The sequence below is a fragment of the Paracoccus seriniphilus genome, assembly GCF_028553745.1.
Classification (GTDB): domain Bacteria; phylum Pseudomonadota; class Alphaproteobacteria; order Rhodobacterales; family Rhodobacteraceae; genus Paracoccus; species Paracoccus seriniphilus.
In genome coordinates this window covers 1,656,731-1,714,401 of record NZ_CP067129.1, presented here as the reverse complement: position 1 = coordinate 1,714,401, position 57,671 = coordinate 1,656,731, and the positions used below count along the sequence as shown (strand labels likewise).

Sequence of the window (57,671 nt, the reverse complement as noted above, 5' to 3'; positions counted from 1 at the left end):
ACACGATTGCCGCCAACCCGAAGGCAAGGATCATGGTGATTGCCGAAGGCCGCCAGGCGATATAGCTGGCCAGCAGCAGCGGCGCCCCCAGATGCGACACAAGCAGAATGGTCAGATAGGCAGGACCGTCATCCGCGCGCTGATGATGCAGCGCTTCACCGCAATTGGGGCATTGATCGGCGACCTTGAGATACCCCTTGAACAGCCGGCCCTCTCCGCATGAGGGGCAGCGCCCCAATGCGCCGCGTATCATCGCCTGTTTTGTCGGGCGTTCGATGTCGCTCGCCGCGGCATTGGCATTCTCAAGGGGTGTCTGCGTCATGAATGACCTCTGCACATGATGGAATTCGCGCAAATGCACGCGTTGCCGATAAACTAGACGTGACTGCGCCGCATTTCCAGTACCAATGGCCGCGACCATAAGGCGCAGTGTCGGGTCTATATGACGGTTTCGGGTTGGGCCAGCACCACGCAGTTTCGGCCTTTGGACTTGGCTTTCAGCAGAGCGCGGTCGGCGCGTTCCATCGACAGTTCGGCGGTCCGTTCCGGATTGGGCGTCGCATCGCATGACTGCCCGATTGCGACGCCGATCGAGCATGTCGCGGCGATGGACCCGCCGCCGGAAAGGCGCGGCAGGGTCACCGGCTGCGCCTCTATCGTGTCACGCAGCTGCTCGGCCAGGGTCATGGCCTCGCTCTCGGTCTGCGAGGGGGTCACAATCAGAAATTCCTCGCCGCCGATGCGGGCCGCGAGCCCGCTGTCACCGGTGTTCTTCTGGATCCGGCGCGCCAGATTGGCCAGAACCGCGTCACCTGCGGCGTGGCCGAAATTGTCGTTGATGGTCTTGAAACGGTCCAGATCCAGGGCAATCACCCCGAAACTGTCGCCGCGCCGCTGCATGTCGCGGGCAATCTCGGTCAGACGAGGAAGTGCATAGCGGCGATTGTACAAACCGGTCAGCGGATCGGTCATGGCCCATTGCAGCTTGCGCTGTGTTTCGATCCGGCGCTTGTCGCATTCCTCCTTGCGCAGCAGTTGCGTCTGAAGGGCCAGTGCTGCCATTTCGACCCCGGCGTCAGAGTCAAGATCGACGGGCAATACCTCTCCAGCGCCAAGGTCGAGGGCGATGGCGGAAAGCTCCGAACGGTGAGATTCGGTTGCCACGACGAATGCCGCATTTTTCGAACCGTTCCGGGCGCGAAGCTCGGACAGCAGTCTCAGCCCGTCGCCGCGGGTCGATATATCTGCGGCAATGAGATAAAGGTCGGCACCCTGTCCGCGAGCGGCTGCAGCCAGCGTTTCGGTAGGGGTGCTGATCGTAAAATGCGCATCAAGCCGCTTTTGCAATGCGCCCCGCCAGCGCATGGCGCGCGCCGGATTGTCGGCAACGAGCGTGACATTGGTCAGCCGGGGTGCCGGCCCAAAGGTGGCGGCAGCTTCGGCCAGGGCGTCTGCGGGGCTGACCGCGGTGTCAGAATCGCGCAGCAGGCCACGTATCCGGGCCAGGAGCATCTGTTCATCGATCATCGGGTCAAGGACAGCTGCGACCCCCGCCCGCAATGCCTGCAGGCGCGTGGACTCATTGGCAAGCATGATGATGGGAATTGCCGCAAGACCGGGTTGTCCCATAAGTGACAGGGCCATATCCACCGGGCTCTCACGCGCAAAACCTGTACCCAGGATGATGAGGTCCGGTCGATAAAGATGGGCCTGCCCCGAAAGATCCTCGGCATTTGCGACCGTACAGACGTCATAGCAGGCTGCCGACAGGCGTACTTTCAGGGTTATACGTGCCGTCGCGGTCCCATCAGCTATCAGGATGCGTGCAGTCATTGGGTCCCGGTCCATCTGTGTGATCTGTGTCAGTGACGAATCTGGCAAAAAAGGATTAACAACTGGTTTCCGTTGGCGCTGCCTGTTAGCGCCAATAACCGTTCACACGAAAAGGTGAAAATATGAAGGATCAGGACAGGCCGCAACAGCTTGCGGCTTCATTGTTGCTTTACGTCCTGGAACGCCCCGAGTTGGTCGAGGGCTTCCTGGGGGTGTCCGGATTGCGTCCGGAGGATCTGCGCCAAATGGCGGGAACTGCGGAACTGGATTTACCCTTGCTGGATTATATCCTTGAAGATGACGGTCGCGTTCTGGATGCCGCCGAAGCCCTGAACCTGCGCCCCGAGGATTTCCTGAAGACACGGATCGCTCTGGATGGGCCGGGGGGATATGGCTGGGAAGTGGGTTAGATCGACCGCCCGAAATTACCTTTTTGTTTATCTTTGCCTGCTATCGAAGCCGACAGAGGTGACACATGCAGCAACTTGTCGTTCGAGCGGTCGAAGAATTCCTGCGCCAGACCTATGGCGATGACTTGTGGCTCCGGGTGGCCGGGAACCCGGGGGACGATGACAGACTGGCATTGATGGGGGGCGCTTTCACTTCGCGGGGCGTTTCGGTCAGGAATCTTGTCACATCCGCAGCGGCAGAGTTGGGCAAGACGGCGCAGGAGTTGCTTGAGGACGGTGGGGCCTGGCTGGCCGGGCGCGAGGCGATTCGCCGGTTGTTGCGCTTCTCGGGGCATGATTTCCGCGATTTCATCCTGAGCCTGGAAGAACTGCCAGGTCGGGTGCATTTCGTCGTGCCCGATCTGGGGGTTCCCGAGATCAATGTTTCCGTTTGTGAGCAGGGGGTGTTCTGGCTGACATTGCCCGAGGATTCCCTGGGCTGGCCATCGATTCTGGGCGGCATCATTCGTGCCATGGCAGATGACTACGGTGCCTTGGGCGTGGTGACTGTCGAGGGCAATGTCGTCACCGTGGGCATTCCCGATGACGATTTTTCTGCGGGGCGTGAATTCAGCCTTGTGCGGGATGTGGCGTCCGGCACGGTCGAGGCCCTCTGATGTCACATGGGGAATACACGATCACCATGTCACCGGATGCTCTGGACCGGCTGATGCCGATGCATTGCATGATCGACGGCGCCGGCCATCTGCACGGCATGGGTTCGACATTGCGGAAATTTGCATCTGATGGAGCCAGGAGCCTGGACGAGATGTTCGAAAACGGGCGCTCCGCCTCTGGATCCGATGTGCTGGCGGTGGTGCTCCGGGCAGCAAGGAATGGTGACCGATTGTTTCTGCGACCCTGCCATATGCGGGATATCTGTCTGCGCGGGCACGCGATGGAACTGGGATCGGGTCGGATTGTCATCAACCTGGGGTTCGGCATTGATCTTGTGCGGGCCGTCAGCCGCGCGATGCTGACTGATCGTGATTTCGCGCCGCCAGAGCTTGCGATGGAACTGCTGTTCATGCGTGAAGCGATGCATGGCGCGTTGGGTGAGTTGTCGCGCTTCAACCAGCAACTGGATATGGCGAGGGAAATGGCCCAGTTGCAGGCGCATACCGATCCGCTGACGGGCTTGCGCAATCGGCGCGGGCTGGAAATGGCACTGAAATCTGCATTTGCGTCCGCCAAACTGAATGAAACGCCCGGTTTTGCATTGGCCCATATAGATCTGGACCATTTCAAGCTGGTGAATGACATGCTGGGTCATGCAGCCGGAGACGAACTGCTGTGCCAGGTTGGCAAGATTCTGGTTCAGGCAACCCGAGGGCATGATACGGTTGCCAGATTTGGCGGCGATGAATTCATTCTGGTGCTGCGCGATCTGACAGATGTTGCGACGCTGAAACGTCTGGCGCGGCGGATCATAGTCGCGATCGAAGGATTGACAGAGCCCATCAATTCCTGTGCCGTCTCGGCCAGCATCGGCATCGTGCTGTCGCCGGGCTATCGCGAGCTGTCGGTCGAAAGAATGCTGCTGGATGTGGATGCCGCCCTGTATCAGTCCAAGCGCGAGGGTAGGGGCCGGGTCACGATATATGCCAAGCCTCTGGCGGATTGTATATGACCACGAAACATGCCGAGCGACCGGATTTTCGGGCGTCTGATCCGGCATCGGTCTGCACAGGTCGGGATGCGCGCATGATGTGGTTGGATTGCGCGGTGTGATGGGCTAAGCGAGCGATATGAGAGCTGGGCTACCCATGGCGACCTCCGGTCTGAAGATCGGTTTGCTTGGCGGATCGTTTGATCCGGCGCATTCGGGGCATCTGCATATCAGCAAGGTCGCGCTCAATCGGTTCGGCCTTGACCGTGTATGGTGGCTGGTCTCGCCCGGAAATCCATTGAAGGCTCATGGGCCGGCTCCTGTCGAGATCCGCCTGGCGGCGGCGCGCATGGCTTCGGATTCACCGCGTATCATTGTGACCGATATCGAGACCCGGCTTGGTACAAGGATGACGGCGGATACCATAGCCGGGCTGCGCCACCTCTACCATGACGTGAATTTTGTCTGGTTGATGGGGTCGGACAATCTCTGCCAGTTCCATCGCTGGGATCGCTGGCGCGAGATCGCCCGGTCCGTGCCCATTGGTGTGCTGGCGCGTCCCGGTTCGCGCAATGCCGCGCGGCATGCGCCCGCCGCCCAGATGATGCGCCGCTGGCGCTTGCCACAGGCCGAGGCCGCAACACTGGTCACACGCAAGGCCCCGGCCTGGGTTCTGATCAACCTGCCGATGACGCCAGAATCCTCGACCGCCATTCGCAAAAGGAACGGCATGATCCGCGGCCGGAAAGACACATGAGGACACTGGGGCGCCGATCTCTCCTGGCGGGTCTTCTTGCGCTTCCGGCTTCGCGGGTTCTGGCGCAGGATGAGACGCTGTTTTCGCGCCCGCCGGTCCGGCCGGTGCCTTCGACATCCCGACTGATCGCCCGCGCGGGGGCGGCGGCAACGGTTGGCTATGCGTTGATCGACCGCAAGACCGGCGGGGTGATGGACGCCGGAGGTGCAGATCTGCCGCTGCCACCCGCCAGCACGATGAAGGCCCTGACAGCACTTTATGCGCTGGATCGCCTGGGCGGAGACTTCCGTTTTCGCACCCGCATCCTGCGTGCCGGAGACACGCTGATTCTGGCGGGCGGTGGTGACCCGGTTTTGAACACAGATGATCTGGCCGCGCTTGCCGACAATCTTGTGGCCGTCGGACAGGCCTCGCCCGCGCGTTTTGTCGTCTGGGGCGGTGCCTTGCCGTCAATCGAGGAGATCGCGCCGGCGCAGGCCGATTATCTGGCCTATAATCCGGCACTGTCCGGCATGATCCTGAATTTCAACCGTGTCCATCTGGGCTGGCGGCCCGGGGCAGATGGCGTGCAGATGTCGCTGCAGGCCCGTGCAGCCCGGCATTCTCCACGCGCCTATACGATTTCCGCGCAGGCCCGCAGTCAGGCAAGGCTTTTCGACTATCACAAGGACGACAGGCAGGAATTCTGGACGGTGTCGCGGGCAGCGGTCGCGCGTGCCGGAAGCCGCTGGTTGCCGGTGCGCAACCCCGAGCTTTATGCCGGCGATGTCTTTCAGACCCTGTGCCGAGCCAAGGGGCTGGTGCTGCCCCGCCCCGAGGTGATCTCGCAGCTGCCTGCCGCGACCGAGGTGGTCGCCCATGAAAGCCCGCAATTGCGCGAATTGTTGCGAGACATGCTGAAGTTCTCGACCAATCTGACGGCCGAAGTCATCGGCTTGCGGGCCAGCGGCGCGGCTGGTCAGGAGGCATCCGCCGGTGCGATGCAGGGCTGGTTGCAGGAGCAGGGGCTGGGGCAGGATTTTCTGCTGCGAGATCATTCCGGCCTGTCAACGCAAAGCCGGGTGACGGCCCTTGGGCTGGCGCGGGCGGTGTCTTTGGCGAAGGGGGCCGAAGAACTGGCAGGCTTGCTGAAGGTCAATCCCCTGGACGAGGATCTCGGGGTGAATGAGCAGCGCGATTTCACTGTCTCGGGCAAGACCGGCACATTGAATTTCGTGTCCAATCTGACCGGCCATCTGGAAACGACGGATGGCAAAGCGGCAAGCTTCGCCATCCTTTGCACGGATGCCCCGCGCCAATTGGCCTCGGTGGGGCAGGAAATGCCTGCGGGGGTCATCACCTGGACGCTCCGCGCCAAGCAATTGCAGCGCGACATGCTGACAGGCTGGGCAGCGCGGTTCCTCTAGCGGGGGTCATACCACCCGGTGGCGGACCTGTGATGACAGTTCGATGGCGGCCGCATGCAGGCGCGAGATGCTCATCTGATGACGAATCTCGGCCAGCATCTCTATTTCGCCCTCGTAGAGCCGCCCATCCGCCGCGGCGACATCGCAGGCCAGCGCATAGGCCGTTTCATGCAGCTTTTCCGGCAAGGCTTCGCGGATCAGGCCGAACAGGGCATCCAGCCCGTCTTCTTCCTCGAACAGCGAGATGACGGTCTGGCTGACGGCGCGAATGCGGTCGTCATCATATTGTGCGAAAACGGGTGCGTGGTCCACCATGCGCTGGATGGCCACCAGTTCTGATGTGCGTATCGTCTGATCCGAGGCGGAAACCGCGACCATGACGGCGACAAGTGCGTCGCAGGGGGAGAGAGAGGGCAGCTCAGTTGTCATTGTCGTGACTCCGTCTTGTGTCATTGCAAATTATTGACGATCAGCCCGCCATTCAATAAGGCGTCGTAGCCTTGTAACAGGAGATCAAGACATGAGCACTCTGCGCGATGCGGCAATGAAATCGAAGGCCTGGCCGTTCGAGGAGGCGCGCCGGGTGCTGAAACGTTACGAGAAGAAGGCACCAGAAAAAGGCTATGTCCTGTTCGAGACCGGTTATGGTCCCTCGGGCCTGCCCCATATCGGCACCTTTGGCGAGGTGGCGCGCACCACGATGATCCGTCGCGCCTTCGAGCTGATCAGCGACATTCCCACCCGCCTGATCTGTTTTTCCGATGACATGGACGGCATGCGCAAGGTGCCCGAGAATGTCCCCGATCAGGCAATGCTGCAGGAGCATCTGCAAAAGCCGCTGACCTCTGTGCCCGATCCCTTTGGCGAATATGACAGCTTCGGTGCCCATAACAACGCCATGCTGCGCCGCTTTCTAGACACCTTCGGCTTCGAATATGAATTCGTCAGCGCCACCGAGAACTACAAATCGGGGAAATTCGACGATATCCTGCTGCGGGCGGTCGAACGTTATGACGACATCATGAAGGTGATGCTGGCCAGCCTGCGCGAAGAGCGCCAGCAGACCTATAGCTGCTTCCTGCCGATCAGCCCGAAATCGGGCCGGGTGCTGTATGTGCCCATCAAGCATGTCGATGCCGCTGCCGGAACGATTACCTTTGACGACGAGGATGGCGAGGAAACAACCCTTCCGGTGACCGGCGGTCAGGTCAAGCTGCAATGGAAGCCGGATTTCGGAGCCAGATGGGCGGCGCTGGATGTCGATTTCGAGATGTATGGCAAGGACCATTCCACCAATACGCCGATCTATGACCGGATCTGTGAAATTCTGGGTGGGCGCAAGCCCGAGCATTTCACCTATGAGCTGTTCCTGGACCAGAACGGCCAGAAGATCAGCAAGTCCAAGGGGAACGGCCTGTCGATCGACGAATGGCTGACCTATGCCTCGACCGAGAGCCTGTCCTATTTCATGTATCTGAAACCCAAAACGGCCAAGCGGATGTATTTCGACGTCATCCCCAAGGCCGTGGACGAATATCACCAGCAGCTGCGCGCCTATCACGATCAGAGCCCCGAACAGCAGCTGGCCAACCCGGTCTGGCATATCCACGGCGGCAATGTGCCCCGGTCGGATATGGTGGTGCCCTTCCAGATGCTGCTCAATCTGGCATCGGTAGCCGGGGCCAAGGACCGCGCCGGGCTGTGGGGCTTCATCCGCCGCTATGCGCCCGAGGCCAGCCCCGAGACCCATCCGGCCCTGGATGAGGCCGCCGGTTTTGCCGTGCGTTATTTCAATGATTTCGTGGCCCCGACGCGGACCTATCGTCTGCCGAGCGATGTCGAGCGTGCCGCGATGGAGGATTTGGCCAGACGGCTGGCGGCCTGGGATCAGGATGTCGATGCTGAAGCCCTGCAATCCATGGTCTTCGCCATTGGCAAGGAACACGGGTTCGACCCGCTGCGCGCCTGGTTCAGTGCCCTGTATCAGGTGCTGCTGGGTGCCGATCAGGGACCGCGTTTCGGCGGCTTTATCGCCCTTTACGGAATCGAGGAAACCCGGCTGCTGATTGAAAAGGCCCTGTCGGGCGAGTTGGTTTCAGGCGACACCGTGCAATCCTGAATGCCCGCGGGCGCGTCGTGACGGGTGATGTCCCCGCGTCCGAAATCCGTGATGCTGTTGCGTCAAGCGACGCAACAGCGCACGCCGCCTTCACCGGGGATTAACGCTTTCTAAACTATTTCTTCAGCCATCCCGCCGGGCCGTAGTCGGGCCTGTTTCGGGGCGGCTTGAGGAGATGGACATGAACATAGCGATCACCGACGGGCTTTTGCTGATGCCTCCCGCATTTCACGCGGGTCTGAACGCCTGGTCGCGCAGCGACGGAACATCGGGCAGCCCGACCTGGGCCGATGCAGAGAATGCCGGGATCAATCCGGCCGATCAGGATTTCGGGCCCTGCCTTGAAATCTACAAGCAGCAAACCACCACGAAACTCCGCTTCATGGGCGAAACGCCGATGATCCCTGGCGTGTATCTGCGCGTCTCGGCACGGGTCAAGGCTGTCGCGGGTGCCCTCTGCAGTGTGCGCATTGCCGGTTGGGCCGGGGACGGATCGCGCAATCATGTCGCGGGGCTGACCGAGACAGGCGAGACCGTCCCGCTGCCCGGATACGGTGAAGTGGTCGAGGTCAGCGCCATCGTCGGCGTCGGCGCGCGTGATGGCGTGGATATGGGCTGGGGTACCCTGCCGGTCTACGGGCATTTCGGGCTGGACCTCGTGGGGGCCAATGGCGGTGCAATCCGGATTGAATCGATCCGCATCGAGGATGTGACATCCGCCTTCATCCCTTCGTTGATCGACTGGGTGGATGTGCGCGATTTCGGCGCGGTGGGTGACGGCGTCACCAATGACCGTGCGGCCTTCGTGGCGGCAGACAGGGCTGCGAATGGCGGCTGGATCCTTGTTCCCGAAGGTGAATTCCATATCGATGGCGACTTGGGGATCGAAAGCCCGATCCGCTTCAAAGGAACGCTGAAGACGCCTGCCTCGACGCGAATTTCCTTTCTGCAGAGCTTTGATTTTCCAACCTATGCAGATGCTTTCGGCAGTGAGGCACTTGGGCTGGAAAAGGCGTTGCAGGCACTGTTTGGCTATACCGATCACGTCTCGCTGGATTTGCGGGGGCGGCGGGTCGAACTGGACAAGCCGGTTTTCATTGGCGAAATCGCTCCCGGTCTGAGCGAATTTTCCAACCGTCGCGTGATCTGCAATGGCAGTCTGCTTGCGGTGGCAGATGGCGATTGGGAGACGGGTCAGTGGAGCAGTCGCGCGACCTATAGCCCCTCGAAGCCGACCCGTCTGACCAATGTCGAGAATGTCGCCGCCATCGAGATCGGAAGCCGGGTGATCGGCAATGGAGTCGGGCGCGAGGTCTATGTTCGGGACAAGAATGTCTCGGCGGGCTGGCTGGAACTGTCGCAGCCGCTTTATGGCGGTGCTGGAACGCGCAACTACAGCTTTGAGAGATATCGTTACTTGCTGGATTTCTCAGGCGTGAACCAGATCGACCGGCTGAACTTCGTGGATCTGGATATCAACTGCAATGGCGTTGCCAGCGCGATCATGCTGCCGCCCAAGGGCGAGATGATCGCCATGCGCGATTGCTATGTGACCCGACCCAGGGATCGCGCGATCACCTCGATCGGACGGGGATGTCAGGACATGTTGATCGACCGCTGCCAGTTCCTGTCCAACGAAATGTCATTGCCCGCACAGCAGCGCACAAGCATTGCCATCAATGTGAACGCCAATGACGTGAAGATGCGCAACAACCGATTTGTCCGATTTGCGCATTTCATGGTGGCCTGCGGCAGCGGGCATATCATCACCGGCAATCACTGGTTTCAGGGCGACAACAGCAATGACGGGCTGCGCTATGCGGGGCTGGTTCTGACCCAGAAGAATGTTCAGACCACGATCTCGGGAAACTACATCGACAATGCCTCGATCGAATGGACCAATGAACACAGCGCCTATCCCGATTTCACCGGGGAAGAGTTCAGCTTTGGCGGTCTGACCCTGACCGGGAACACCTGTCTTTGCAGCAAGACCGTGCCCTGGTTCACCTGGCTGACGGTGAAACCCTATGGAAGCGGCCATTTCGTGCATGGGCTGAGCGTCGTCGGAAATGTCTTCAAGGCGCTGTACAATGCCATTGACCGGATCGAGCGTGTCGATACCTCGATTGCCGATCTGGATTACAACAACATGCGCAATATCCAGTTCGAGGCGAATACCTTCAATGGCGTGGTCAATTATGTCTCGAACCCGCTGATGGTCATTCATGATCAGGCCAGCCTGAACAACAAGTGGACGCTGCCCGTGATCGAGGGGCTGCCCTTTCAGGGCTGGGCAAAATCGGTGCAATCGGTGGTGGCGGAAAGTGCATTGACGAACTCGACCGGGGAAAAGGTGGATGCAATGCCATGGGTGCAGACCCAGATCGGATCGAGCAAGCGGCAGATTCGCCTGAACTGGAGCCAGAAACTGAAGGGCAGGGTCTGCATCTATGCCCGGATGGACCGGCCGCAGTAACCGAACGAAAATTTATTTCCACCCTGCGCCGCCGGAAGCATTCCGGCGGCGTCGCAGTTTTTTTCTTTATTGACGGGATTGTGAATGATTTACAATTCATATTATTTTTCCGTCAATAAATTTACAAAAAAATCGTGTTAAAAAAAATACTTAACATAAAGTCAAGTTTGTGATTAACATTTGGGCAGGTTTGTTGTGCAGCGTGCGCCATGTGCTTGGGACAAGACATCGTGCCGCTGCGTCAATGCTGTGAGGAGGGGACTTGATGACCACGGCTGCCGCTGAGAAATTCGCCATACCCGAAGGCTTTGATGAGGCACATGTCGGCCCCGAAGCTTACGAGAGGCTTTACGCTGAATCGATCAATGACCCTGATGCGTTCTGGGGCAGGGAGGGAAAGCGGCTCGACTGGATCCAGCCCTATACCAAGGTCAAGAACACCAATTTCAACTTTGGTGAAGTCAGCATCAAATGGTATGAGGACGGTGTCCTGAATGCCTGCGTGAACTGCGTCGACCGGCATCTGAAGGATCGCGCCAATCAGACCGCGATCATCTTCGAGCCCGATGATCCGCAGAGCGAAGCACAATACATCACCTATGCCGAACTGTCCGACAAGGTGAACCGTTTCGCCAATGTCCTGCTGAGCCAGGGCGTGATGCGCGGTGATCGCGTTGTCATCTATCTGCCGATGATCCCCGAAGCCGCCTATGCCATGCTGGCCTGCGCGCGCATCGGTGCCATTCATTCCATCGTTTTCGCCGGCTTCTCGCCCGATGCGCTGGCCAACCGGGTCAATGACTCGGGTGCCAAGGTCGTGATCACCGCCGACACGGCTCCGCGCGGCGGTCGTCGCACGGCGCTGAAATCCAATGCCGATGCGGCGCTGCTGCATTGCTCGGACCGGGTGCGTTGCCTGGTGGTCAAGCATACCGGCGATCAGACCACCTGGATCGAAGGCCGCGACGTCGATGTGAAGGAGCAGATGAAACATGTCAGCCCGGATTGCCCGCCGCGCCCGATGAATGCCGAAGACCCGCTGTTCGTTCTGTATACTTCGGGGTCCACCGGCAAGCCCAAGGGCGTCGTGCATACCACCGGCGGCTATCTGGTCTATGCCGCGATGACGCATCAATACACCTTTGACTACAAGGACGGGGATGTCTTCTGGTGCACGGCCGATGTGGGCTGGGTGACGGGGCACAGCTATATCATCTATGGCCCGCTGGCGAATGGCGCCACGACGCTGATGTTCGAAGGCGTGCCGACCTATCCCGATGCCGGACGTTTCTGGGAGGTCTGCGCCAAGCACAAGGTCAACCAGTTCTACACTGCGCCGACCGCGATCCGCGCCCTGATGGGCAAGGGCACCGAATTCGTCGAAAAGCATGATCTGTCCAGCCTGCGTGTTCTTGGCACCGTTGGCGAGCCGATCAACCCCGAAGCCTGGACCTGGTACAATGACCATGTCGGCAAGGGGAAATGCCCGATCGTCGATACCTGGTGGCAGACCGAGACCGGCGGACATCTGATCACGCCCTTGCCCGGTGCCACGCAGACCAAGCCGGGTTCGGCAACCCTTCCGTTCTTCGGGGTCAAGCCCGAGATTCTGGACGCCACCACGGCGGAACCGATCCATGGCAATCCCGCAGAAGGCGTGCTGTGCATCGCCGACAGCTGGCCGGGACAGATGCGCACCGTCTGGGGTGATCATCAACGCTTCATGGAGACCTATTTCCAGCAATATCCCGGCTATTACTTTACCGGTGACGGATGCCGCCGCGACGAGGATGGATATTACTGGATCACCGGGCGTGTCGATGATGTGATCAATGTCTCGGGGCACCGCATGGGCACCGCCGAGGTCGAATCCGCGCTGGTCGCACATCAGGATGTGGCCGAGGCTGCCGTTGTCGGTTACCCGCATCCGCTCAAGGGGCAGGGGATCTATGCCTATGTCACCCTGATGAACGGGGTCGAGCCAACCGAGGAATTGCGCGCCGAGCTGGAGAAATGGGTGCGCACGGAAATCGGTCCGATTGCCAAACCCGATCTGATCCAATGGGCGCCAGGCCTGCCCAAGACGCGCTCTGGCAAGATCATGCGCCGTATCCTGCGCAAGATCGCGGAAAATGACTATGGAAGTCTGGGCGACATCTCCACGCTGGCCGAGCCGGAAGTCGTGGAAGAGCTGATCGCCAACCGGATGAACCGGGACTGAGAACAACAGAATGGTTCAGGGGCCCTGACGGGCCCCGCCATATCACCTGGTCTTCCCGCCGGGCTGATGGGTGCTGCAATAATGAAATGGCGGGATGAGGGACTTGTCTGAACAGGGAGGGTTCTAAGGACATGAGTGACAGACAATCTTCAAATGCCTATTGGCAGGCCAATCTCAGGATCATCTGGATCTGCCTCGCCGTCTGGGCTTTGGCATCCTATGGTTTCGGGATCATCCTGAGACCGCTGGTATCCGGCATCAAGATCGGCGGGACCGATCTTGGATTTTGGTTCGCGCAACAGGGTTCGATCCTTGTCTTCATCGTGCTGATTTTCACCTATGCGGCACGCATGAACAAGTTGGATCGTGACCATGGCGTGGATGAGTGAGGAGAACTGATCCATGAGCCAGTTTACACTGAACCTGATCTTTATCGGTCTGTCCTTCGCGGTCTATATCGGTATCGCGATCTGGGCACGCGCCGGTTCAACGGCTGAATTCTATGCTGCGAACAGGGGTGTCAGCCCCGTGATGAACGGCATGGCGACGGCTGCCGACTGGATGTCGGCCGCATCATTCATCTCGATGGCCGGCCTGATCGCCTTCACCGGCTATGACAACTCGACCTACCTGATGGGCTGGACCGGGGGCTATGTGCTTCTGGCGATGCTGCTTGCGCCCTATCTGCGCAAATTCGGCAAGTTCACCGTGCCGGAGTTCATCGGCGACCGCTTCTATTCGAAAACCGCGCGGATCATCGGTGTCATCTGCCTGCTGATCATCTCGATCACCTATGTGATCGGTCAGATGACCGGCGTCGGCGTCACCTTCTCGCGCTATCTGGAAGTGTCGAACTCGACCGGCCTGTGGATCGGCGCGGCGATGGTGTTCTGCTATTCCGTTCTTGGCGGGATGAAGGGCATCACCTACACGCAGGTTGCACAATATGTCGTGCTGATCATCGCCTATACCATTCCGGCGATCTTCATTGCACTGCAACTGACCGGCCATGTGCTGCCCCAGACCGGGCTGTTTGGCACGCTGAATGGCACCGACACCAAGTTCCTGGCCAAGCTGGACCAGGTGGTGACGGATCTGGGCTTCCGCGCCTATACCGAACATCACTCGTCGACGCTGGACATGGCCATGTTCACGCTGGCCCTGATGATCGGCACCGCGGGTCTGCCCCATGTCATCATCCGCTTCTTTACCGTGCCGAAAGTGTCGGATGCGCGTAAATCGGCGGGCTGGGCGCTGGTCTTCATTGCCCTGCTTTACACGGTTGCTCCTGCTGTCGGTTCGATGTCGCGGTTCAACCTGACCGCAACCATGTGGCCGGGTGCCCTGACGGGCGACACTTACAGCCAGCCTGCGGTTTCGCTGGATACCATCGAAAACGCGGAAAGCACCCAGTGGATGCGCAACTGGCAGGTGACCGGGTTGCTGAACTGGGAAGACAAGAACGGCGACGGGCTGATCCAGTATTATAACGAAGCTGGCAGCGAAAGCGAACCGCTGGCCTCGGCCATCGCCGAGCAGAACCTGCAGGGCAACGAGCTGACCACCGTCAACCGTGACATCATGGTTCTGGCCAATCCGGAAATCGCAAACCTTCCCAGCTGGGTGATTGCCATTGTTGCAGCGGGTGGTCTTGCGGCTGCTCTGTCAACCGCGGCAGGCCTGCTTCTGGCGATCTCGGGTGCCGTCAGCCATGACCTGGTGAAGGGGTCGCTCAACCCCAATATCAGCGAAAAGGGCGAACTTCTGGCCGCGCGCATCTCGATGGGTGTGTCCATTCTGGTCGCCACGATCCTGGGGCTGAACCCACCGGGCTTTGCCGCACAGACCGTGGCCCTGGCCTTTGGCCTGGCAGCCAGCTCGATCTTCCCGGTCCTGATGATGGGTATCTTCAGCAAGCGCATCAACAAAGAGGGTGCCATTGCAGGCATGCTGGCCGGCATCATCGCGACGCTGCTGTATATCTTCACCTACAAGGGCTGGTTCTTCGTCTCGGGCACCAATTTCCTGGAAGATACGGCTGCCAACTGGCTGTTCGGCATCTCGCCCGCTTCCTTCGGGGTGGTCGGTGCGCTGATCAACTTCGGTGTGGCCTTCCTTGTGTCCAACGCAACGGATGAGCCGCCGGTTGAAGTGCAGGAACTGGTGGAATCCATCCGTGTTCCGCGCGGTGCCGGTGGAGCTTCGTCTCACTGACAAGACAGGCCGCGCCCCCGCAACGGGGCGCGGCCATCCACATCTGGAATTGCTGAATTTTGGGGGGAGTGCCGGAAATGTCTGATACGACCGATTTCATCGCCACCGTCCATCCCTATGACAGCCTGCCGCGCAACGAGCTGGTCCGACTGGCCGGTTCCTTCTGCTGCAGGGATTACCCCGCCGGGGCAACGATCTACCGTTTCGGCGAGAAGCTTGCCGGACTCTATCTGATCCGTTCGGGGCGGGTGCGTGTCAGCGATTGCAATGGCGATCCGGTGTCGGAATTGCAGCAACGCAATTCCTTTGGCGAACGGGGCCTGTTGCAGGGTGGCACGGCCATGACCACCGCCAGCGCCGCCGAGGATTCGACAATCCTGATGCTGCCCCGGGACGAGGTCCTGCGGCTGATCGAAAGCTATCGCAGCGTTGCCCGCTTTTTCGCGCGGGGACGGAATGCCGTGGATCGCGGCGCGGATATCGCCCTGCTGAAGGTCGAGGAACTGCTGGGAGAGGGCGGTCCGCTGTCCTGTTCCGCCGAGACACCGATCAATGAAGCCGCGCGGATGATGCGCGATGCCCGGGTCAGCAGCATCGGCGTGACCGAAGGGGAACGGCTGATCGGCGTGCTGACCATTCGCGACATGTCCAACCGGGTCGTGGCCGAGGGGCGCGATACGCGCGATCCGGTCAGCTCGGTGATGACTGCGGATCCGGTGACCTTGCCACCCACGGCCCTGGGCCATGATGTTCTGAACATCATGTCGAAACGGCATATCGGACATCTGCCCGTGGTCGAGGATGGACGCTTCATCGGCATGATCAGCCAGACCGATCTGACGCGTGTTCAGGCCATCAGCTCTGCCGGATTGATCCGTGACGCGCTGCAGGCCGGGACGGTCGCCGATCTGGCCCGTGTGACCGGCGGCATTCCCGATCTGCTGGACCGACTGGTGCAGGCGCATCAGAGGCATGAGGTGATCACCCGGATGATCACCGACATCGCCGATGCCGTGACGCGCCGCCTTCTGGACATGGCGCAAGAAAAACTTGGTGTGGCGCCCACAGGCTGGCTTTGGGCTGCCTGTGGTTCGCAGGGGCGGCAAGAGCAGACCGGCGTCAGCGATCAGGACAATTGCCTGATCCTTGAACAGGGAAGCGATCCCGCCGATCCCTATTTCAAGGCGCTGGCCCGCTTTGTCAGCGATGGGCTGCATGCCTGCGGCTATATCTATTGTCCCGGCGACATGATGGCGACCAATCCGCGCTGGTGTCAGCCGCGCGAGGTCTGGCAGGGCTATTTCCGCGACTGGATCGCAAATCCCAGCCCTGAGGCGCAGATGCTGGCCAGCGTCATGTTCGATCTGCGTGCCATTGCCGGCGATGCCGCGCTGCTTGCCGATCTGCAACAGGATACGCTGCAAATGGCCTCGAAGAATTCGATCTTCGTGGCCCATATGGTGTCCAACTCGCTGAAGCACCGGCCGCCGCTGGGTCTGATCGGCGGTTTCGCGACGATCCGATCCGGCGATCACAAGCATCATATCGACATGAAGCACAATGGCGTGGTGCCGGTTACGGATCTGGCGCGTGTCTATGCGCTGCAGGGCCGGCTGACCTCGGTCAACACGCGCGCGCGGATGGTGGATGCTGAAGCCAGGGGCGTCATCTCGGGCAGCGGCGCGCGCGATCTGATTGCCGCCTATGATCTTATTCAGACGATGCGGCTTGAGAATCAGGCCCATCTGATCAGGGCAGGACGACAGCCGGACAATTATCTGTCCCCCTCGGATCTGCCCGATCTTGAACGCAGCCATCTGCGCGATGCCTTCGTGGTGGTGCGCAGCATGCAATCGGCCATGGGCCACGGGAAGGGAATGTTGGGATGACCGGAGTTGGTGTCGAGGTCCTAGGGGTTGTGGCTGTCGGAATCGGCGCGGCGGCGGTGCTGTTTGCCAGCTTCCACGCTTTGCGCAAGGCCGGGATCGAAATTCCGCGCTGGCTGCTGCCGGCGGGTATCGGGCTTGCCATGGTCAGCTATTCGATCTGGAGCGATTACTCCTGGTATGGGCGCGCGGTTGATCGCCTGCCTGCCGGGTCTGAAATCCTGCTGGTCGGCCACAAGAAACAGGCATGGGCCCCATGGACCTATGTGTTCCCGGTGGCGGTGCGCTTTGCCGCCTTTGATCCCGCCACGATACAGGATGACAGCGATGGGGTCCGGCACGGGCAGATCATGCTGTTCGAACGCCGCGGTCAAACCCTGATCGTGCCGCAGGATTTCGATTGCCAAGGCAGCCGGATCCGTCGCGCGGGGGCTGACTGGACGACGGCGGATGAAAGTGATCCGGCCTTTCTTCGGGTCTGTAGTGGGGCAAGGGGCTGATGGCAGCAATTCTGGTCGTCGAGGATGAAGACAACATTGCCGTCGCGCTGGATTTCCTGCTGACGCGCGACGGCCATCAGCATGAACGTCTGGCGACCGGGGCGGGGGCCGTCGAGAAGATACGGGAAACGCGACCCGATCTTGTGTTGCTGGATGTCATGCTGCCCGATGTTTCCGGCTATCAGATCGTGCAGGATCTGCGCGCCGATCCGGCGCTGAAGAATGTGCTGGTCCTGATGATGACCGCGCGGGGGTCCGTGGTGGAACGGCGCAAGGGGCTGGCGCTGGGGGCGGACGGCTTCATTGCCAAACCCTTTGAACTGTCCGAACTGCGTTCTGAAATGGCAAGATTACTGGACGGAAGATGATCAGCGACCGGCCATTGCGACTGCGGATATTGCTGCTTTTCGCGGCCCTGGCGGGCGCGGTTCTGGCGGCAATCCTGGCGGCTTTGGTGATCGCGGGCTGGCGGATGTCCTTATCGGGCGTGGCCGCGACAGCCATTGTGGATGCGCTGGCCTTGGCCGCGCTGATTGCCGGTCTGGGCTGTCTGGGCGCAACGGCCGGCATCTGGATGCTGTTTGACCGCTATCTTGCCCGCCCGATCGAGGCACTGGCGGGCGGCTTGCGCACCGGGCAGGCCCCCGAGGAACCCGACACCCGCTATCTTGCCGATCTTGGACCCGCCGTACGCGAGGCCGCCCAGGCCCGCGCACGTGCCGCCGAGGCCCTGTCCCGCGCGGTCGAGGAACATGCCAGCGAACTGGCCCATGAAAAGGAAACGCTGGAGAACATTCTGGCCGATTTCGGCGCCGGAGCCGTCATGGCCGATGCCCATGGGCGGATCATGTTCTACAACTCTGCTGCCGCGCGGCTGCTGCGCGGCATTGCTCTTGACCGGCGGCTGGATCGCTACATTTCCTCGGGGGCGATCGAGGCGGCCTCGGCGCGCTTGGCTGCAGGGGTAGATGCGACCGATCTGGTCTGTCTGACCGCCGATGGCGAACGCATGAATGCGCGCATGCGCCGCGTCGATGACGGCATTCTGCTGATCCTGCGCGACCGCACATCCGCCGCCGCCGTGCCCCGCGACAGGCTGGAGGCGCTGCGCCGTCATGCCGCGACACTGGTGCCGATGCTGGACGCGCTGGAGGGGCCGATGCCGCCTGAACTGGCCCGAGCCATCCAGCATGAGGGCCGGGGCCTGGCCCGGGAAACCAAGGCGCTGTCCGAGTTGCTGTCGGGAAAAGGGCCGACAGGACGGGCACGTCTTGTCGAACTGGCCGCCGGGCTGTCCAGCGATGCCGCCTTGCCGAATTTGGTTGTTCTGGCCGATGCGGGAGAGATGAATGCGCTGTTGCGGCATCTGGACAAATCACTGCGCGACGAAGGGCTGACCCCGGCATTCGACATCCTGCTGGAAGATCCGGCTGAACCGCATCTTTGCCTTGTCTGGTCGGGAAATCCGGTGCCCATGGCGTGCCTGGACGAATGGCTGTCCTATGCCCCCGATTGCGCCCAGCCTGATCTGAGTGGCGCTGATATCCTGGCCATGCATGGCACCGGCATCTGGTCCGAGGCCGTTTCCGGGGAACAGGCCCGACTGGTCCTGCCCTTGTTGCTGGCCGAGGACGGGCATCTGCCGGCTGGGCTGACCTATGATTTCGCGCTGGGGAAACGCGCTGTCGCTGCCTCGCGTCTGTCTGATCTGACCTGTGTCGTCTTCGATACCGAAACCACCGGTCTGGATGTCACCGATCGCATCGTTCAGATCGCCGGGCTGCGCATCGCCGGAGGACGCCTGACCGGGGAAAGCTTTGACACGCTGGTCAATCCGGGGCGCGAGATTCCACCCGGCGCGACTGCGATTCATCATATCACCAACGAGATGGTGGCGGAGGCACCCGATGTCTGCGCCGCCGTGACCGCCTTTCACCATTTCACGGCCGAAGCGGTGCTGATCGCCCATAATGCGCCCTTTGACATGGGGCTGCTGCATGCGATCAGGGATGAGACCGGCGTGCATTTCGAAAACCCGGTTCTGGATACGGTGCTGCTGTCGGCAATGGTTTGGGGGCAATCCGCCGATCACAGCCTTGATGCGCTGGCCGAACGGCTGAGCATCGAAATCCCGCCCGAGGCCCGCCACAGCGCCATGGGTGACACCATTGCCACTGCCGAGATATTCCTTCGCCTTGTTCCCGCGCTGGAGGCCAAGGGGATCGAAACCTTCGAAGATGTCATTCAGCGCGCCCGGCAGTTTCGCAACCTGATTGCCGATGCCAATCAGGCCGCGCCAAAATCGGGTTAGAGTGCTATTTCCGGCGCGTCAGGGTTGATCGGGACCGTCGGGGGGGCTTCGGGTGGCACCATGTCCTGCAGGCTGTCCCCCAAGGGCGGCGGCGGTGGCGCGCCAGGGCGGCGACGGATGATGATGTCGCCATTTTCCAGCCGCTGGGGCATTTGGTAGTTTTCCAGATCATCCACCAGGACCGACAGATCTTCCAGCACCGGCGCCATGCGTGACAGCCCCCCCGACATGTCTTCACCCAGACGGTTCAGGTCGGGGCTGATGTCCTCGATGAAATTCCGCATGAACCCCTCCAGCGCGCGTCCGATCGGGTCGTTGCGGTCATCCGGCATGTCCTGACCCAGCACCGGCAGGGTCGTGGACAGGATCAGCAGGGTGGCGAGGATCTGGCGTTTCATCATCCGGTCAGGATGGGCGCAAGCGATGGCGCAGGCAATAGGCTTCATGTTTGCCGCGTCTGAATTCCGCCCGGAAGGGGGCCTTCCTTTTCCAGTATCTGCCGACCCAGACGCAGGACTCCATCCCGGATGTCGCTTTCCAGAGCTCGGCACAGGCCTGGCCGGTCACGTTGTTGCAGTGCCTTCAACATCGCCTTGTGGTGGTCGATCTTGTTGATGGCCTCGATCTGTTCGACGACCTGACGCTGAAAGGGGCCAAGCTGCAACCAGATGCTTTCGATCAGGGGCATGCTGGCGTGATCGGGGTTCAGGCGATAGAGTAAACGGTGAAAGCCGTGGTTCAGCCGGGTCAGGGCATCAAGATCGTGACAGCTGATGGCTTCATCCATCCGGTCGTCCAGCGCCCGCATCTCTGCGATGGCGACATCGGAGAGATAGGGAAATGCGCGTGTCACCGCGTGACGTTCCAGGGTGATGCGCAGTTCGACCAGATCCTCCAGCCGTCCCGCGGTCATATGCGGAACCCGCAGGCGGCGGTTGCCCAGCACCTCGATGGCATTTTCCGAAGACAGGCGCCGCACGGCCTCGCGGATCGGTGTCGGACTGAGGTCCAGTTGCTGGGCAAGGCCACGAAAGGTCAGTGCCGTGCCGGGGCGAAAGGCACCGACCATGATGGCATTGCGCAGGTGCTGATAGGCATATTCCTGGGTCGTCACGGCGTCGTGGTCGGGCAGGGAAGGGATGGGCCGTTGGGACATTTCGGGCACTGTTTCGTCTGCATGAGGGAATGTCGCCCAGAATGGCCCGAGAGCACGCTTGACTCAAGGTAAAAAACTATCACATATAAAGAAATTATATCACATTTTGGGTGTTCCGATGGACGTCGAGGAAGCGGCCGCATGGCTGAAGGACTGGCCGGAAATTCAGACCATCTTTGCTTGTATCTGTGATCTGAACGGGGTGATGCGTGGCAAGCGCGTTCCCATTGATCAACTGGACAAGATACTGAATGGCGAATTGCGGATGCCTCTGTCCCTGCTGGGTATGGATATCTGGGGCGAGGATATCGTCGGCAATGAACTGGTCTTTGATACCGGGGATGCGGACGGGCTGTGCGATTTCACCGGCCGCGCACCCAGTCCCGTGGGCTGGACGACGCGCCCGGCGATGTTCGCGCAACTGTGGATGCGGCAAGAGGATGGCACGCCATTCACCGGCGACCCGCGACGCGCGCTGGCGGCGGTTTCGGACCGTTTCAAGGCGATCGGACTGACGCCCGTGGTCGCCACGGAAATGGAATTCTATGTTGTCGATCCCAGCAAGGCCGCGCCGCAGCCGCCCTGTTCGCCGATCACCGGGAAACGGCTGGATTCCGACGGGGCGTTGTCTCTGGACGAACTGCAGCATTTCGATGCCTTCCTGAATGATGTCTATGACGGTTGCCGTGCCCAGGATATTCCCGCGGATTCCGCCATTTCGGAAAACGGGGCAGGGCAGTTCGAGATCAACCTGCTGCATGTCGCCGACCCGTTGCGCGCTGCCGATGATGCGGTGTTGTTCAAGCGTCTGGTGCGCGGCATCGCCCGCAAGCACGGTTTTGCCGCCACATTCATGGCCAAACCCTATGGGGATCGCGCCGGATCGGGGATGCATGTGCATTTCTCGCTGGTTGATGATGAAGGTCGCAACGTCTTCGACGATGGCGGTGAACGGGGCACCGATCTTCTGCGCCACGCGGTGGCCGGGCTGATCGAGACCATGCAGGAAAACACCCTGGTCTTTGCGCCGCATGAAAACTCGTTCCGCCGCCTGTTGCCCGGTGCGCATGCGCCTGCGGCTGTCGCCTGGGGATATGAGAATCGCACCGTTGCCATTCGCGTTCCCGGCGGTTCGCCCAGGGCACGCCGGATCGAACATCGCGTCGCGGGGGCCGATGCCAATCCCTATCTGGTTCTGACCTCGATCCTTGGCGGTGCGTTGCTGGGGATTGAAGGAAAATGGCAGCCGCCGGAGCCGGTTGAGGGCGATGCCTATTCGCTTGATCTGGACACGTTGCCGCCAGACTGGGCTTCGGCCATCGAGGCTTTCTCGCGCGGACCGCGGGTCGAGAAGATCTACAGCAAAAGGCTGAAACGCATGTTCGTGCAGTGCAAACAACAAGAGCTGCGCCGCTTCACCAGCCATGTCACCGATTTCGAATATCACAGCTATCTGGAGGCGGTTTGATGAACGCCCAATCGCAATCCCGGCACCACCCCTATGCCGGGACCGGTGAACATACGACCAGCTATTATGCGGCATCGGCAAATCCTTCACCCCGGCGTCCGGCTCTTGAAGGTGATCACGACACCGACATCTGTGTGGTCGGTGCGGGCTATTCCGGCCTGTCGACGGCGCTGCATCTGGCCGAAAAGGGCCATCGCGTCACCATTGTCGAAGGGGCGCGCATCGGCTGGGGTGCCTCGGGGCGCAATGGTGGCCAGATCGTCAATGGTCTGAACGCCAGTCTGCAAACCATCGGGCGCCGCTATGGGCAGGACACCGCCCGTTTCGTTGCCGGACTGGTTCAGGAAGGCGGCGAAATCATCCGCGAACGTGTCAGAACCTATGACATCAAATGCGATCTGAAGGACGGTAATGTCTTTGCGGCGCTGACAGACAAGCATCTGCGCGATCTGGAAGAGCGCAAGGCGCTTTGGGAAAGCTATGGCCTGCGCAATCAGCGGATTCTGGATCGCGACGAGATGCGGGAACACGCGAATTCTGATCTGTATACGGGCGGCCTGCTGGATGTGAGCGGTGGCCATATGCACCCGCTCAATCTGGCACTGGGCGAGGCGGCGGCCTTTGAAAACCGTGGCGGAACCATCTTCGAGATGAGTCCGGTCATCTCTGTCGTCCATGACGCCGCGCGACCCGTCGTGCGCACGGCCCAGGGGCAGGTGACCTGCAAGACACTGGTGCTGTGCGGGAATGCCTATCTGGGCCATGTCGTGCCCGAACTGGCCCCGCGTGTCATGCCGGTCTCGACACAGGTCATGGCGACCGAGCCCCTTGGCGAAGCGCTGGCGCGCGAGTTGATGCCGGCGGATACCTGTGTCGAGGATGTGCGCTATATTCTGGACTACTACCGGATGTCTGCCGATCACCGGCTGCTGTTCGGTGGTGGCACGGTCTATGGCGGTTCCGATCCCCGGGACATCAAGGCCAAGCTGTGGAAGAACCTTCGCAAGGTCTTCCCGCAGCTGGAGGGTCGGCGCATCGATTACGCATGGTCGGGGAATTTCGCATTGTCGTTCTCTCGCGTGCCGCAGATGGGCCGGATCGGGTCGAATACCTATTTCGCGCATGGCTATTCCGGACATGGGGTGACCGGATCCCATACCTTCGGGCGCATCCTCTCCGAGGCGATCGATGGGGATGTCAGCCGTTTCGACGTCTTTGCAAATCTGCCATGGATTCCCTTTCCCGGAGGGCGCACATTCCGCGTGCCCTATTCGGTCATCGGATCCTGGTGGTATGCGCTGCGCGACCGGCTGGGCGTCTGAACGGCTTGAACCCTGTCTTGCTGGGGCCCGCAGGAAAGCGGTTCGCAAACTTGCCCGTAGCCCAGGCTTGTGCGGGTGACTGGTCGATCGGACAGTCACCCGTTTGTCTTTTGACGATTGGCGCAGCATTGCAAAGGGCATCCGCCCCGCGCTGAAATACGGTGAGGTCGCGTTGCTCGCCCAAATGGGGGCGCAACCTGCGCGGCTTCACGACACCGCACGCGCCAGGGCCATGTGTTGAAACGCCCGTTCAGGGTTGTTTTATATATGCCAATATGCGCTAATATGCGTATATTGATCGCAACTGAATGGGCACAAGATGCCAGACAATCCATGGGCAATCGCCCTTCAAGAGTTCCTGCCTGCCGGAGGGGCGCTTGTCATCACGATTGCCTGACGGTTTCACGAAAAGCAGCAAGACGGATGGCCCGGGCATGAAAATCCACACCCTCTTGTCCCTTTGTCCCTACACGCATCTCTGGCGAACCGGGAAGCGGCTGGTGGTCGAACGAAAGCTGCCCGAGTCCGCCCGAACGGGGGTCTGCATCATCCTGCTGGGGCTGTTCTGCCCGTTTTTCTGGATTGCTCTGCTTACCGGAGCAAGCCGGGGCGAATTGCTGTTTCACGCAACCCATTCGGGCGTGGTGATGCTGATCGGGGTCATCATGGTGCTGGTCGCTCTGGTCAGGGAAGGGGGCGGAGGCTGAAGCCACCGGGTTCGCGTTGTCGTTTGCCAAGGGCTTGGCTAGTCTCGGGTCCATGATCGCCAGGAGGGGACGGGATGGATGACCGCTATGTCGAAGCGCTGAAGGCCATAGCCGAGCCCCACCGGCTGCGGCTGTTCTGGCTGCTGTTACAGATCAATGAACGCATCTGCGTCGCCGAGGCGATGGATGTGCTGGGTGAGACGCATTACAACATGTCGCGCAACCTGAAGACCCTTCAGAGGGCGGGTCTTGTGCGGGCCGAGAAGGACGGCAGATGGGTCTTTTACACGCTCGAAGCGGCAAAGGACGCATTTCATCGCAGTCTGACCGATTCCGTGCGCGCCATTCCCGCGCATGAGTTCGAGGACGAGATCAAGCGATGCCGCCTGCGCCTGAGCTTGCGTCAGGACGGCCGCTGCGTCGTCGGCCCGGGAAGCCCTGAATGGGAAGACATCTGGAGTGCCGAAACGCGATGAGCCGTTTTCCGGCGCGGGCGATGTGACCAGACAGGCGTTGTCGGTCGGCAACGGTTTCGGGCAACCCGGAGTTTTTCGCTGTCAGGTTATCCCACCGCAGATCCGGGCAGGCTGGTCTTGAGTGCTCACGCCGCTGTTGCCGGGGAGTCTCGGGGGGGGGGGCGTTCTTCGCTGCCCGCGAAGGCGGCAAGACGCGTGATGCGCAATGACCGGCAACGCTTGGGGGCATTCCGGCATCATTATCCGGATTGGCGGGATTGTCATTTCGAATATGCGTCGTTTATCCGCCCGCGACTTCTGCGTATATCCGTGTCAACGTCACAGCCAATTCAGGGAATGACAACATGTCGAAACTTACGGTCGTTGCCAATATCCACGCCAAGCCCGACCAGATCGAACTGGTGAAGGCCGAGCTTCTCAAGCTGGTGCCGATTACCCGCGCCGAGAAGGGCTGCATCAACTACGACCTGCATCAGGACAATGAAGACCCCGCGCATTTTACCTTCTACGAGAACTGGGAAAGCCGCGAGATCTGGCAAGAACACATGAACGCGCCGCACCTGGCCGCCTATCTGGCCGCGACCGAGGGTGCGATTGACCGGTTCACCCTTGCCGAAATGACCCCGATCGGCTGATCGTCCTTCGCCTCTTTCCCCCGGCGGCATAACGCTGCCCGGAGTCGAGAGGCCCTCCCACATTACCAGCGCCGCGCAAGCCCCCTGGGGCAACGGGATAGCCATGTCTGACGCCCTGCGCCGCCAAACCCTGACACGACAACATGCGGCGCCAAAGGGCGCCGCGACCTTTCAATTCCAATTTGGAGAAGAAGCATGAAAGCCATCGGCTATACCACCAACGGTGCCATTGATCGCGCCGACGCCCTGATCGACCTCGAGATCGAGAAACCGACCGCCACGGGCCATGACATTCTGGTCAAGGTTGCCGCCGTGTCGGTGAACCCGGTCGACGTGAAGGTCCGCCAAAGCCGCCCCGCCGAAGGCGACACCCCCGTGATCCTCGGCTGGGATGCCGTGGGCGAAGTGGTCGAGACCGGCGAGCAGGTCAGCCAGTTCAAGGTCGGTGACAAGGTCTGGTATGCGGGCGCGATCAACCGCACGGGCACCAATGCCGAGTATCACCTTGTGGATGCCCGCATCGTCGGACATGCCCCCAGGTCCATCGACACTGCGGCCGCGGCCGCCCTGCCGCTGACCACGCTGACGGCACAGGAAATGATCTTTGACCGCCTGAAAGTCACCGATCCGGTGCCGGGTGCAGCGAAGGCCATCGTCATCATCGGCGGGGCGGGCGGGGTCGGCTCCATCGCCATCCAGCTTTTGCGCGAACAGACGGACCTGACGATCATCGCAACAGCCTCGCGTCCCGAGACGCGGGAATGGGTCAAGGAACTGGGCGCACATCATGTCGTGGATCACTCCAAGCCGCTGCCCGATCAGATCGCCGCGCTGAACATCGGCGCGCCTGCCTTCGTCTTCTCGACCAACCACTCGGAAACCTATGTGACGCAGATCGCCGAATTCATCGCGCCGCAGGGCCGCTTTGGCCTGATTGATGATCCCGAGCACTTCGACATCATGCCGTTCAAGGGCAAGGCCGTGTCGATCCATTGGGAGCTGATGTTCACCCGGTCGCTCTTCACCACCGAGGACATCGCGCGCCAGGGCGAGATCCTCGACACCGTGGCCGGCCTGATCGACGCGGGCAAGGTCCGCTCGACCGCGACCGAGAGCTTCGGCACGATCAATGCCGGGAACCTCAAGCGCGCCCATGCGCTGATCGAAAGCGGTCGCGCCAGGGGCAAGATCGTCCTGGAAGGCTTCTGATATGCAGGTGCGCAGGCTTGACCACGTCAACATCCGGACAAGTCGGGTCGAGACCATGCTGGCGTGGTATGGCGATATCCTTGGCCTGCGCATCGGCCCGCGTCCCGCCTTTCCCTTTCCGGGTGCCTGGCTTTATGCCGATGATGTCGCGGTCATACATCTGGTCGGTCATGATGGCGGTCAGGCAGTTGGCTCCGAGGCGGAACTGAAACTCGAACATTTCGCCCTGACCGCAAGCGGCCTGGACGCATTCGAAAAGCGGTTGCGTAACGCGAATATTCCGTATGACCGCTTTGTGCTGGATCAGATCGGCGTGGTTCAATTCCATCTGCGCGATCCCGATGGCAATCACGTCCATGTGGATTTCCCTGCGCGGGAATGACGGGCAGCAACTGCCGAGAACCGGGGCCGGGGCACCGTCCATCAGACCCTTCCACGCCGGGCCGGGATATTTCCCTGGTCCGGCGTCTTCCTGGGATGCCCGAAAAGTCTTGCGCCGTGTTGCGCAGCGAAGCCCGGCAAGCAGGTGCTGATGATCCCGCTCTTGTCTGGGTTCGGGGCGATGCTGCCCTGCAGATCTTGAGCGCGATGACATTCCCCTGTGGCGCGGACATCATTCCTTCGGTGGTTCGTGACGCCACTCTGATGGAGATCATTGCCCTGAAAGTTCACCGCAGGGTTGTGCCTTCTTTTTGCGCGCTGCTGCCTTTCATTGCCTCTTGATATTGATTTCACAAAATAAACCAAATTTGTCGTTTATGTCTGTGTCATCAATGTGTATCTCTTTCGTTATATATACACGCATAGGTTGTATATCGCAGATTCCGCATGGCGATGTTCGCCTGCGTTGAACCATGCGTTTCATACGAACAGGAGGACCGCATTCGGTGATTCAGGTTCCTATCGTCGTACGCCCGGAATGGGCGGACAGGGTTGCGCATCTCGCCGGTGGGGTGCCCCTTGATCCGACAGAATCGGCGCAGCCGGTATCGCGCGCTCATGCCGGGGGGCTGACACTGCACGCCCGGCAGAAATGCGGGTGGATCGGGGTTGATCTTGTCGCGCTTGACGATCTGCGCACCGACGATGCCGAGGCGCTTGTGTCATTGACGCGCCCGCAGGTGCAGCCCGCAGCTTTGGGCATCCGCTCGCGTCACGACCTGGGGCTGTGGTGGGCTGCGACGGAAGCGGCGGTCAAGGCATGGCAGGGCGGGCTGCCCCTGCTGATCGGGCGTTTCCAGATTGCGCTGATGCAGTCTTCGGGTGCGTTCATCCGGTGGAAAGACAAGGCCCTGCCGGGGCTGCATCTCTATCCGCTTGCCGTCAGGAAAGGCCTGGTCGGCATTCTCGCCAGCGACCGGGCTGGCGGGGATGTTTCGATCATCGCCTACCCAAGACATCTCTCGTGACTGATCGATCCGACACGTTCTCATATCTGACCGAAGGAATTCCCATGTTGCCGAAGGGTCCCTTTGCCGCATGCTTTGCCCAGGCCTGTTTGCCGGCCAATAGCGCCCAGAACGGTATCTGGTTTGCCGAACAGCTCTGCCCGCCGGGCTACATGTTCAATCTGGCGGAATATCTGTCGCTGGAAGGTGACCTGGATGCATCGCTGTTTCTGAAGACCTTGCATGTGCTGGCCAACGAGCTGGAGGCTTCGCGCGCAAGGGTCATCAGCGATGAAACGGGCCTGCAGCTGGAGATTGCGTCGCAATTCGACGGAGAGGTTCCATTTGTCGATTTCAGCGATCACAAGAACCCCAAGGCGGCGGCAGAGACCTGGATGCGCGCCGATCTGGAGGATCACCAGCGAGGTCTGTGGCGCGTGGCGCTGATCCGGCTGAATGCCTGTCATCACCTGTGGTATCATTGCGCCCATCATATCCTGCTGGACGGCTATTCCGCCGGTCTTGTCGCGCGGCGATGCGCCGAGATCTATTCGGCGCTGCTGGATGGGCAGGCGCCGCCCCCCACGCAGATCGTCTCGGCCGCGATGCTGCTGGAAGGCGAGCGTGGCTATACCGCCAGCAGACGGGCGGATCGGGATCGCGCCTATTGGGTGGAACGGCTTGCCGGACTGCCCGATCCGGTGACGCTTTCGCAGGGTGGCAACCGCAGCGGCGGCGTCATCACGGCCAGTCGGCAGATGAACATGCACGACAGCCAGCAACTGCGCGCATTTTCCCGGCGTATCGGAGTGTCGTTGCCGCAGGTCATGGTTTCGGCCTTTGCAGGCTATGTTCATCGCATGACCGGGGTCGAGGATCTGGTATTGGCCATGCCGGTGCATGGGCGGCTCGCGCGGTCCGAGCGTTGCGTGGCGATGATGAATGCCAATGCCGTCGCGCTGCGCTTCGACTTTTCGCGAAAGATCAGTTTTGCGGATCTGGCGGAACAAGGTGGCCAGACCATGATGTCGGCGCTGCGTCATCAGAAATACCGATTTGAGCAGGTTCGCCACGATCTGGGCTTCACGCGGGCCGATCAGCAAGTTGCCAGCATGGCCGTCAATTTCGAGCCCTTCGACTATGCGCTGCAATTCGGACCGATAGACGCGAAAGTGGTGAATCTCTCCAACGGATCGGTGGATGATCTGACCGCCTTCATCTTTGATCGCGGCGCACATCAGGGACTGACCCTGACCCTGAATGCCAATCCGGGTCTGTATTCGCAGGGCGAGATCGAAGCCCATCTGGATCGGCTGCATCTGTTCCTGTGCGAGGTGATGGCAGATCCCGATGCAGAGTTGCGTGACGTGGCGATCCATCTGCCCGGCGAGAAAGAGCGGATCGCGCAATGGTCCGATGGCGGATCGCGCCCGACGGGCGAGAACTGGCTGGATGCCTTCGATCAGCAATGCCGCAATTTCCCTGAACGGATCGCGGTTCACGACGGAACGCGCCGGTTGAGCTATGCCGACCTTGACGCGCTGAGTTCGCGCATGGCCATGGCACTGCAGCGGCGCGGCATCGGGCGTGGCGCCGTGGTCGCGCTGTTGCTGGAGCGAAGCCTGCTCCTGCCGGCGGCCATCCTTGCCCTGCATCGCCTTGGTGCAACCTATCTGCCGCTGGACCCCGACGCGCCCGGCAAACGCAATGCGCTGATCCTGCAGACGGCTGATCCTGACCTGGTGCTGCTGTCGCCCGGTCGGGCCGGCGCCATGACCGACGACCAGCGTGCAAGCATGGTTCTGGATGACAATATGTTGGACGAAGCCCCGGCGGCGGGCGCGGCGCGTGAATGTTTTGGCACGGGTGATGAACTGGCCTATATCATCTTTACCTCGGGATCGACGGGGGTGCCGAAGGGGGTGGAGATATCCCACGGGGCCTTGTGGACGCTGCTGGCGGCGATGCGCGATGCCATCGGCCTTGACGATACGACACGCTGGCTGTCGGTCACAACGATAGCCTTTGACATTGCCACGCTGGAGATGCTGCTGCCGCTTTGCGTCGGCGGCACGGTCGAGATCGCGCAGCGTCCAGAGGTTCTGGACCCTGACCTTCTGAATGCGCGCGTTGAAAGCGCGGGCGTGACGCATCTTCAGGCGACGCCGTCGCTGTGGTCGCTGGCCCTGGAGGGGGCAGGGCCGCAGATGCGAGGATTGACCAAGCTTGTCGGCGGAGAGCCTTTGCCCGGCGATCTGGCCCAACGAATGGTCGAGGGTGGCCCGTTGTTCAACGTCTATGGCCCCACCGAAACCACGATCTGGTCCAGCATCGCGCGGATCACTCCCGAAACGGCGGCGCGACCCCATATCGGGCGTCCACTGGCCGGAGAGCGGATTTTCGTGCTCGACGCATTTGGCGCACCGGCCCCTGTCGGCAGTATCGGGGAAATCTGGATTGGCGGCTGTGGGCTGGCGCGGGGATATCACCAGCGCGCCGACCTGACACGGGACAGTTTCCGGGAAACGCCTTTCGGTCGGCTCTATCGGACCGGCGATCTTGGTCGCTGGAACCCGGATGGTGCGTTGGAGCATTTCGGGCGGATCGATTTCCAGATCAAGATTCGCGGTCATCGCATCGAGGCGGGCGAGGTTGAGGCCGCCATGCGCCAGTTCGACGGCATTCACGCTGCGGCCGTCGTCAAGGCCGCGGATCGTGATCACCTGCTGGGCTATTTCTGCAGCGATGCCCCTGTCGAGCCTTCGGCGCTTGAGGCTCATCTGCGCGGATGTCTTCCCGACTATATGGTGCCGCAAGCCTTCATGCGCCTGCCCGCCATGCCGCAAAATGCCAATGGCAAGCTGGATGTGAAGGCGCTGCCCGCGATCAGGCAGACATGTGATGACTCTCTGGCCTCCGCGCGCGGACCGCTGACCCCGACGCAACAACAGTTGCTGGCGCGGGTGCGCGAGGCGCTTGGCCGCGAGGATGTCGGGATTGATGACGATTTCTTCAGACTGGGCGGCACCAGCCTGTCTGCCGCGCGGTTGATCGCGTCGTTGCGACGCGACCATGGCAACAGGATTTCACTGGCGACCGTTTTCGGCGTTCCAAACCTGCGCCGTCTTGCCGATGAGATCGACCGTGCATCGGAAACCGATCCGCTGGGGCCCGTTCTTGAATTGCGCAGGGCCCGCGCCGGCGCGGGGACGGTGTTCTGCCTGCATCCGGTCCTTGGGGTGGGCTGGGGCTATGCCAGCCTGATGTCCGCGCTTCCCGAGGATGTCGGGATCTGTGCCCTGCAATCGCCGGGGTTGACCGAACCGTCCCATTGGCCGGATCTGTGCGGGATGGCCCAGGATTACGTGGCCCGAATTCGCGCGGTTCAGCCCGAGGGCCCCTATATCCTGCTCGGCTGGTCCTTTGGCGGGTTGGTGGCGCAGGAAGTCGCGCGCCAGCTCGAGGGGCAGGGAGCCCGGATCGCCTGTCTGTGCCTGCTGGATTCCTTTCCGTTTCATCCCTCAAACGGCATGATCGCGGAAGATGTCCGGGTGCGTCAGGCGTTAGCCTTTCTCGGCGAAGCGCCGGATCCCGCGGTCCGGACATTGGATGCGCTGGCCGAAAGGATGCTCTTGCGTCCCGAGGTCCGTTCCTTGCAGGCGATCCTGGGCGAGGCGCGCTTCACGATGCTGCGCGACCGCCTGCGCGATGTTGTCGAGGCGAACCTTGATCTTGCACGGCGTCATGTTCCGGCCTGCATCGATGCGCCGATCATAGCGCTTCGCGCGGCGCAGGGGAAAAGCGCCATGCTCGACGGCCTGCTGGACTGGCAGGGAAACCCCTGGGCCAGTCTGTCGCGTGGCGGGGCACGACAGATCACGCTGGATTGCGGGCATGACGACATGCTTGGCCCGCTCAGCCTGGCGGCTTTCCTGCCCGAACTCAACGCGGCTTTGCAGTGCCGGAATCCCGTTCCAAGCCAGGCCGCTTGTGATGATGTCCTTGTGGCGGTCTGACGGGCTGCCGGGTATTTCGGGGCGATCCTGCTTTTGCTGCGCTTCTTGCATGGTCGGATCGGCTGCCGTGGCACGACGGCAGCCCCCAATCGGATGACGGTTCCTGACTTGTGAATTTAATCCGACAAAAATTATCAGATTATTTCTTGACAGTGATCGTGTCGCGGAAAATAACGCTTCCAGCCAATGGCTTTCCTGAAAAGGACGCCAAGCCTGTCCGCGCAGTCACAACCTGAAAAAGAGGAATTCTCATGTCGAAATCGATTCGTGTCGGTCGCAATACCTGCGCCGCACTGGCCCTGATGGCCCTTTCTCAGGGCGCTGCGGCGCAAAGTGCATTTGATACCCCTGCCGCTTTCGAGGCGCGGGTCATGATCTCGGGCGTGAATCGCGGTCCGATCCATGCGGGCGGCACCGCCGAACTGCGCGGAACGGGCTTCACCCAGGGCCAGACGGTGACATTCGAGCGCGGCGATGAGGTGCTCTTCAAGGATCTGCCCGTGAACGAGAAGGGCGAAGTGAGCGCCAAGTTCGATGTGCCGGCCGATGCCGCCCTGGGGTTGCACCCGATCGTGGTCAAGACCGATGGCCCCGACAGCGCCAGTGTCGTGGAACTGAAGGTCTCGCCCAAGATCGATTATGCCGGTGAAGACAAGTTTGACATCACCAAGGCCGAGCTGGGCGGTGGGCTGTACCAGATCGGGGTGTCTGACGCCAATGGCACGATTTTCGTCACTTCTTCGGCAGGCGGGCGCGGCAAGCCGGTGACCAGCGAACTGATCAAGCTTGACGGTGAAACGCTGGAGGTCCTTGCCAGGCGCGAGCCCGCCATGGCCCCCGCCGAAGGGGGACGCCCGGCATCCCCATTTGCGGTTTATGGAGTTGGTGTTGACGATACCCATGGCAATGTCTGGGTCACGAACACACGGCAGAATTCCGTCGCTGTCTATGCTCAGGACGATCTGTCGCTGGTCAAGCAGTTCGATGTCAACACTGCCCCTCATGCACGCGATGCCGTATATGATGCGGCCACGGATCGCGTCTATGTCAGCGTGATGTCCGAGGGCATCAATGTCTATGATGCCGCGTCGCTTGAACTGGTGAAGACAATCGCCATCCCCTCTGCACAACGTGGCGGTGAATTCGCGACAATGAGCGTCGCGGTGGATGGGGCCAATGGCCAACTTTACACCGTCTCTCTGAATACGCCAGAGCTTGCCAAGGTGGATCTCGCCAGCGGCGAAGTGACCATTTTCCCGTTGGAATCCGTGTCCCGCCCCTCTGGCGTGGATGTTTCTGAAGATGGGAAAACCCTCTTCGTTGCCTCGCAGAATTCCGATGATCTGCTGATCCTGGATGCCGCCGATGGCAGCGTGAAAAGCGATGTGCCGGTTGGGGTCCAGCCGCTGAACGTCGTTTATGTCGAGGGGCAGGATCTGGCCTATGTCGCCAATCGCACCTCGGATAGCCTTGCCGTGGTCAGCGGTGATGGCCAGTTGGTCGCCAGCCTGCCCGGCGGACCTTTCCCGAATTTCGTGGAAGAGGCCGATGACGGCACCGTCTATATGGTGAACAAGGCCCGCGGTGATGCCGAGGGCGGCAATACGGTCTGGCGCATCAAGCACAAATGATGCGTGACTGAGGTGACGAGGCGGGCCGCAGCGAATGCGGCCCGTTTCACATCCTGACGCTTGTCAAGCTTGATGTGCCTGGCAGGCAGATACAGGGAAGGTGCCGTCAACCGAGATGATCAGATGGTTTCGGCTGTCTCGCTCGACACGCGCATCGACATGATAGACCTCTTTGAGAAGCCCTGGTGTAAGAACCTCGGCGGGGGGACCATCGGCCCTGACGATCCCGTCATGCATCAGGATGATCCGATCCGCCCAACGCGCGGCCTGCGTCAGATCATGCAGAACGGCAATGACGATCCGTCCGTCGGCCGCGATCTGTGCAATCTCTCCAAGTATTCGGAACTGCATGGCCAGATCGAGCGCCGCTGTCGGTTCATCCAGCAGGATCAGCGCCGGGTTGCGGGCCAGTGCCTGGGCGAGGCCGACGGTCTGGCGTTGTCCGCCGGACAGGGCCGACAATCGCCGCCCGGCGAGATGAGAGATGTCGAAACGCTTCAGCAGGGCCTCGGCACGGGCCAGTTGTCCGGCGCGGTCAAGCGCGTTGCGCCCCCCGGCATTCATGGCCACGAACAACCCCTCGAGAACGCTGAGATCCGACTGGCTTTGCAGGTTCTGCGGCATGTATCCCAACAGGGCAGCCCGTTCGCGGCGTCGCATCCGCGACAGGTCGCGGCCTTCATGGGCTATCATCCCACGGTAGGGAAGTGTCTGCGCAATCGCCCGCAGCAGGCTGGATTTCCCCGCGCCGTTGGGTCCGGCCAGAACGGTGAATTCTCCGGGCAACAGAGGGGAAAACGTCGTGTCCCTCAGCAAGGTCTTGCGGCCCCGGGTCAGTGACAGGTTGGACAGCATGAGGGTCATGACATGTCCCCGCCGCGCCGCAGGATCAACAGGATGAACACCGGCAGGCCGACCAGAGAGGTGACCATCCCGATCGGCAAGAGAACGCCGGGCACCAACAGCTTTGAAAGAATCGAGGCAAAGGACATGAGCACCGCCCCTGTCAACAGTGAGGCAGGCAGCAGGAAGCGGTGATCCTCGCCCACGATGATGCGGGCGATATGGGGTCCGGCCAGGCCGACAAAACCGATCACCCCCACAAGCGACACCGCCGAGGCGGCAAGAAGGCTGACCCGCAGCAAGGCCCAACGACGCAGACCGGGAACATTCACGCCAAAGCCCTGCGCCTGTTCGGCCCCCATGCGCAACGCCGTCAGTGCCCAGGAGGCACGCAGTGAGAACGGCAGGGTCAGCGCCAGCACCACGGCGACAAGGGTGATCCCTTCCCAGCGGACATTCGCCAGACTGCCCATGGACCAGAACACCAGTTGTTGCAGCGCGTCCGCCGAGGCGATGAACTGGACCAGCGCCAGAAGCGCCCCGGAGGTGAAGTTCAATGCGATCCCGAAAAGGATGACCACGGTCGGGCCGCTGCCCGCCGCGAACTGCAGAATGACCAGGGACAGGATGGCAAAGACGAAGGCATTGGCGGTGACAGACCAGATGGCGGGCAGACCCGGCAGGCTCAGCCCCAGAACGATAGCCACTCCTGCCCCCAATGCCGCTGCGGATGACACACCCAGGGTAAAGGGTTCTGCCAGGGGGTTTTCCAGAACCGTTTGCATCTCGGTCCCCGCAAGGGAAAGCGCCGCCCCGACCAATAACGCCATGACCGCAACCGGCAGGCGCACGTTCCAGACGATCACCTGCGCGCTTCGACTGACCCCTTCGGCATCACGCAGCACGTCAAGCACTTCACCAATGCTCAGGCCCGAAGGCCCCGACGCGATATCGGCCAGAAGCCCGAACAGGGCCAGCGCCGTCAGCGCGACGACCAGAAGCACGCGCCGGGCCGCCCGCTGGCCATGATGGGCAGCAATGCTGTCTGACATGATCATTCGACCTTGGCCGGGGCATCGGACCACCAGACGCCATCGCTTGCAATCGGTGAAAATCGTGCCTGCATGTCGTGCAGGGTGGCCGCCGGATCAAGGTCGGCGAACAGCCTGGGGTGAAAGCGTTTCGCAAGCTCTTCGATCAGGGCGATATGCATCGGAGAGTCGTTGAACAGATGCCAGATGCCAAGAACCTGCCCGCTCTTGACCGCCCGCAGTTCGGCAATGCCCGGCGCCGAGAGAAGCTGCGCGAAGCTGCGATCGGTTTCATCCTGCGAGACCCCGGCACCGATCACCAGCCCGCCACGGTCGCGCAAATGGACCCCGCCGGTGGCAAGGAAGAAATCCGGGTCCAGAGCGATCAGGTTCTCAAGGCCGATATTGCCCATGATGCCCGGCACGTTGTCCTGACCCAGGTTGTAGCCGCCAGCCGCCTGGATGAAATCGTGAAACACGCCGGAACCAACCGAGGCACAACATCTTTGCGGGGTGGCATGCACCTGGATGAACACCCTTGGGCGTTCCGGGTTGGCCTGTGCGATACGGTCGCGGATGACATCCAGATGGGCGTTGTAGAATTCGATGAGTTCCGTGGCTTTCTGCTCGGCCGCGAACAACTGGCCGAGGATGGCCATGCTGGGTTCCGTATTCTCGATCGGATGGCTGAAGAAATCGACGAAAATCACGGGTATGCTTGCTTCGGACAGCTGTTGCAGTTGCACCTCGGTGGCGGGGTTCTCGGCGTCCAGCAAGGACAGGATGACGACATCAGGCTGCAGCGCGATGACATTTTCGACCGAAAGCTGACGGTTGCCCGCGCCGACGGTTGCAATGTCGTCAATCGCCGGGAATTTTTCGGCGAACAGTCTGTATCGCGCCGGATCCAGCGACTTGTCCTGACGCCATCCGGCAATATGGGCCACGGGATCATCCAGCAGCATGGCAAGTTCCATGATGTGGCGGGCGTCGCCCAGCACCACACGCGACGCCGGATGCGACAGCGTCACCTTGCGCCCGGTGATGTCGACAATCTCGATGTCGTGCTTTGCATCGGGTTGCATTTCATTGGCGGCAGCCGGTGATGAACCGGCATTGGCAGGGAATGTCGGCGCCAGAAGCAGCGCACAGCCAATCGCTACTGCAGCCAGGGTCTTGAAGCAGAGCGGAGAGAACTCGCGGATCATGTCAGTCTCTTTTCAGGTGGTGCCAAGCAATCTTGCGAAGCCGGAGAATCTGTCGAACCTTGCACCCCTTGAAAGATGCTCTTAGGACGGTGGAGATAAATCAAACCCGACAAAAAAGATCAACTCATTCGCGACATGTCCGAACGCCGCATCACTTGCCCCGGCCAGGGTCCGCTTGCACGGCGGCTTGATTTCCCGCGGATCATTCCGGCATGTGACGTTGAACTTCCCACGCATGGGGGCCGGATCGCTGAACACCGGATTTTCCGTGGGCATTGTGACAGCCATTCCCTTGAGCAGATTCTGCTGCCCGGAATCCATCATCCGCTTGCCGCGCAGGACGACAACCCCTACCGCCTGTTCCGGGCCGTCCCGAGGGGACATGCGCCCGCGGAAGGCTGGCCGATCATTTACATGCTTGACGGGAATGCGGCCTTCGATTTCCTGACCAGGGACATGCTTGCGCAGGTGCCGGGCCTTGTCGTGGTTGGCATTGGCTATGACAGCGCCGGACAGTTCGATCGGCATTCCCGCACCCGCGACCTGACGTTTCCCGCAGATGACCCCGATGCGGCTGCGCGGCCGACGGGCGGGGCGGCGCAATTCATTTCGTTGCTGACCGGAGCTTTGCGTGATGCCGCAGAGCAGGGCCTGACCATCAATGCAGTGCGCCGGACGCTGTGGGGGCATTCCCTTGGCGGGTTGTTCGCCCTGCAGATGATGCGACTCGCCCCCGGAAGCTTTGCCCGATATGCCGCCATAAGCCCGTCACTGTGGCGCAGTGAGGAACAAGCCGACGCCTTGATGCAGGATAGCCGTGCTGCCCCGGATGCCCTTTACCTGGGAAGCGGCAATCGGGAAAAGCGCAGTTTCAGCGCCGGACCACCGCCGACCGATGCGCCCGAGAGCTTCTATGATCTGGTCGAGGCCTTCTCGGTCCGGCGCGACCTGGATCTGTGCTGGCAGATCTATGACGGTGCCGTGCATATTGCCAGCCTGCCGACATCGCTTGAGCCCAGCCTGATCTTCGCTGCCACTGAAAGCCCATCATGACGTAAAGATGGGCCTCAGGTGGTCTGAGATTCGGACCCGGACAATATTTCCGCGATTGCAGGTGCCTGGGCGGGCGAAACCATGTCCTTGTGCAGGCAGGGCAAATCGAAGGATGCCAGTTCCGCGCAATGGGGTTGCCACAATGTCGGGGTGAAACCCCGTCCGGCATGGTCATGCCCGGCGCGCAGATGTGTCAGGCGACCGGCATAGCTTCGATGGGTATGTTTGCGCATCAGAAGATTTGTTCCGCTGACCAGTTCCACCACGGCATCCAGAACATCGCGGGGCAGGGCGCCAAGAAGCCGGGAATTGTCTTTCAGGAACCTGACGACCTTGCTGCGCGTGTCCAGTTCGGGATGCGCGTCCGGGTCATGGCCCGCAATGGCCAGAAGCGCCCTCAGCGCCGTCACCGGGTCCGGTTGCGGCTCTGCGCGCCAGGCTTCGGCCGGATAGGCATCAAGCAGTGCCACGACGCCGGGCCGCCGCCCCTGCGACAAGAGTTCGACAGCGATTTCCTGGGCAAGAATCCCCCCGAGTGACCAGCCGATGAGATGGATGGTTTGGCATGGCGTCTCTGCCATGATCAGATCGGCGTAATGGCGGCACAGTTCTGCAAGGGTTTCGGGCATTGGTGCACCCGTCAGCATGGGTGACTGGATGGCGAACATCGGGCCGGGAAAGACCCTTGAAAGTTTCTGCGCCAAGGTCCGATAGCCCCAGCCAAGCCCACCTGCGGGATGCAGGAAGACCACCGGGGCCTGTTTCGCGTCGCCCGAAACCAGCGGGAAAATCGCTCCAAGACCACCCTGCGCTGCATCCTGATCTTCAAGTGCGCGCGCCAGGGCGTGGATCCGGGGCGTTTCGAAAATCTGCCCCAGCGACAGGTCCTGTCCAAGGGTCTTTTCCAGCTCCAGTTGCAACTGCACCGCTGACAGCGAATCCCCTCCAAGGCCAAAGAAATCCGCTTCGCGCGGGGGGATGCGGTCCAGCTGAAGAATATCGCTGTAAAGTGCGGCGAGTTGTTTTTCCATCTCGGTTTCCGCCGGCGTCCCCTGCAGGTCCTGACGCGCGGGGCGTGGAAGCGCCTTGCGGTCAAGCTTGCCATTCGCCGTGGTGGGAAAACTGTCCAGCCGGATCAGGTCCGAGGGGATCATATGCGCGGGCAGATGGCGCTCCAGCCGACGCAGGGCGGCAATCTTGTCGAACTCCTTGCCGGCGAGGACATGGCCGATCAGTTGCTGCGCGCCCGTGCTGTCATCTGCGATGACCAGCGCTTCGCGAATGCCGGGCAGTTCCCGCAGGGCATGTTCGATTTCGCCCAGTTCGACCCGCATGCCGCGGATCTTGATCTGATGGTCGTTGCGGCCCAGATAGGTAATCGCTCCATCAGCCCGATAGCGCGCCAGATCCCCGGTCGCATAGAGCCGCTCTCCCGGGCGGAAGGGGTCGGGCAGGAAACGCTCGGCCGTCAGATCGTCGCGGCCCAGATAGCCCCGGGCCAACTGGATGCCTCCAAGGTAAAGCTGTCCCGTGACACCTTGCGGGACAGGGCGAAGCGCCCCGTCGAGGATATGGCAGCGGGTATTCCAGACCGGATGTCCGATCGGCACGGGCGCGCTGTCGTCACTCCTGTCGGCTGCCCAGAAAGTCACATCGACGGCGGCTTCGGTCGGTCCGTAAAGGTTGTGAAGCTCGGCTCTGATCCGCGCGTGAAAGCGATCGCGATGCTTCGGAGTCAGTTCCTCGCCCGAACAGAAAACCTGGCGCATTCGGATGCCTTCGCTGTCGGGATGGTTCAGGAATGCCGCCAGCATCGAGGGCACGAAATGGCATACGCTGATGCCTTCGCGTCGGATCAGCCGGGCGATCTGGGCCGGGTCGCGATGCGCGTCGGGATCGGCAAAGACCAGGGTCCCGCCGCAGAGATATGGCAGGAACAGCTCCCATACGGACACATCGAATGTCGTCGGAGTCTTTTGCAGAATGCGATCATCGGCGCTGAAGTCATAATGTTCGCGCATCCACAGAAGGCGGTTCACGATGGCCCTGTGTTCGATCATCACGCCCTTTGGCGCACCGGTCGAACCGGATGTGAAAAGAACATAGGCAAGATCATCCGGGGCGGGTCGGGGAAGCGGGGTATTCGCCGGGGTCCGTGGCCATTGGTCCGGGTCATATGGCGTGATGGCGCCCGCGCAATCGATATCTTCCCGCGCCAAAAGTGCAATGGCATCGGTCTGTTCTATCAGTGCCTTCAGGCGTTCCGGGGGCTGCTGCGGATCCAGCGGCACATAGGCCGCGCCGGCACGCAGAACCGCGACCAGCGCGACCGCCAGATCAAGCGAACGGTCCAGGGCGACAGCCACGATGCGGTCTTTCCCCGCGCCGCGGGCGACCAGTGCTTCTGCAAGAGCCCGCGACCGGCGATCCAGATCGCCATAGCTCATCGATGCCCCGTCGGCACGCACGGCCTCGGACCGGGGATGCATGAGCAGCCGGTTTTCGATCAGGGCCGATAGCGTGGTCTGCGGAACCGGGTGATCCGTGGCATTGAGGTCATGGACCAGTTTCCCTTCCTCGGGCCCGGTCAGCGTCGGCACATCGCCAAGACGGTCTGCCTGCAAGGCGCCGGAGAGGAAAGCTAGCAGGCGCTGCAGATGTGCTCTGACCTCTTCAAGAGGATAGAGCGCGGGGTTGGCGTCGATCTCTAGCGTAAGACCGGACTTGCCATTGCCGCGATAGCTGACGGTCAGGTCATCGACGGGTCCGGCGTTCAGGATATGCAGGCGGCTGTCCAGGCCATCGAACACGGGCGCGACATCATAGGGCTGCACATTGATCAGCGGCCCGTAAAGACGTTCCTCGATCCGGGTGCGGCCAAGATCCCTGCGCAGGACTTCCGAGCGGTAGCGCCCGATTCTGCGTTCGGCGGCCAGTTGTTTCGCACCGGCCGTCAGCGCCTGGTCAAGCGGCGCGTCTTCATCCAGTCCGAGCGCATGCGGCAGGACATTCATCCACATGCAGGGGACGCGTGCCGCCCCGGTCCCGAAGCGAGCCATGAAAGGCAGGCCGAAAATGGCATCCCCATCAGGCGAGACCCGGCGCAGATAGGCACCGCTCAGCAAGGTCAACATGTCTGGCCATGGCAGGCGCAGATCCTGTGCCCGCTGCATCAGCAGCGACACGGTCGGCGCCGGGACATCCTGTTGAATGCGATGAAAATGATGCGCGCTTGGCACCTCGGCGGCTCGTGGATTGGGTGAGGCTGCTGTGCCCAGATCCCGGCATCGCCCCAGCCATGCTTCGCGGTCGCGGATGAATTCCTTGCTGTCGCGATAGGCCAGATCGGCCTCGATGACGTCATGATAGGGTGCCAGGGCAGGGGCGGGCTTGCGGCCCAGCCTTTCTCCGTAAAGCGCGGCGACGCGATTGGTCACAAGAACCATACCATAGCCGTCAATGGCAAGGTGATGGATCCGCTCATACCAGAGGTGATGCGTGTCGCTCAGCCGGTAAAGCACAAAGCGGGCCAGCGGGTCGCATGTCGGGTCGCAGGGGCGCGCGCTGTCGCGGTCCATCGCGGCGCGGGCACGGGAAAATCCGTCCGCTGCGTTGCGCAGGTCGACAACCTCCAGTTCCGGCAAGTGACCATCAAGCCGTTGCTGCGGCTCTCCGTCCTGCATGACAATCCGCAGCCGCAGCACCTCTGCCTCGGCCATTGCAGCGGCATGGGCCCGGCGAAAGGCGTCGAGATCCAGTGGGCCGTCGAGTTCAATGAACTGCCCCGTATTGAACAGCGGGTTCTCTGGATCGAGACGCTGAGCAAACCAGAGCCCTTCCTGCGCGGCACAAAGGGAGGTGGTGGTTGCAGCGGGCTGGATCGGGTGCAGTTCTGTCATCGGATCAGGCGCTCCGTTGCGCCCCGGGGGCGATGCCCGAGACCGCCGGTTTCCTGTTCGTGCCGATATCTTCCGGTGCGAGGAAAAGCGCCATGGCCAGATTGGCGCGGATCATGTCGAATTTGACAGCCATCGTAAGATATCCTCAGGAAAGTTGTTGATGTCTCGGCGCTGCGCAGGGGCTCTTGCGGTCAGTGGTTCGCCTGTCGCGGCGTCAAATGTCGTTTCTTGTGCAATCATGGCATGGCACTCGGCAAAGTCGCTGCAGCGCCCATTGTTCCAGTCCCGGCAACGCCGCGCCAGATCATCGGGCCAGGTCTGGATCGGGATCATCATGATACGCTTTCGGGTCCTTGAGCCTTCAAGACTGGCGAGGCGGGCTGTGCCATAGCGTGTCAGAGGTGATGTCGCGCAGGGTTTTACATCCTGTCAAAGCCATTGCAACCTCGAACTCGGTGCGCAGAATGTCCAGGGCATGGGCGACGCCCACGGCACCAGCAACCGCCAGCGCCGACAGGATCGGCAGGCCGACGAGGACAGCATCGGCCCCCAGGGCGCAAGCGATCAGCACATCGGTTCCCCGGCGGATGCCGCCATCCATCAGCACCAGTGCCCTTGCCCCCAGGCGGGCACGCACCTGCGGCAGGGCGTCCAGCGCCGAGAGACCCGCATCCAGCACGCGTCCGCCATGGTTGGAGAGAATGACACCGCTTGCGCCATGTTCAAGCGCCAGCTCGGCATCCTCTGGATCAAGGATGCCCTTGAGCAGGATGGGCAATTCCGTCTGATTGCGCAGCCAGGCGATATCGGCCCATGTGGGGGCGCATTGCATCAGCCCGTCGAACACCTGGCTGCCACCTTCGGGAAGATGCAATCGGGGCGTGGCAAATCCGGCGAGGTTTACCGCATGGATCCCTTGCGGCAGGGAAAATCCCGCGCGCTGTTCCTGATTGCGGATGCCGTTCACCGGTGCATCCACGGTCACGACCAAAGCCTTGTAACCGGCATCCTCCGCGCGCCGCACAAGTTGCAGGGTGTCATCACGATGGTATTGGAAATAGAGCTGAAACCAGAGAGGCCCCTGGGCCCGCGCGGCCAGTTCGGTCATATCCGTCGATGCCTGGGAAGATACGACCGAGATCGCCTTGCGCGCGGCAGCCCCCAGCAGCGTGGCATGTTCGCCATCGGGATGGGCAAGCCGGTGATAGGCCATCGGCGCCACCAGGATGGGATGCGCGATCTCCTCTCCCAGAAGGGTCAGCCTGCTGTGTCCGCCTTTCAGGTCGCGCAGGACACGCGGACGCAGGCGATGACGATCAAAGGCCGCACGGTTTGCCGCGCGGCTGCGCCCGTCGGCTGCGCTGCCGGCAATATAGGCCCAGATTTCGGGAGAAAGCCGTCTCTCGGCCGCGTCAATATAGTCTTGCAGGCTGACGATGCCTGCCGGGATCGCGTTCACCTCAGACCTCGGCCCATTGCCGGATCATGTTGTGATAATGCGCGGTCAGGCTTGTCACCGCAGGGTCATCATCGGGAAGCAATGAGCGAATGCGCATGATTGACCGGTCGAGGTCATACATCATGTGTCTCCGCCAGTCGTCGCGGATCATCGATTGCGCCCAGAAGAACGAGGCCCAACGCGAGCCGCGCGTGACCGGATTGACACGATGCAGCGAGGTCGAGGGATAGACCACCGCATGACCTGCCGGCAGCTTGACCCGATGTTCGCCATAGGTATCTTCGACGATCAATTCGCCACCGTCATACTCATCGTCATCGGTGATGAAAACCGTGGTCGAGACATCGGTTCGGATACGCTGACCGTTTTGCGGGATCACCCGGATCGAGCCGTCAACGTGATTGCCGAACGTCATGCCTTCGTCATAGCGGTTGAACATGGGCGGCAAGACATTGAGCGGCAGGGCAGCGGATTGATAGACCGGATTGCGGGCCAGGGCGGCCAGAACGATCTGGGACAACCTGGCGCCTTCGTCGCTGTCCATGGGAACCTGAAGGTTCTTCTTGACGCCTGCCGCCTGATCCCCTGCAGTCGCAAGCCCGTCCTGCCATTGGGTGCGTTCCAGCTTGCCGCGGATGTGGGCGACTTCCTCCCTGGTCAAAAGATCGGGAATGGTGATCAACATGACAACTCTCCTGCAATGAGCAGGCCGAAGCGTTTCCGCTTCGGCCCTTGTGTTCAGCCTTGACCTAGAATGACTTGTTCAGGGTCAGAGAGACGGTGCGGGCCGAGCCCATATTGACAAAGCGACCATTGCGATAGCCTGTCTCGTAGATGTCTTCATCGAAGAGGTTGGTGATATTGACCTGGGCAGAGGTGCTGTCGTCGATTTCGTAACGCGCCATGACATCAATCTGCCAGGAGTCCGGAATCTTGACCGTCGATGTGGCATGTGTCGTACCGGTGTAATAGGCGCCGCCACCGACGGTCCACCTGGGGGTCACATCATATGACGTCCAGAGCGAGAACGCATGTTCCGGAACGCCGTTGACATAATCGGTTTCGCCACCATCGGCTGAATAGTCGATATATGTATACCCGCCCGAGATGCTCCAGCGTTCGTTGATCATGCCCGAGAAGGTGAGTTCGACACCCTGAGAGCGGCTGCTTTTCGCGGCCAGATAGTATTCATCCGTGGTTTCGTCATATGCACGTTCGTTTTCCTTTTCGACGCGGTAGAGGGCCGCGCCAAGCAGGAGGTCGGGATTGGGCATCCATTTGGCACCGACTTCATAGGTATAGGTGCGTTCCGGATCCACGTTGATGTCACCGCCGCCCGCATCACTGTCGTAATCGGTCTGGATACCGACGTTGTCCAGCGCGGGGTCGGCCGAACTGGCGATGTTCCCGTACAGCGAAACGGACTCGGTCGGGTGATATACGATCCCGACATTGCCGTTGACGAACTCCTGATGCTCGGAAATGTCGACATAGGCGGCCTCTTCGCCACGGCCGGCCGTATTTACCCGTGCCCCGGACACGTCGAAGATATCCAGACGCAGACCGGCGCTGAACTCGAGTTTGGGCGAGATCGTCATGGTATCCATGAGATAGAGCGCCGTTGTCTTGGTCACCCCTTCGCTTTCCCTGTCGGTGATATCCAGCACACCATTCCAGGCCATGCCGTTGTCGGGGTGGTCGGGATCTTGGAAGAGCGTGCTGGTCGTGTTTGACGTGGTGCCATCCACGGAGCCCTTGAATGTTTCTTCACGCGACAGGTCGACGCCAAATGCTAGGTCATGCTGCACACCGCCCCAGTTCTTGGTTCCGGAGAGCTGCGAGTTGAACGAAATGGTTTTTGTTTCGCGATTCCCTGATTTGGCGTTGGCCAGAACGCCTCCGTAGGTGTCGCTGTATTCCGGAGCGGTGGCGACATAGACCGCCAGATCCTTCGCTGCGCGCAGGGTCGATGTCCACTGCCAGCCATTTCCCAGAGTGTGGTCCAGCGTCAGGTAGCCGGATCTGGTTTCATTGTCGCGAAAGTCGCGATTGCTCAATCCATACCAGGTTGAATTGTCGCCCAGAATGGTGCCGTCAAGGATGGCGTTCCCGTAATCGGGCATGTCGTGCATCTCGTAGTAATACAGACCTGCGGTGAGCGTCGTCGATGACGAGAATGCATGTGCGACCGAAGCGGCAAAACCCTTGCGGTCAGAGGTCTTGTTCTCGCGCCCGTCAAGATCATCAGCGGTTTGCCGCATGAGGTTGAAGCGAAGCGCGGTGTCTCCGTAGGTCTGGTTGATGTCGGCCGTGCCGCGATAGAGCCCGCCGCTGCCCGCGGTCAGGGATGTGTCGGTGAAGTCTTGACCAATGAGGGCCTTCTTGGTTTCCAGGTTGATCGTCCCGCCCGAGGCGCTTCGACCTGCTGTCGTGCCCGAGGCACCCTTGTTGATCTGGATGGATTCAAGGTTGAATGCCTCATAGCTGGTGCGCGAGGAATTGCGCATGCCGTCAACCGTGATCGCCGAGTTGGAATCATATCCCCGAATGACGGGAGAGGTGCCATAGGCCACCCCGCCTTCACCAGCCTGAAGCGTGACGCCGGGCGTGGTGCGCAGAACATCCTGAACAGAGGTCAGACCGCGATCTTCGATTTCCTCTTTGGTGATCACATTGATGGTTTGCGGCGTATCCGAAAGCGGCGCCGTGGATTTCCGATTGTTGCTCTGGGTAACGACATAGCCTTCATCTTCCATGCCCTGAACGACAATCGGGTCCAGTTCCAGCGCATCGGATGTGGATTGCGCATGGACTGGCGTCGCAAAAGCTGTGGACAATGCAATGGTCGGCAGCAGCCCAAGAGTCGTCGCGACCCCCTGCCTGTGCCGTGCAGTTGCGGTTGGGGCCGTGTCGCCATCTTCCAAAGGGGTATTTCTGTTCATGTCGTTCTCTTTGTCAACGATTACGTGCCGGGAAGCTTCATCTGGCTGTGTCTTGGACCGCTGGCTGAACGAGATATGTCCCATGAGTTTTTCTTCACGACGAAGAGCGAGGCCTTGAGGACTGCAAGAGATCTTGCCTCCCTCCCTTCGGCAGAAGGCGTCGAGATGACTTGCCGTTAGGGAAGTCGACAAACCGGTTCAATACCCGGCGGCAGGATAACCAAGTTTTTTAGTAAAGATTACTCGCACTGTAGCAAATTGGAAACAGTCGCCTGTGGCCATGCCCGAAGTCACAGCAACGGTTGCGTGGTTTCATGCACCATCTTCGGGTCATGTTCCTGTCAAAATCGCCGCCACTCGCGCCCCCGCGCGCCGACCCCGAGGGCGATCCAGGCATGATGAGTGGTGATGGGGCCGGGGCTTTTCCCTGCAAGATTCGCAAGGCCAAGGCGCGCAACCTGCTGGCCGGTGGCATGTCCGCCGAGAATCGCGCAGACCCGCTATCCCTGATCCCTCAGGCTTGCTGAAAGGTTTTTCGCGATGATATCGACAAGGGCGCTCAGTCTTGCCCGCATATCGCCCGCAACCTTGATGTCCACCCTTGCGCCAGCCATCTGAAATGGCCAGCGCGTGAAATTGGCGGAGGATTCCATGGTCAGGCAATTATGGGCTGACCGGACGACCTCAGTTTGCAAACTGCCCCGACAGCCCCGGTCGCGCCTGCACCGGAAAGGGAAGACCGAGATCAGTCAACATTGATCCCGGCTTCCCGAGTCCAGCGCGCCGAATCAGAAGGGATGACAGGCGCGACGGTCCGAAAACCGCCGCAGTTCATCAGCCGACCATCACTTTGTCACCGGTTCCGGCCGGGTCTGCTGTGGCTCAACTGCCGTCGTGACCAGAGGTCAGCGCTGGCGTCTTGCCATGAAGGCCAGCTTTTCAAACAGCGCCACATCCTGTTCGTTCTTCAGCAGGGCGCCATGCAGTCTGGGCAGGATTTCACCCGCGTCACGACGCAGGTCTTCGGGGGTCAGATCTTCAGCCAGAATCAGCTTCAGCCAATCCAGCAATTCGCTGGTCGAAGGTTTCTTCTTCAGCCCCGGTGCGTCGCGCAACTCGAAGAACTGGGTCAGGGCCTCGTCCAGCAGGCGCGGCTTGATGTCGGGAAAATGGACATTGACGATCGCGCGCAGGGTGTCGGCCTCGGGGAAACGGATATAATGGAAAAAACAGCGCCGCAGAAACGCGTCGGGCAGTTCTTTCTCGTTGTTCGAGGTAATGATGACCACCGGACGATGCCGGGCGGCGACGGTTTCGCCGGTTTCATAAACATGAAACTCCATCCGGTCCAATTCCTGCAAAAGGTCATTTGGGAATTCGATATCGGCCTTGTCGATTTCATCGATCAGCAAAACCACCTTGTGATCGGCTTCGAATGCTTGCCACAATTTTCCCTTGCGGATGTAATTTGCAACGTCATGCACCCTCGGGTCGCCCAACTGGCTGTCGCGCAAACGGCTGACAGCATCATATTCGTACAGGCCCTGTTGCGCCTTTGTCGTTGATTTGACGTGCCATTCTATGATCGGCAGCCCCAGTCCGGCGGCGACCTGGCGGGCCAGTTCGGTCTTGCCCGTACCCGGTTCGCCCTTGACCAGAAGGGGGCGTTGCAATGTCACCGCGGCATTTACCGCGACAGACAGCTCTGGCGGAGCGATATATTTTTCAGTACCTGAAAATTGCATCAAAACTCTCCTTTGCCGTGAAAAGCTTGCGGGAATACGCCCTCAATGCTGCACGCGCGAAACAAATTGCATGAAACGCACAAATAGCGGCTGGTCTGCTAGTGACAAGGCTTTCATCATACTTTATGCGAACCGCTAAGGTGCCGGAAACAAGACCTGCCCGGCGCCGCCGGAGGACCTATGAAAGCCCAAACCTTTCTTCCACAAGATTATCGCCCTGCCGAAGACGAGCCGTTCATGAATGAACGGCAACGTGAGTATTTCCGTCGGAAACTGGAAGCCTGGAAGCAAGAACTGCTCGAGCAGTCAGCAGAGACGCTGGAGGGTCTGCAGGACAGCGCCCGCGCCGTCCCTGATCTGGCAGACCGCGCCAGCGAGGAAACGGATCGTTCCCTTGAACTGCGCACCCGCGACCGCCAGCGCAAACTGGTCAGCAAGATCGATGCAGCCTTGCGTCGGCTTGAGACCGGGGAATATGGCTATTGTGAACGCACCGGGGAACCGATCAGCCTGAAACGGCTGGACGCGCGCCCGATTGCGACAATGACTCTGGAAGCGCAGGAAAAGCACGAACGCCGCGAACGCGTTCATCGCGACGACTGACGCCTGTCATGGCCGGTGCGCTGGCAATGCGTGAGGTTGCGGTTGTCGGCGCCGGGATTGCCGGGCTGACTGCCGCGCTGGCCCTGAGGCAGCGCGGTGCTCATGTCACGGTGTTCGAGCGTGCGGCCGAGATAGCCGAAGTTGGCGCGGGATTGCAGATATCGGCCAATGCGCTGCGCGTGCTGCGCGCGCTGGGACTGGAGCCGCAGTTTCAGGCGGCTTCTCTGCGCAGCAGGGCGGTTCAGCTATGTGACAGCCAGGGCAAAGAGGTCGCGCGGCTGGATATGTTGCGGCACAGGCCTGATGATGAATTCCGGCTGGTCCATCGCGCAAGACTGATCGAAATACTTCTGGAGGCGGCATTGCAGGCCGGTATCCGCCTTCGTCTGGGCCAAGACATCACAGATTTGCCCGAGGCCGATCTGATCGTCGGGGCCGACGGTCTGCACAGCCGCGTCCGTCGGGTTCTGAATGGTCGCGAAGTTCCCTTTTTCACGCATCAGACCGCATGGCGTGCCCTGATTCCCGATGATGGCAGGGCTCCGGCGGAATCGCGGGTCTTCATGGGACCGCGACAGCATGTCGTCAGCTATCCTCTGGTGCAGGGACTGCGAAATCTGGTCGCGGTAAAGGAACAGACCGGCTGGCACGAAGAGGGATGGTCACATCGCGGTGATCCCGACCGGTTGCGCGCGGAATTTTCCGGTTTTGGCGGACCGGTCCGTGGCTGGCTGGAATCCGTGCAGGAGGTCGGCATCTGGGGGCTGTTCCGCCATCAGGTGGCGCGCAGATGGCAGGACGGGCGCTGTGTCATCATTGGCGACGCGGCCCATCCGACATTGCCCTTCATGGCACAGGGCGCGGTCATGGCGATCGAGGATGCCTGGCTTCTGGCTGCGGCTCTGGACAGAGACCCGGACCAGTCGCGCGCCCTGTCGCGTTTTGCTGCGCATCGCCTGCCGCGGGTGCAGCGAATCGTGCAGGCTGCGAATGCCAACGCCGGAAACTACCATATGACCGGGCCCAAGCGGCTGGTGGGTCATGCCGTGTTGCGGGCCGTCAACCGGCTTTCGCCATCCATGTTGTTGCGCCGTTTCGACTGGCTGTATGATTACGATCCGGTTGCGGACAGCATCTGAAGCGATCCTGCCCGCTATTCCCGTGATGTCGCGGATCGACGCTGCTCAGGCGGCCTTTTCGACCGCCGCGACGATTTCGTTCACGACTTCATTCAGCGTGGTTTCATCCTCGGCTTCGGCCATGACCCGGATCAGGGGCTCGGTCCCCGATTTGCGGATCAAGACGCGACCGGTGCCAGCCAGCCTTGCTTCTGCCCCCGAAATCACCGAGCGCACGGCATCGGCGGACAGGGGATCAGCCCCCGCCGTATAGCGGACGTTCTTCAGCAATTGCGGAACCGGCTGGAACTGTGACGCCAGTTCACTGGCCGTCAGCCCGGTATCGGTCAGCGCCGCCAGGAATTGCATCGAGGCGATCAGCCCGTCTCCGGTGGTGCCGTAATCGGTCATCACGATATGCCCTGATTGTTCCCCGCCCAGGTTGAAGCCGCCTTCGCGCATCCGCTCGACAACATAGCGGTCGCCGACCCGGGTGCGCTCTAGCCGCAAGCCCTGACGGTTCAGGAAATGCTCCAGCCCAAGGTTGGACATGACGGTGGCCACCAGCGCATCGCCGCGCAGGCGTCCCTGTTTTGCCCAACGTGCGGCCAGCAACGCCATGATCTGATCGCCATCCGCGACCTGACCCTTTTCGTCGATGATGATGACGCGGTCTGCATCCCCATCCAGCGTGATCCCCAGATCCGCGCCATGTTCCAGAACCGCCGCCGCGCAGGCCTGCGGATGGGTCGAACCGACGCCGTCATTGATATTGGTGCCAGTGGGTTCGACACCCAGGGGAATAACTTCGGCACCCAGCTCCCAAAGAACCTCGGGGGCGGCGCGATAGGCCGCGCCATGCGCGCAATCGATCACGACCTTCAGCCCGTCCAGCCGCTGCCCTTGAGGGAAGGTGGTCTTGGCATATTCGACATAGCGGCCGCGACCGTCGTCGATCCGTCTGGCGCGTCCGATATTCTGTGGTTGCGCCGGGATGATTTCACCGCTGACGATCGCCTCGATCTCGCTTTCGGCCTGATCGGACAGCTTGAAACCGTCAGGGCCGAAGAACTTGATGCCATTGTCTTCGGCCGGATTGTGGCTGGCGGAGATCATGATCCCCAGATCCGCCCGCATCGAGCGCGTCAGATAGCCGACCGCAGGCGTGGGCACCGGCCCCAGCAGCAGGACATTCATGCCTGTCGAGGTCAGCCCCGCCGTCAGGGCGTTTTCCAGCATATAGCCCGAAAGCCGGGTATCCTTGCCGATCACCACGCGGTGCCGGTTGCGCCCGTCACGCCGAAAGAACCGTCCTGCCGCCGCGCCAAGGCGCAGGGCCATCTCGGCAGTCATGGGATAGCTGTTCGCGCAGCCGCGCACGCCATCGGTTCCAAATAGCTTTCTGCTCATCTGTCTCTTGCCTCGTCCTTGTCATTGACGGCCTGCCACAGCCGAATTCCCTGCTTGATTTCTGCCACGTCATGAACGCGGTGTATCTGAACGCCCTGATCCACGGCCGCCAGGGTCAGCGCCAATGTACCCGGCATGCGATCGGCGGCAATCTCGGCCTTTCCGATCGAACCGATGAAACGCTTGCGCGAGACGCCCAGCAGGATTGGACAGCCCAGCCCATGATACAGCGATATTCGCCGCAATATGGCCAGATTATGCGCCTGCGTCTTGCCAAAGCCGATGCCCGGATCAATCACGATGTGGTGGCGGGGGATTCCTGCCGATTCAGCCCGTGCGATCCGCTGTTCCAGCGCGTCATAGACATCCAGAAGAACGTCATCATAGCTGGGATTGTCCTGCATGGTCAGCGGCACGCCCTGCGCATGCATCAGGCAGACCGGCACGCCATTCCCGGCCACCGTTCCCGCCAGTTCGGGATCATAGTCGAAGCCGGACACATCATTGACCATGGTCGCGCCGGCCTCCAGTGCGGCCCGGGCGACCAAGGCCTTGCGCGTGTCGATGGACAGCGGAACCAGATCAGACAGCGCGCGGATCACGGGGGAAACCCTCTTGATTTCCTCGTCTGTTCCGACATCTGCGGCGCCGGGACGGGTCGATTCCCCGCCGATGTCCAGAATGTCTGCCTCGGCCATCAGCAAACCTCGGGCCTGCTGGACCGGATCATAGGTTCCCCCGTCGGAAAAACTGTCAGGCGTTGCGTTCACGATGCCCATCAGGCGCGGGCGGTCCATGGACAGCCCCAGAATGGCGGGGCGCGGCGAGGTCAGCGTTTCGATGACCTCGGACGGGGCGTTGTCCACCAGTTCGGGCAGCTTGCCGCGTTCAAGCCGCTCCAACATGGAAAAGCTGCTCCAGCCGCCGGCAAGACGCCATCTGCCGCCATGCGGGACGGGGACGGGACGATAATAGATGCGGGATTGAGCCATGACTGCGGTAAGAACCTGTAGAAGCTAGATCAGCGCGGCGTGGCGCAGGGGAATCGGGAATTGCGCCGGAGCCTCGGGCAAGGGGTGATCGGGGGCAAAGGCGAAATCCAGTGACAGCGCCCCAAGCTTTTCTGCCAGCCAGAAGGCCAGTTCGGTCTGAGTCCGGCCAGCTTCCGGATGATCGGCGGCCAGCCGGGCAGGGGCCCAGATGACGGCAGTTCCGGTATCTATGGCGTGGTCAATTTCGGTCCGGGTCTGTGCAACCTCAAGCCCCAGATGCTCGGCGAGGGCCCAGGCGGCCTGATCCAGCGCCAGCAGGTTGATGCGCCGCTGCGCCTGCGTCGTCACTGGCAGGGGAAGATCGGGATGGGGTGGCAGGATGATGGTTGCCTCGGTCTGGTCAATGCGCGCCTGCTCTTGCCAGAGCAGCATGTGCCAGGGGCGCAATTCGGTCGCGATCTCGATCTGCCCGGTCTTGCGCAGGATCGTCACGCCCAGGGCGCCGGGGCCGCGGTCCAGTTTCTCCACACAAACCTCGATCTGCGCGGCCGCCGGATGGGCCAGAACCTCGGCAGCGATACGTTCGGCCAGGGTCTCGACCAGATCATAGCGTTGATCCGCCAGCGCAGTTTGCACGGCCAGGGTCAGGACGTCATAGGACAGGATGCGGTCAACCTCGTCCCCCTTGTCCGAAACCGGTTCGCGCAGGTCGACGCAAAGGTTGAAGCGCAGCCGCTGATCCCGACCGCGTTCGGATTGAAAGGCACCGATTTCGGCGGAAATCACATAGTCGCGGAGATGAAGTCTGTCAGGCTGTTTCATAACAGCCATTCACAGCAATTCCGCACGGCAGGCAAGCCCGCCGTGCAGTTCAAATGCGCAAATCAGTTCGATGCGACGCGTTGGCCACGACGATAGAAGATATGACGGCCAATCTGGACCGTGCGCTGGAAGCGGCGCGCCCATGCCGGTCGCACGGCGGGCGTGTGGAAATAGGTGGCGCCTTTGGTCAGTGTCCGTGGGGCGCCTGCCAGGGCGGCCTCGGCAATCGCGCGGGCGCGCATATATGCGCTCTTGTTGCGGATCGGCTTGCGCCCGCCGATGGTATAGCTGAACTGGCTGGGCTGATTGATCACGCCGCAGACAGTTCCGGGAAAGGCGCGGCTGTCGACACGGTTCAGGATGACCTCGGCCACGGCGGCCTGACCCTTGGCTCCTTCACCGCGGGCCTCGTGATACAGGGCCTCGGCAAGGCAGCGCAGATCCTCGCCGGAATAGCTGCGCGCGGAGCTGGCAAGAAAAATATGTTCCGGACCATTTTCGACCTTTACGGGGTCGATGCCCTTGTACAAGAGTGGTTCCGCGCGAGGATGATCCTTCAGGTCGGATGCGGCACCAAACAATGCGGCTTTGGCAGAAAACAATGATCCATTCCCCCCGGCGGATGCATTGTCTGACAGGATCAGATAGGTCGCGGAGGCGCATAGGCAGACATGCACCAGCCGCTTGAGCAGCGTTTTCATTTTATGGTCCCTAACGGATCACATGGACAGGTTATGAGGCACGACAGCCGCGAGCAGATGGCCTGTGCCGAAGAACAGCCGAACTAATAGGATTTTCCGGTTCGGCGTTGCCATGATGTAAATGCCGGATCTGCCGATATCGGTCGATTGGACAGGATTTAGGCGAAAAACCGCTTCCCTGATTTCCATGAATGGGCGTGAAGTTGCATGTTTCACGCTTTTTCGGGCCGTTTCGGACCTAAAAATCCCGCTTTTCCGGGGAATCACCCCTCTTTGTGCGGCGAATCAGAAAATCGAAACGGGTCCAAGAGGTCAATTCCGTGATTTTACCTATTTCCGGTTTCTGCAGACCGGATTGCAGATTGTCCCGAGGCAAGCCGCGCGACGGGAACCCGAAAGGGCGAACAGGAAACATAGTCGAACCCGGCCTGATGGCAGAACTGGATCGATTCCGGGTTCCCGCCATGCTCACCACAGACCGAGATGGTGATATCCGGGCGCTGCGCGCGCCCGCGTTGCGCACCGGTCAGCAGCAATTCTCCCACCCCATCCTGATCAAGGACGTGAAAGGGATCCTCGGCATAGACGCCCTGACCGACATAGATGCCCATGAACCGGCCTGCGTCATCGCGTGACAGGCCATAGGTCATCTGCGTCAGATCGTTGGTGCCAAATGACAGAAAGGCGGAATGCGCCGCAATGTCGCCGGCCCGCAGGGCGGCGCGCGGCGTTTCGACCATGACACCAAGGCGATAGTTGAAATTGGTGCGCCGTTCGTTCCTGACCTCGGCTGCGACCGCATCGACGCGGTTCTTGACCAATTCCACCTCGCGCATGGCGCTGACCAGCGGGATCATGATCTCGGGGACGATCGGCGCGCCTTTGCGGCTGGCGTCGACCGTGGCCTCGAATATGGCGCGGGCCTGCATGTCATAGATTTCGGGGACGGTGATCCCCAGCCGCACGCCCCGCATGCCCAGCATCGGGTTGAATTCGGACAAGGCCTCGACGCGGCGGGTCACATCCGACAGCGGCAGGTCCAGTGACTCGGCCAGTTCATGCAGGCCATGCCGGTCATGGGGCAGGAATTCGTGCAGCGGAGGGTCGAACAGCCGGATGGTGACCGGCAGCCCTGCCATGATTTCGAACAGCTCGGTGAAATCCTGTCGCTGCATGGGCAGGATGCGCTGCAGTGCCAGCCGGCGGTCTTCCGGCTTGTCGGCAAAGATCATCTCGCGCATTGCGGGCAGACGATCGGTGTCAAAGAACATATGTTCGGTCCGGCACAGCCCGATCCCCTGGGCGTTGAACCTGCGGGCGGTGCGGGCATCCGCGGGGGTGTCGGCATTGGCGCGAACGCCGATTCCACCGGCGGCATCCGCCCAGTCCAGCAATCTGGTGAAACTGTCATCCAGCGCCGGTTCCAGCAGGGTTGCCTCGCCGACAAGGGCCTCGCCCGAACTGCCATCGACAGTGATCATGTCGCCTTCTTGAAAGGTCCGCCCCTTGCACAGCAGCTGTCGGTTGCGATTGTCGATGACCAGATCGGATGCGCCCACGATGCAGGGGCGTCCCAGCCCGCGCGCGATCACCGCAGCATGGCTGGTCGTGCCGCCACGTTCTGTCAGCACGGCGACCGAGGCATGCATGCCGCGAATATCCTCGGGCACGGTCTCGCGGCGCACCAGCACACAGGCTTCTCCGCGTGCGGCAAAGGCCTGTGCCGCAGCAGAATTGAACACGATCCGGCCCGTGGCCGCGCCGGGGCTGGCATTGATGCCACGCACCAGCACATCACGCGGTGACCGGGGGTCCACCTGATGGTGCAACAGATCGCCAAGCGATCTGGGATCGACGCGCATCACCGCCTCGGAGTGGGGAATGATCCCGTCATCGGCCAGGGCAACGGCGATGCGGACCGAGGCGCGGGAACTGCGCTGAACGCGCACGGCATCGATGATCGATATCTGCCCTTCGGTCACCACGAATTCGATCTGCATCTCTTCGCGCAGGCGTTCGCGGGCCGCGACGCCAAAACGGACAAGGTCGGCAAATACCTCGGGGGCCGCATCCTCAAGCGAGGGGCCGCGTGAATCGCGTGTCAGATAGAGTGTCTCGGCCCCGGTTCCGACCGCCGCCCCGTGATGTTGCCCGCGGAAACGACCGGTGACACGGGGTGTGCCCGTGACCGAATCGACGAACTGGATGCTGCCCGATCCGCTGATGCCCGACCCCATGGCCAGCGCCATGTCCTGAACCACCAGCCCGAGCGGGGCATCCTGAGGCGCGCCCTTGGCCTGGCGCAGCAGCCGCGCGGTCGGTCCGTCCCATGCGCGGGCCATTGAGCGCAACACCTCGGCAAGTTGGCGATAGGGGTCCTGAGGGAATTCCTCGTCCATCTCGTCGCGGTAACAGCGCAGCGCGTCGCCAAGCGCATTGGGGCCGTGTTGGGCAAACATGTCGGGGTCGAGCCGCGCGATATGGATGGCATAGCTCTGCACGAAGCTGAGATAGATCGCATCGGCATTTTCCTGCCCGATGCGCTTTGCCAGCCGCTTGTGGGTGACGTCATTGATTCCGACGTTCAGGACGGTGCCCGGCCCGCCCCAATCGGGCGACTGGGCTGATGGCCTGACGCTGACCAGCGCATCTTCACGCCCGAAGATGGCAGACAGCGCATCCCTTGGCACCCCGTGCCCGGCGGCAATCGCCTGAACGGTTTCGGCCCCGATCGCCCAGCTTTTGGGAACCGGCAGTTCCATGCGCACCAGCCTTTGCAGGCATTTGGCGCGCCAGCCATAGGATATGGCATCAATCGCCGCAGAGGGCGTGATTTCCTTGATATCATTGGCTTGCTGCATCATCATTGCAGCGCAGGATAGGCGTTGCGGGCGCAGGGCCGCAAGGGCCAAAAAAACGGGGGGCGAAACTCGCCCCCCGTCTGAATGGATCAGCGAGAAAACCTATTCGGTGATCGTCACTTTGGCCATGTAATCGGGGGTCTGGACCGCGCCGTTCTGTTGCTCATCGCCCTTGGTGATGCTGTTGAGCACATCCCAGCCATCGATCAGCTGCCCGACGACCGTGTATTTCCCGTTCAGGAAGGGCGCCGGGGCCAGATCGATGAAGAACTGGCTGTTGGCCGAGTCAACCGATTGAGCCCGTGCCATGCCGACGGTTCCGGCCTGAAAGGGAATATCGCTGAACTCGGCTTTCAGATCGGGTTGATCGGAGCCGCCAGAGCCGGCCATTGAGGTATTGCCGCCCTGCTTGCCATATTGGACGTCGCCGGTCTGGGCCATGAAGCCGTCGATGACACGATGGAAAACCACCCCGTCATAGGCACCTTCCTTGGCCAGGGCGACAAGGCGCTCGACATGTTTGGGGGCGGCATCGGCCAGCAGGTCCAATGTGATGGTGCCCTTGGCCGTGCCGTCGGCTGCTGCGACCTCGATCACCATATTGGGACCGGGGCCGTCTTCGAAGGCAGGTGCAGCGACCTGTGCAGATGCGTTGCCCGCCAGCAGGACAACCGCCGGGATCAGCAGCGATTTAAGCATCGGCGGCAACCTTGACGGAAATCATCCGGTCGGGGCTTGCAGGCGGCTCGCCGCGCTGGATCTTGTCGACATGCTCCATGCCCTCGATGACGCGACCGTAAACGGTGTATTGGCCGTTCAGGAAATGGTTGTCATTGAAGTTGATGAAGAACTGGCTGTTGGCGCTGTTCGGATTGGCCGAACGCGCGGCGCCGATCGTCCCGCGATCATGGGGCAGCTTTGAGAACTCTGCCGGAAGATCCGGCAGATCGGATCCGCCGGTGCCTGCGCGGCCCGGATTCCAGCCCGATTCCATATTCGCATGGGCGACATCGCCCGTCTGGGCCATGAAGCCGTCGATGACGCGGTGGAACGCGACATTGTCGTATTTGCCGGCGCGGGCCAGCTCTTTCATCCGTCCGGTATGCTGAGGCGCGACGTCCGGCAGCAGTTCGATGACGACGGGACCATCTTTCAGTTCGATGATGATGGTGTTTTCGGGATCCTTGATCTCGGC

Annotated in this window: 50 protein-coding genes (2 of these 50 running past the window's edge); 29 read left to right on the top strand and 21 right to left on the bottom strand. The window is 61.2% G+C overall.

The genetic code is table 11. The features are described 5' to 3' along the window. Window positions 1-322: the 5' portion of a DUF983 domain-containing protein gene (locus tag JHW44_RS08360; protein WP_089343619.1), read on the bottom strand. The gene continues 104 nt to the left of window position 1, outside the view; the window shows 322 of its 426 coding nt (coding positions 1-322); its start codon is at window positions 320-322; its stop codon lies beyond the left edge, outside the window. A 116-nt stretch (window positions 323-438) separates the two neighbouring features. Next, window positions 439-1,833: a diguanylate cyclase gene (locus JHW44_RS08355; protein ID WP_179217649.1), complete on the bottom strand. Its 1,395-nt coding sequence runs from the start codon at window positions 1,831-1,833 to the stop codon at window positions 439-441. A 122-nt stretch (window positions 1,834-1,955) separates the two neighbouring features. On the opposite strand from JHW44_RS08355, the gene JHW44_RS08350 reads away from it, so the two are divergent. The 5 genes from JHW44_RS08350 to dacB all read left to right on the top strand — a co-directional run bounded on the left by JHW44_RS08350 (window position 1,956) and on the right by dacB (window position 6,054). Beyond that, the gene (locus JHW44_RS08350) at window positions 1,956-2,243 is read left to right on the top strand and encodes a DUF3572 family protein (RefSeq protein ID WP_089343400.1); all 288 of its coding nucleotides are present in this window, start codon (window positions 1,956-1,958) and stop codon (window positions 2,241-2,243) included. A gap of 65 nt (window positions 2,244-2,308) precedes the next feature. Beyond that, window positions 2,309-2,899, top strand: a complete 591-nt coding sequence (locus JHW44_RS08345; protein WP_089343401.1) for a heme NO-binding domain-containing protein — start codon at window positions 2,309-2,311, stop codon at window positions 2,897-2,899. Continuing rightward, window positions 2,899-3,912, top strand: coding sequence for a GGDEF domain-containing protein (locus JHW44_RS08340; protein ID WP_089343402.1), 1,014 nt, complete (start codon window positions 2,899-2,901; stop codon window positions 3,910-3,912). The genes JHW44_RS08345 and JHW44_RS08340 overlap by 1 nt, the downstream gene beginning before the upstream one ends. 118 nt (window positions 3,913-4,030) lie before the next feature. After that, the gene (locus JHW44_RS08335) at window positions 4,031-4,648 is read left to right on the top strand and encodes a nicotinate-nucleotide adenylyltransferase (RefSeq protein WP_089343403.1); all 618 of its coding nucleotides are present in this window, start codon (window positions 4,031-4,033) and stop codon (window positions 4,646-4,648) included. Beyond that, the gene (gene dacB / locus JHW44_RS08330; protein ID WP_089343404.1) at window positions 4,645-6,054 is read left to right on the top strand and encodes a D-alanyl-D-alanine carboxypeptidase/D-alanyl-D-alanine endopeptidase; all 1,410 of its coding nucleotides are present in this window, start codon (window positions 4,645-4,647) and stop codon (window positions 6,052-6,054) included. Before JHW44_RS08335 ends, dacB begins: the two co-directional genes overlap by 4 nt. Before the next feature lie 6 nt (window positions 6,055-6,060). Here the strand turns inward: dacB and JHW44_RS08325 are convergent, their stop codons facing one another. Then, window positions 6,061-6,483, bottom strand: coding sequence for a tellurite resistance TerB family protein (locus tag JHW44_RS08325; RefSeq protein WP_089343405.1), 423 nt, complete (start codon window positions 6,481-6,483; stop codon window positions 6,061-6,063). Between the two features lie 91 nt (window positions 6,484-6,574). Between JHW44_RS08325 and JHW44_RS08320 the strand changes: the two genes are divergently transcribed. The 9 genes from JHW44_RS08320 to JHW44_RS08280 all read left to right on the top strand — a co-directional run bounded on the left by JHW44_RS08320 (window position 6,575) and on the right by JHW44_RS08280 (window position 19,781). Beyond that, the gene (locus JHW44_RS08320; RefSeq protein WP_089343406.1) at window positions 6,575-8,173 is read left to right on the top strand and encodes a lysine--tRNA ligase; all 1,599 of its coding nucleotides are present in this window, start codon (window positions 6,575-6,577) and stop codon (window positions 8,171-8,173) included. Between the two features lie 181 nt (window positions 8,174-8,354). Continuing rightward, entirely contained in the window at window positions 8,355-10,649 is a 2,295-nt protein-coding gene (locus JHW44_RS08315; RefSeq protein ID WP_089343407.1) for a glycosyl hydrolase family 28-related protein, read from the top strand. A gap of 265 nt (window positions 10,650-10,914) precedes the next feature. Further along, window positions 10,915-12,870 (top strand): acetate--CoA ligase, encoded by a 1,956-nt coding sequence (gene acs / locus JHW44_RS08310; RefSeq protein ID WP_089343408.1) that lies wholly within the window; start codon window positions 10,915-10,917, stop codon window positions 12,868-12,870. Between the two features lie 131 nt (window positions 12,871-13,001). Further along, window positions 13,002-13,259 (top strand): DUF4212 domain-containing protein, encoded by a 258-nt coding sequence (locus JHW44_RS08305; protein ID WP_089343409.1) that lies wholly within the window; start codon window positions 13,002-13,004, stop codon window positions 13,257-13,259. A 13-nt stretch (window positions 13,260-13,272) separates the two neighbouring features. Next, on the top strand, window positions 13,273-15,084 hold the full coding sequence (locus JHW44_RS08300; RefSeq protein WP_089343410.1) for a sodium:solute symporter family protein: 1,812 nt from the start codon (window positions 13,273-13,275) through the stop codon (window positions 15,082-15,084). A 77-nt stretch (window positions 15,085-15,161) separates the two neighbouring features. Then, a complete protein-coding gene (locus JHW44_RS08295; protein WP_089343411.1) occupies window positions 15,162-16,973 on the top strand; it encodes a putative nucleotidyltransferase substrate binding domain-containing protein in 1,812 nt (603 codons plus the stop codon). Further along, the gene (locus JHW44_RS08290) at window positions 16,970-17,470 is read left to right on the top strand and encodes a hypothetical protein (protein ID WP_089343412.1); all 501 of its coding nucleotides are present in this window, start codon (window positions 16,970-16,972) and stop codon (window positions 17,468-17,470) included. The genes JHW44_RS08295 and JHW44_RS08290 overlap by 4 nt, the downstream gene beginning before the upstream one ends. Continuing rightward, entirely contained in the window at window positions 17,470-17,838 is a 369-nt protein-coding gene (locus JHW44_RS08285) for a response regulator transcription factor (protein WP_089343413.1), read from the top strand. The genes JHW44_RS08290 and JHW44_RS08285 overlap by 1 nt, the downstream gene beginning before the upstream one ends. Next, entirely contained in the window at window positions 17,835-19,781 is a 1,947-nt protein-coding gene (locus tag JHW44_RS08280; protein ID WP_089343414.1) for a 3'-5' exonuclease, read from the top strand. Before JHW44_RS08285 ends, JHW44_RS08280 begins: the two co-directional genes overlap by 4 nt. On the opposite strand, the gene JHW44_RS08275 is transcribed toward JHW44_RS08280, so the two are convergent. Next, window positions 19,778-20,227, bottom strand: coding sequence for a hypothetical protein (locus JHW44_RS08275; RefSeq protein WP_089343415.1), 450 nt, complete (start codon window positions 20,225-20,227; stop codon window positions 19,778-19,780). The genes JHW44_RS08280 and JHW44_RS08275 overlap by 4 nt on opposite strands. Then, window positions 20,224-20,937, bottom strand: coding sequence for a GntR family transcriptional regulator (locus tag JHW44_RS08270; protein WP_089343416.1), 714 nt, complete (start codon window positions 20,935-20,937; stop codon window positions 20,224-20,226). Before JHW44_RS08270 ends, JHW44_RS08275 begins: the two co-directional genes overlap by 4 nt. Before the next feature lie 118 nt (window positions 20,938-21,055). On the opposite strand from JHW44_RS08270, the gene JHW44_RS08265 reads away from it, so the two are divergent. The 11 genes from JHW44_RS08265 (at window position 21,056) to JHW44_RS08215 (ending at window position 33,789) form a co-directional block, all read left to right on the top strand. Then, window positions 21,056-22,405, top strand: coding sequence for a glutamine synthetase family protein (locus JHW44_RS08265; RefSeq protein WP_089343417.1), 1,350 nt, complete (start codon window positions 21,056-21,058; stop codon window positions 22,403-22,405). Continuing rightward, window positions 22,405-23,727 (top strand): NAD(P)/FAD-dependent oxidoreductase, encoded by a 1,323-nt coding sequence (locus JHW44_RS08260; RefSeq protein ID WP_089343418.1) that lies wholly within the window; start codon window positions 22,405-22,407, stop codon window positions 23,725-23,727. Before JHW44_RS08265 ends, JHW44_RS08260 begins: the two co-directional genes overlap by 1 nt. A 434-nt stretch (window positions 23,728-24,161) precedes the next feature. Further along, window positions 24,162-24,434, top strand: a complete 273-nt coding sequence (locus JHW44_RS08255) for a hypothetical protein (RefSeq protein ID WP_089343419.1) — start codon at window positions 24,162-24,164, stop codon at window positions 24,432-24,434. Window positions 24,435-24,508: 74 nt separating this feature from the next. Then, on the top strand, window positions 24,509-24,910 hold the full coding sequence (locus JHW44_RS08250; RefSeq protein WP_089343420.1) for an ArsR/SmtB family transcription factor: 402 nt from the start codon (window positions 24,509-24,511) through the stop codon (window positions 24,908-24,910). Between the two features lie 344 nt (window positions 24,911-25,254). Next, the gene (locus tag JHW44_RS08245; RefSeq protein WP_089343421.1) at window positions 25,255-25,545 is read left to right on the top strand and encodes a putative quinol monooxygenase; all 291 of its coding nucleotides are present in this window, start codon (window positions 25,255-25,257) and stop codon (window positions 25,543-25,545) included. 195 nt (window positions 25,546-25,740) lie between these two features. Next, window positions 25,741-26,754 (top strand): zinc-binding alcohol dehydrogenase family protein, encoded by a 1,014-nt coding sequence (locus tag JHW44_RS08240; RefSeq protein ID WP_089343422.1) that lies wholly within the window; start codon window positions 25,741-25,743, stop codon window positions 26,752-26,754. Between the two features lies 1 nt (window position 26,755). After that, window positions 26,756-27,136, top strand: coding sequence for a VOC family protein (locus tag JHW44_RS08235; protein ID WP_089343423.1), 381 nt, complete (start codon window positions 26,756-26,758; stop codon window positions 27,134-27,136). A 119-nt stretch (window positions 27,137-27,255) separates the two neighbouring features. Beyond that, window positions 27,256-27,477, top strand: a complete 222-nt coding sequence (locus tag JHW44_RS08230) for a hypothetical protein (RefSeq protein WP_272850263.1) — start codon at window positions 27,256-27,258, stop codon at window positions 27,475-27,477. 164 nt (window positions 27,478-27,641) lie between these two features. Then, window positions 27,642-28,163 (top strand): hypothetical protein, encoded by a 522-nt coding sequence (locus tag JHW44_RS08225; protein WP_179217650.1) that lies wholly within the window; start codon window positions 27,642-27,644, stop codon window positions 28,161-28,163. 44 nt (window positions 28,164-28,207) lie between these two features. Continuing rightward, window positions 28,208-32,158: a non-ribosomal peptide synthetase gene (locus tag JHW44_RS08220; RefSeq protein ID WP_179217651.1), complete on the top strand. Its 3,951-nt coding sequence runs from the start codon at window positions 28,208-28,210 to the stop codon at window positions 32,156-32,158. 251 nt (window positions 32,159-32,409) lie between these two features. Beyond that, entirely contained in the window at window positions 32,410-33,789 is a 1,380-nt protein-coding gene (locus JHW44_RS08215; RefSeq protein ID WP_089343426.1) for a YncE family protein, read from the top strand. 63 nt (window positions 33,790-33,852) lie between these two features. On the opposite strand, the gene JHW44_RS08210 is transcribed toward JHW44_RS08215, so the two are convergent. From JHW44_RS08210 to JHW44_RS08200, 3 genes are read right to left on the bottom strand one after another with little or no spacing between them, the layout of a single operon-like run. After that, a complete protein-coding gene (locus JHW44_RS08210) occupies window positions 33,853-34,653 on the bottom strand; it encodes an ABC transporter ATP-binding protein (RefSeq protein ID WP_089343427.1) in 801 nt (266 codons plus the stop codon). Beyond that, window positions 34,650-35,684: a FecCD family ABC transporter permease gene (locus JHW44_RS08205; RefSeq protein WP_089343428.1), complete on the bottom strand. Its 1,035-nt coding sequence runs from the start codon at window positions 35,682-35,684 to the stop codon at window positions 34,650-34,652. The genes JHW44_RS08210 and JHW44_RS08205 overlap by 4 nt, the downstream gene beginning before the upstream one ends. A gap of 2 nt (window positions 35,685-35,686) precedes the next feature. Then, window positions 35,687-36,871 (bottom strand): ABC transporter substrate-binding protein, encoded by a 1,185-nt coding sequence (locus JHW44_RS08200; protein ID WP_245846882.1) that lies wholly within the window; start codon window positions 36,869-36,871, stop codon window positions 35,687-35,689. A 135-nt stretch (window positions 36,872-37,006) separates the two neighbouring features. Between JHW44_RS08200 and JHW44_RS08195 the strand changes: the two genes are divergently transcribed. Then, complete coding sequence (locus JHW44_RS08195; RefSeq protein WP_089343429.1) at window positions 37,007-37,924, top strand: alpha/beta hydrolase; 918 nt, start codon at window positions 37,007-37,009, stop codon at window positions 37,922-37,924. Window positions 37,925-37,938: 14 nt separating this feature from the next. On the opposite strand, the gene JHW44_RS08190 is transcribed toward JHW44_RS08195, so the two are convergent. From JHW44_RS08190 to JHW44_RS08170, 5 genes are all read right to left on the bottom strand, one after another. Continuing rightward, window positions 37,939-41,823 (bottom strand): non-ribosomal peptide synthetase, encoded by a 3,885-nt coding sequence (locus JHW44_RS08190; RefSeq protein ID WP_089343430.1) that lies wholly within the window; start codon window positions 41,821-41,823, stop codon window positions 37,939-37,941. A 4-nt stretch (window positions 41,824-41,827) separates the two neighbouring features. Further along, complete coding sequence (locus tag JHW44_RS08185) at window positions 41,828-41,956, bottom strand: hypothetical protein (protein WP_272850262.1); 129 nt, start codon at window positions 41,954-41,956, stop codon at window positions 41,828-41,830. A gap of 228 nt (window positions 41,957-42,184) precedes the next feature. Further along, window positions 42,185-43,282 (bottom strand): alpha-hydroxy acid oxidase, encoded by a 1,098-nt coding sequence (locus JHW44_RS08180; RefSeq protein ID WP_089343432.1) that lies wholly within the window; start codon window positions 43,280-43,282, stop codon window positions 42,185-42,187. Window position 43,283: 1 nt separating this feature from the next. Beyond that, window positions 43,284-43,967 (bottom strand): Fe2+-dependent dioxygenase, encoded by a 684-nt coding sequence (locus JHW44_RS08175; protein ID WP_089343433.1) that lies wholly within the window; start codon window positions 43,965-43,967, stop codon window positions 43,284-43,286. Window positions 43,968-44,031: 64 nt separating this feature from the next. Continuing rightward, window positions 44,032-46,224, bottom strand: coding sequence for a TonB-dependent receptor (locus tag JHW44_RS08170; RefSeq protein WP_179217652.1), 2,193 nt, complete (start codon window positions 46,222-46,224; stop codon window positions 44,032-44,034). A 314-nt stretch (window positions 46,225-46,538) separates the two neighbouring features. On the opposite strand from JHW44_RS08170, the gene JHW44_RS08165 reads away from it, so the two are divergent. After that, window positions 46,539-46,751, top strand: a complete 213-nt coding sequence (locus JHW44_RS08165) for a hypothetical protein (RefSeq protein ID WP_089343435.1) — start codon at window positions 46,539-46,541, stop codon at window positions 46,749-46,751. Window positions 46,752-47,129: 378 nt separating this feature from the next. Here JHW44_RS08165 and JHW44_RS08160 read toward each other — a convergent pair whose 3' ends face one another. Further along, entirely contained in the window at window positions 47,130-47,969 is an 840-nt protein-coding gene (locus JHW44_RS08160) for an AAA family ATPase (protein WP_089343436.1), read from the bottom strand. A gap of 180 nt (window positions 47,970-48,149) precedes the next feature. Here JHW44_RS08160 and dksA point away from each other — a divergent pair, with 180 nt between their 5' ends. Together dksA and JHW44_RS08150 are read left to right on the top strand one after the other, a co-directional pair. Next, window positions 48,150-48,572 carry an RNA polymerase-binding protein DksA gene (gene dksA / locus JHW44_RS08155; protein ID WP_089343437.1) on the top strand — a complete coding sequence of 141 codons (423 nt, stop codon included), beginning with the start codon at window positions 48,150-48,152 and terminating at the stop codon, window positions 48,570-48,572. 8 nt (window positions 48,573-48,580) lie between these two features. Continuing rightward, a complete protein-coding gene (locus JHW44_RS08150) occupies window positions 48,581-49,711 on the top strand; it encodes an FAD-dependent oxidoreductase (RefSeq protein ID WP_089343438.1) in 1,131 nt (376 codons plus the stop codon). A gap of 45 nt (window positions 49,712-49,756) precedes the next feature. Here JHW44_RS08150 and glmM read toward each other — a convergent pair whose 3' ends face one another. The 7 genes from glmM to JHW44_RS08115 all read right to left on the bottom strand — a co-directional run. Beyond that, window positions 49,757-51,100 (bottom strand): phosphoglucosamine mutase, encoded by a 1,344-nt coding sequence (gene glmM / locus JHW44_RS08145; RefSeq protein WP_089343439.1) that lies wholly within the window; start codon window positions 51,098-51,100, stop codon window positions 49,757-49,759. Continuing rightward, window positions 51,097-52,092: a dihydropteroate synthase gene (folP, locus tag JHW44_RS08140; RefSeq protein ID WP_089343440.1), complete on the bottom strand. Its 996-nt coding sequence runs from the start codon at window positions 52,090-52,092 to the stop codon at window positions 51,097-51,099. Before folP ends, glmM begins: the two co-directional genes overlap by 4 nt. Window positions 52,093-52,116: 24 nt before the next feature. Then, entirely contained in the window at window positions 52,117-52,914 is a 798-nt protein-coding gene (locus JHW44_RS08135) for a dihydroneopterin aldolase (RefSeq protein WP_089343441.1), read from the bottom strand. Window positions 52,915-52,976: 62 nt separating this feature from the next. Continuing rightward, complete coding sequence (locus tag JHW44_RS08130; protein WP_089343442.1) at window positions 52,977-53,615, bottom strand: cell wall hydrolase; 639 nt, start codon at window positions 53,613-53,615, stop codon at window positions 52,977-52,979. 326 nt (window positions 53,616-53,941) lie between these two features. Beyond that, the gene (locus JHW44_RS08125) at window positions 53,942-56,476 is read right to left on the bottom strand and encodes a putative PEP-binding protein (RefSeq protein WP_089343443.1); all 2,535 of its coding nucleotides are present in this window, start codon (window positions 56,474-56,476) and stop codon (window positions 53,942-53,944) included. A 102-nt stretch (window positions 56,477-56,578) separates the two neighbouring features. Then, complete coding sequence (locus tag JHW44_RS08120) at window positions 56,579-57,175, bottom strand: peptidylprolyl isomerase (protein ID WP_089343444.1); 597 nt, start codon at window positions 57,173-57,175, stop codon at window positions 56,579-56,581. Then, a protein-coding gene (locus JHW44_RS08115) for a peptidylprolyl isomerase (RefSeq protein ID WP_089343445.1) crosses the window boundary here: on the bottom strand, window positions 57,168-57,671 show its 3' portion. The gene runs 3 nt beyond the window's last position; only the last 504 of its 507 coding nucleotides appear in the window; its start codon lies off the right edge, out of view; the stop codon is at window positions 57,168-57,170. The genes JHW44_RS08120 and JHW44_RS08115 overlap by 8 nt, the downstream gene beginning before the upstream one ends.

Coding starts and splice junctions, on each gene's coding strand:
- JHW44_RS08355 (WP_179217649.1), bottom strand. CDS start 1,833: ATGACTGCACGCATCCTGATAGCTGATGGGACCGCGACGGCACGTATA.
- JHW44_RS08350 (WP_089343400.1), top strand. CDS start 1,956: ATGAAGGATCAGGACAGGCCGCAACAGCTTGCGGCTTCATTGTTGCTT.
- JHW44_RS08345 (WP_089343401.1), top strand. CDS start 2,309: ATGCAGCAACTTGTCGTTCGAGCGGTCGAAGAATTCCTGCGCCAGACC.
- JHW44_RS08340 (WP_089343402.1), top strand. CDS start 2,899: ATGTCACATGGGGAATACACGATCACCATGTCACCGGATGCTCTGGAC.
- JHW44_RS08335 (WP_089343403.1), top strand. CDS start 4,031: ATGAGAGCTGGGCTACCCATGGCGACCTCCGGTCTGAAGATCGGTTTG.
- dacB (WP_089343404.1), top strand. CDS start 4,645: ATGAGGACACTGGGGCGCCGATCTCTCCTGGCGGGTCTTCTTGCGCTT.
- JHW44_RS08325 (WP_089343405.1), bottom strand. CDS start 6,483: ATGACAACTGAGCTGCCCTCTCTCTCCCCCTGCGACGCACTTGTCGCC.
- JHW44_RS08320 (WP_089343406.1), top strand. CDS start 6,575: ATGAGCACTCTGCGCGATGCGGCAATGAAATCGAAGGCCTGGCCGTTC.
- JHW44_RS08315 (WP_089343407.1), top strand. CDS start 8,355: ATGAACATAGCGATCACCGACGGGCTTTTGCTGATGCCTCCCGCATTT.
- acs (WP_089343408.1), top strand. CDS start 10,915: ATGACCACGGCTGCCGCTGAGAAATTCGCCATACCCGAAGGCTTTGAT.
- JHW44_RS08305 (WP_089343409.1), top strand. CDS start 13,002: ATGAGTGACAGACAATCTTCAAATGCCTATTGGCAGGCCAATCTCAGG.
- JHW44_RS08300 (WP_089343410.1), top strand. CDS start 13,273: ATGAGCCAGTTTACACTGAACCTGATCTTTATCGGTCTGTCCTTCGCG.
- JHW44_RS08295 (WP_089343411.1), top strand. CDS start 15,162: ATGTCTGATACGACCGATTTCATCGCCACCGTCCATCCCTATGACAGC.
- JHW44_RS08290 (WP_089343412.1), top strand. CDS start 16,970: ATGACCGGAGTTGGTGTCGAGGTCCTAGGGGTTGTGGCTGTCGGAATC.
- JHW44_RS08285 (WP_089343413.1), top strand. CDS start 17,470: ATGGCAGCAATTCTGGTCGTCGAGGATGAAGACAACATTGCCGTCGCG.
- JHW44_RS08280 (WP_089343414.1), top strand. CDS start 17,835: ATGATCAGCGACCGGCCATTGCGACTGCGGATATTGCTGCTTTTCGCG.
- JHW44_RS08275 (WP_089343415.1), bottom strand. CDS start 20,227: ATGAAGCCTATTGCCTGCGCCATCGCTTGCGCCCATCCTGACCGGATG.
- JHW44_RS08270 (WP_089343416.1), bottom strand. CDS start 20,937: ATGTCCCAACGGCCCATCCCTTCCCTGCCCGACCACGACGCCGTGACG.
- JHW44_RS08265 (WP_089343417.1), top strand. CDS start 21,056: ATGGACGTCGAGGAAGCGGCCGCATGGCTGAAGGACTGGCCGGAAATT.
- JHW44_RS08260 (WP_089343418.1), top strand. CDS start 22,405: ATGAACGCCCAATCGCAATCCCGGCACCACCCCTATGCCGGGACCGGT.
- JHW44_RS08255 (WP_089343419.1), top strand. CDS start 24,162: ATGAAAATCCACACCCTCTTGTCCCTTTGTCCCTACACGCATCTCTGG.
- JHW44_RS08250 (WP_089343420.1), top strand. CDS start 24,509: ATGGATGACCGCTATGTCGAAGCGCTGAAGGCCATAGCCGAGCCCCAC.
- JHW44_RS08245 (WP_089343421.1), top strand. CDS start 25,255: ATGTCGAAACTTACGGTCGTTGCCAATATCCACGCCAAGCCCGACCAG.
- JHW44_RS08240 (WP_089343422.1), top strand. CDS start 25,741: ATGAAAGCCATCGGCTATACCACCAACGGTGCCATTGATCGCGCCGAC.
- JHW44_RS08235 (WP_089343423.1), top strand. CDS start 26,756: ATGCAGGTGCGCAGGCTTGACCACGTCAACATCCGGACAAGTCGGGTC.
- JHW44_RS08220 (WP_179217651.1), top strand. CDS start 28,208: ATGTTGCCGAAGGGTCCCTTTGCCGCATGCTTTGCCCAGGCCTGTTTG.
- JHW44_RS08215 (WP_089343426.1), top strand. CDS start 32,410: ATGTCGAAATCGATTCGTGTCGGTCGCAATACCTGCGCCGCACTGGCC.
- JHW44_RS08210 (WP_089343427.1), bottom strand. CDS start 34,653: ATGACCCTCATGCTGTCCAACCTGTCACTGACCCGGGGCCGCAAGACC.
- JHW44_RS08205 (WP_089343428.1), bottom strand. CDS start 35,684: ATGTCAGACAGCATTGCTGCCCATCATGGCCAGCGGGCGGCCCGGCGC.
- JHW44_RS08200 (WP_245846882.1), bottom strand. CDS start 36,871: ATGATCCGCGAGTTCTCTCCGCTCTGCTTCAAGACCCTGGCTGCAGTA.
- JHW44_RS08195 (WP_089343429.1), top strand. CDS start 37,007: ATGTCCGAACGCCGCATCACTTGCCCCGGCCAGGGTCCGCTTGCACGG.
- JHW44_RS08190 (WP_089343430.1), bottom strand. CDS start 41,823: ATGACAGAACTGCACCCGATCCAGCCCGCTGCAACCACCACCTCCCTT.
- JHW44_RS08185 (WP_272850262.1), bottom strand. CDS start 41,956: ATGGCTGTCAAATTCGACATGATCCGCGCCAATCTGGCCATGGCGCTT.
- JHW44_RS08175 (WP_089343433.1), bottom strand. CDS start 43,967: ATGTTGATCACCATTCCCGATCTTTTGACCAGGGAGGAAGTCGCCCAC.
- JHW44_RS08170 (WP_179217652.1), bottom strand. CDS start 46,224: ATGAACAGAAATACCCCTTTGGAAGATGGCGACACGGCCCCAACCGCA.
- JHW44_RS08165 (WP_089343435.1), top strand. CDS start 46,539: ATGCACCATCTTCGGGTCATGTTCCTGTCAAAATCGCCGCCACTCGCG.
- JHW44_RS08160 (WP_089343436.1), bottom strand. CDS start 47,969: ATGCAATTTTCAGGTACTGAAAAATATATCGCTCCGCCAGAGCTGTCT.
- dksA (WP_089343437.1), top strand. CDS start 48,150: ATGAAAGCCCAAACCTTTCTTCCACAAGATTATCGCCCTGCCGAAGAC.
- JHW44_RS08150 (WP_089343438.1), top strand. CDS start 48,581: ATGGCCGGTGCGCTGGCAATGCGTGAGGTTGCGGTTGTCGGCGCCGGG.
- glmM (WP_089343439.1), bottom strand. CDS start 51,100: ATGAGCAGAAAGCTATTTGGAACCGATGGCGTGCGCGGCTGCGCGAAC.
- folP (WP_089343440.1), bottom strand. CDS start 52,092: ATGGCTCAATCCCGCATCTATTATCGTCCCGTCCCCGTCCCGCATGGC.
- JHW44_RS08135 (WP_089343441.1), bottom strand. CDS start 52,914: ATGAAACAGCCTGACAGACTTCATCTCCGCGACTATGTGATTTCCGCC.
- JHW44_RS08130 (WP_089343442.1), bottom strand. CDS start 53,615: ATGAAAACGCTGCTCAAGCGGCTGGTGCATGTCTGCCTATGCGCCTCC.
- JHW44_RS08125 (WP_089343443.1), bottom strand. CDS start 56,476: ATGCAGCAAGCCAATGATATCAAGGAAATCACGCCCTCTGCGGCGATT.
- JHW44_RS08120 (WP_089343444.1), bottom strand. CDS start 57,175: ATGCTTAAATCGCTGCTGATCCCGGCGGTTGTCCTGCTGGCGGGCAAC.